Annotated in this window: 45 protein-coding genes and 9 pseudogenes (1 of these 54 cut by a window edge); 14 read left to right on the plus strand and 40 right to left on the minus strand. The window is 69.1% G+C overall.

Features of this window, described 5'->3' with window-relative positions; translation table 11 throughout:
* From NF20_RS11405 to NF20_RS11415, 3 genes are all read right to left on the minus strand, one after another.
* A protein-coding gene (locus NF20_RS11405) for a YraN family protein (protein WP_033711971.1) crosses the window boundary here: on the minus strand, nt 1–265 show its 5' portion. It extends 113 nt beyond the left edge of the window; the window shows 265 of its 378 coding nt (coding positions 1–265); it begins with the start codon at nt 263–265; the stop codon falls past the left edge of the window.
* A 122-nt stretch (nt 266–387) separates the two neighbouring features.
* Nucleotides 388–1,206: a formate dehydrogenase accessory sulfurtransferase FdhD gene (gene fdhD / locus NF20_RS11410; protein ID WP_033711965.1), complete on the minus strand. Its 819-nt coding sequence runs from the start codon at nt 1,204–1,206 to the stop codon at nt 388–390.
* A 56-nt stretch (nt 1,207–1,262) separates the two neighbouring features.
* Nucleotides 1,263–2,252, minus strand: a complete 990-nt coding sequence (locus NF20_RS11415) for an SDR family oxidoreductase (protein WP_003878714.1) — start codon at nt 2,250–2,252, stop codon at nt 1,263–1,265.
* A 288-nt stretch (nt 2,253–2,540) separates the two neighbouring features.
* Between NF20_RS11415 and NF20_RS11420 the strand changes: the two genes are divergently transcribed.
* The gene (locus tag NF20_RS11420; protein ID WP_003875078.1) at nt 2,541–3,311 is read left to right on the plus strand and encodes a GAF and ANTAR domain-containing protein; all 771 of its coding nucleotides are present in this window, start codon (nt 2,541–2,543) and stop codon (nt 3,309–3,311) included.
* A 6-nt stretch (nt 3,312–3,317) separates the two neighbouring features.
* On the opposite strand, the gene NF20_RS11425 is transcribed toward NF20_RS11420, so the two are convergent.
* The 4 genes and pseudogenes from NF20_RS11425 to rplS form a co-directional block, all read right to left on the minus strand.
* Nucleotides 3,318–3,623, minus strand: a complete 306-nt coding sequence (locus NF20_RS11425; protein WP_003875077.1) for a DUF2469 domain-containing protein — start codon at nt 3,621–3,623, stop codon at nt 3,318–3,320.
* Nucleotides 3,624–3,630: 7 nt separating this feature from the next.
* Nucleotides 3,631–4,405 (minus strand): annotated as a pseudogene (locus NF20_RS11430) (ribonuclease HII).
* A gap of 2 nt (nt 4,406–4,407) precedes the next feature.
* Nucleotides 4,408–5,307 carry a signal peptidase I gene (gene lepB / locus NF20_RS11435; protein WP_019733202.1) on the minus strand — a complete coding sequence of 300 codons (900 nt, stop codon included), beginning with the start codon at nt 5,305–5,307 and terminating at the stop codon, nt 4,408–4,410.
* Nucleotides 5,308–5,364: 57 nt separating this feature from the next.
* On the minus strand, nt 5,365–5,706 hold the full coding sequence (gene rplS / locus NF20_RS11440; RefSeq protein ID WP_003875074.1) for a 50S ribosomal protein L19: 342 nt from the start codon (nt 5,704–5,706) through the stop codon (nt 5,365–5,367).
* Nucleotides 5,707–6,050: 344 nt separating this feature from the next.
* Here rplS and NF20_RS11445 point away from each other — a divergent pair, with 344 nt between their 5' ends.
* Nucleotides 6,051–7,019 carry a hypothetical protein gene (locus tag NF20_RS11445; RefSeq protein WP_023868365.1) on the plus strand — a complete coding sequence of 323 codons (969 nt, stop codon included), beginning with the start codon at nt 6,051–6,053 and terminating at the stop codon, nt 7,017–7,019.
* On the opposite strand, the gene trmD is transcribed toward NF20_RS11445, so the two are convergent.
* From trmD to NF20_RS11470, 5 genes are all read right to left on the minus strand, one after another.
* Nucleotides 7,016–7,735, minus strand: coding sequence for a tRNA (guanosine(37)-N1)-methyltransferase TrmD (trmD, locus tag NF20_RS11450; protein WP_019732765.1), 720 nt, complete (start codon nt 7,733–7,735; stop codon nt 7,016–7,018). The two genes, NF20_RS11445 and trmD, sit on opposite strands and share 4 nt — an antisense overlap.
* A gap of 6 nt (nt 7,736–7,741) precedes the next feature.
* A complete protein-coding gene (gene rimM, locus NF20_RS11455) occupies nt 7,742–8,269 on the minus strand; it encodes a ribosome maturation factor RimM (protein WP_023896429.1) in 528 nt (175 codons plus the stop codon).
* Between the two features lie 9 nt (nt 8,270–8,278).
* The gene (locus NF20_RS11460; RefSeq protein ID WP_003878715.1) at nt 8,279–8,521 is read right to left on the minus strand and encodes an RNA-binding protein; all 243 of its coding nucleotides are present in this window, start codon (nt 8,519–8,521) and stop codon (nt 8,279–8,281) included.
* Between the two features lie 8 nt (nt 8,522–8,529).
* The gene (gene rpsP, locus NF20_RS11465) at nt 8,530–9,042 is read right to left on the minus strand and encodes a 30S ribosomal protein S16 (protein WP_023896426.1); all 513 of its coding nucleotides are present in this window, start codon (nt 9,040–9,042) and stop codon (nt 8,530–8,532) included.
* A 132-nt stretch (nt 9,043–9,174) separates the two neighbouring features.
* On the minus strand, nt 9,175–9,594 hold the full coding sequence (locus NF20_RS11470) for a nuclear transport factor 2 family protein (protein ID WP_003875068.1): 420 nt from the start codon (nt 9,592–9,594) through the stop codon (nt 9,175–9,177).
* 59 nt (nt 9,595–9,653) lie between these two features.
* Here NF20_RS11470 and NF20_RS11475 point away from each other — a divergent pair, with 59 nt between their 5' ends.
* On the plus strand, nt 9,654–10,523 hold the full coding sequence (locus NF20_RS11475; protein WP_033711975.1) for a D-alanyl-D-alanine carboxypeptidase family protein: 870 nt from the start codon (nt 9,654–9,656) through the stop codon (nt 10,521–10,523).
* Nucleotides 10,524–10,625: 102 nt separating this feature from the next.
* On the opposite strand, the gene NF20_RS11480 is transcribed toward NF20_RS11475, so the two are convergent.
* From NF20_RS11480 to ffh, 4 genes and pseudogenes are all read right to left on the minus strand, one after another.
* Nucleotides 10,626–11,219, minus strand: a complete 594-nt coding sequence (locus NF20_RS11480; RefSeq protein WP_009978170.1) for a TetR/AcrR family transcriptional regulator — start codon at nt 11,217–11,219, stop codon at nt 10,626–10,628.
* A gap of 1 nt (nt 11,220) precedes the next feature.
* Nucleotides 11,221–13,064, minus strand: a pseudogene (locus tag NF20_RS11485) (N-acyl-D-amino-acid deacylase family protein).
* A gap of 81 nt (nt 13,065–13,145) precedes the next feature.
* Entirely contained in the window at nt 13,146–14,237 is a 1,092-nt protein-coding gene (locus NF20_RS11490) for a metal-dependent hydrolase family protein (RefSeq protein ID WP_003875064.1), read from the minus strand.
* Nucleotides 14,238–14,242: 5 nt separating this feature from the next.
* On the minus strand, nt 14,243–15,796 hold the full coding sequence (ffh, locus tag NF20_RS11495) for a signal recognition particle protein (RefSeq protein ID WP_033711969.1): 1,554 nt from the start codon (nt 15,794–15,796) through the stop codon (nt 14,243–14,245).
* Between the two features lie 159 nt (nt 15,797–15,955).
* On the opposite strand from ffh, the gene NF20_RS11500 reads away from it, so the two are divergent.
* Together NF20_RS11500 and NF20_RS11505 are read left to right on the plus strand one after the other, a co-directional pair.
* Nucleotides 15,956–16,747 (plus strand): alpha/beta hydrolase, encoded by a 792-nt coding sequence (locus NF20_RS11500; RefSeq protein WP_019732747.1) that lies wholly within the window; start codon nt 15,956–15,958, stop codon nt 16,745–16,747.
* Nucleotides 16,748–16,848: 101 nt separating this feature from the next.
* Nucleotides 16,849–18,588 (plus strand): DEAD/DEAH box helicase, encoded by a 1,740-nt coding sequence (locus NF20_RS11505; protein WP_019732746.1) that lies wholly within the window; start codon nt 16,849–16,851, stop codon nt 18,586–18,588.
* 16 nt (nt 18,589–18,604) lie between these two features.
* Here the strand turns inward: NF20_RS11505 and NF20_RS11510 are convergent, their stop codons facing one another.
* The 7 genes and pseudogenes from NF20_RS11510 to NF20_RS11540 form a co-directional block, all read right to left on the minus strand.
* Nucleotides 18,605–21,049: a [protein-PII] uridylyltransferase gene (locus tag NF20_RS11510; protein WP_011725667.1), complete on the minus strand. Its 2,445-nt coding sequence runs from the start codon at nt 21,047–21,049 to the stop codon at nt 18,605–18,607.
* 45 nt (nt 21,050–21,094) lie between these two features.
* Nucleotides 21,095–21,433 (minus strand): nitrogen regulatory protein P-II, encoded by a 339-nt coding sequence (gene glnB / locus NF20_RS11515; RefSeq protein ID WP_003878721.1) that lies wholly within the window; start codon nt 21,431–21,433, stop codon nt 21,095–21,097.
* The gene (locus tag NF20_RS11520; RefSeq protein WP_042632831.1) at nt 21,430–22,905 is read right to left on the minus strand and encodes an ammonium transporter; all 1,476 of its coding nucleotides are present in this window, start codon (nt 22,903–22,905) and stop codon (nt 21,430–21,432) included. The genes glnB and NF20_RS11520 overlap by 4 nt, the downstream gene beginning before the upstream one ends.
* Nucleotides 22,906–23,008: 103 nt before the next feature.
* Nucleotides 23,009–24,295: a signal recognition particle-docking protein FtsY gene (gene ftsY, locus NF20_RS11525; RefSeq protein WP_009978180.1), complete on the minus strand. Its 1,287-nt coding sequence runs from the start codon at nt 24,293–24,295 to the stop codon at nt 23,009–23,011.
* 69 nt (nt 24,296–24,364) lie between these two features.
* Nucleotides 24,365–27,953 (minus strand): annotated as a pseudogene (smc, locus tag NF20_RS28140) (chromosome segregation protein SMC).
* 199 nt (nt 27,954–28,152) lie between these two features.
* Nucleotides 28,153–28,446: an acylphosphatase gene (locus tag NF20_RS11535; protein ID WP_003875053.1), complete on the minus strand. Its 294-nt coding sequence runs from the start codon at nt 28,444–28,446 to the stop codon at nt 28,153–28,155.
* Nucleotides 28,433–28,858, minus strand: coding sequence for an OsmC family protein (locus NF20_RS11540; RefSeq protein ID WP_009978188.1), 426 nt, complete (start codon nt 28,856–28,858; stop codon nt 28,433–28,435). Before NF20_RS11540 ends, NF20_RS11535 begins: the two co-directional genes overlap by 14 nt.
* Nucleotides 28,859–28,910: 52 nt before the next feature.
* Here NF20_RS11540 and NF20_RS11545 point away from each other — a divergent pair, with 52 nt between their 5' ends.
* Complete coding sequence (locus tag NF20_RS11545) at nt 28,911–29,687, plus strand: PIG-L deacetylase family protein (protein ID WP_003875051.1); 777 nt, start codon at nt 28,911–28,913, stop codon at nt 29,685–29,687.
* 6 nt (nt 29,688–29,693) lie between these two features.
* On the opposite strand, the gene mutM is transcribed toward NF20_RS11545, so the two are convergent.
* The 6 genes from mutM to NF20_RS28935 form a co-directional block, all read right to left on the minus strand.
* A complete protein-coding gene (gene mutM, locus NF20_RS11550) occupies nt 29,694–30,545 on the minus strand; it encodes a DNA-formamidopyrimidine glycosylase (RefSeq protein ID WP_009978189.1) in 852 nt (283 codons plus the stop codon).
* A gap of 20 nt (nt 30,546–30,565) precedes the next feature.
* Nucleotides 30,566–31,279 carry a ribonuclease III gene (gene rnc / locus NF20_RS11555; RefSeq protein WP_009978190.1) on the minus strand — a complete coding sequence of 238 codons (714 nt, stop codon included), beginning with the start codon at nt 31,277–31,279 and terminating at the stop codon, nt 30,566–30,568.
* Nucleotides 31,276–31,869, minus strand: a complete 594-nt coding sequence (locus tag NF20_RS11560; protein ID WP_179143985.1) for a YceD family protein — start codon at nt 31,867–31,869, stop codon at nt 31,276–31,278. The genes rnc and NF20_RS11560 overlap by 4 nt, the downstream gene beginning before the upstream one ends.
* 62 nt (nt 31,870–31,931) lie before the next feature.
* Nucleotides 31,932–32,669, minus strand: coding sequence for a cell division protein SepIVA (gene sepIVA, locus NF20_RS11565; protein WP_009978193.1), 738 nt, complete (start codon nt 32,667–32,669; stop codon nt 31,932–31,934).
* 152 nt (nt 32,670–32,821) lie between these two features.
* A complete protein-coding gene (locus tag NF20_RS11570; protein WP_224119154.1) occupies nt 32,822–33,751 on the minus strand; it encodes a hypothetical protein in 930 nt (309 codons plus the stop codon).
* A gap of 43 nt (nt 33,752–33,794) precedes the next feature.
* Entirely contained in the window at nt 33,795–33,896 is a 102-nt protein-coding gene (locus tag NF20_RS28935) for a hypothetical protein (RefSeq protein ID WP_367281618.1), read from the minus strand.
* A gap of 97 nt (nt 33,897–33,993) precedes the next feature.
* Between NF20_RS28935 and NF20_RS11575 the strand changes: the two genes are divergently transcribed.
* Nucleotides 33,994–35,157 (plus strand): permease, encoded by a 1,164-nt coding sequence (locus NF20_RS11575; protein WP_009978196.1) that lies wholly within the window; start codon nt 33,994–33,996, stop codon nt 35,155–35,157.
* A 41-nt stretch (nt 35,158–35,198) separates the two neighbouring features.
* Here the strand turns inward: NF20_RS11575 and NF20_RS11580 are convergent, their stop codons facing one another.
* Nucleotides 35,199–36,908 carry a thiamine pyrophosphate-requiring protein gene (locus tag NF20_RS11580; protein ID WP_009978197.1) on the minus strand — a complete coding sequence of 570 codons (1,710 nt, stop codon included), beginning with the start codon at nt 36,906–36,908 and terminating at the stop codon, nt 35,199–35,201.
* A gap of 298 nt (nt 36,909–37,206) precedes the next feature.
* Between NF20_RS11580 and NF20_RS11585 the strand changes: the two are divergent.
* Nucleotides 37,207–37,587, plus strand: a pseudogene (locus NF20_RS11585) (DUF222 domain-containing protein); the annotation flags it as partial.
* Between the two features lie 45 nt (nt 37,588–37,632).
* Here NF20_RS11585 and NF20_RS11590 read toward each other — a convergent pair.
* The gene (locus NF20_RS11590) at nt 37,633–38,913 is read right to left on the minus strand and encodes an IS256 family transposase (protein WP_369798118.1); all 1,281 of its coding nucleotides are present in this window, start codon (nt 38,911–38,913) and stop codon (nt 37,633–37,635) included.
* 75 nt (nt 38,914–38,988) lie between these two features.
* Here NF20_RS11590 and NF20_RS11595 point away from each other — a divergent pair.
* The 4 genes and pseudogenes from NF20_RS11595 to NF20_RS11610 form a co-directional block, all read left to right on the plus strand.
* Nucleotides 38,989–39,630 (plus strand): annotated as a pseudogene (locus NF20_RS11595) (DUF222 domain-containing protein); the annotation flags it as partial.
* Nucleotides 39,631–39,651: 21 nt separating this feature from the next.
* Nucleotides 39,652–41,091, plus strand: a complete 1,440-nt coding sequence (locus tag NF20_RS11600) for a recombinase family protein (RefSeq protein ID WP_011725674.1) — start codon at nt 39,652–39,654, stop codon at nt 41,089–41,091.
* A 243-nt stretch (nt 41,092–41,334) separates the two neighbouring features.
* Nucleotides 41,335–42,333, plus strand: coding sequence for an AAA family ATPase (locus NF20_RS11605; protein ID WP_011725675.1), 999 nt, complete (start codon nt 41,335–41,337; stop codon nt 42,331–42,333).
* A 5-nt stretch (nt 42,334–42,338) separates the two neighbouring features.
* Nucleotides 42,339–44,897 carry a S8 family peptidase gene (locus tag NF20_RS11610; protein WP_023882498.1) on the plus strand — a complete coding sequence of 853 codons (2,559 nt, stop codon included), beginning with the start codon at nt 42,339–42,341 and terminating at the stop codon, nt 44,895–44,897.
* A gap of 546 nt (nt 44,898–45,443) precedes the next feature.
* Here the strand turns inward: NF20_RS11610 and NF20_RS11615 are convergent.
* The 3 genes from NF20_RS11615 to NF20_RS27660 form a co-directional block, all read right to left on the minus strand.
* Nucleotides 45,444–46,943, minus strand: coding sequence for a replication initiator (locus NF20_RS11615; protein WP_011725678.1), 1,500 nt, complete (start codon nt 46,941–46,943; stop codon nt 45,444–45,446).
* Nucleotides 46,936–48,378, minus strand: coding sequence for an FtsK/SpoIIIE domain-containing protein (locus NF20_RS11620; RefSeq protein ID WP_019732903.1), 1,443 nt, complete (start codon nt 48,376–48,378; stop codon nt 46,936–46,938). The genes NF20_RS11615 and NF20_RS11620 overlap by 8 nt, the downstream gene beginning before the upstream one ends.
* A 99-nt stretch (nt 48,379–48,477) precedes the next feature.
* The gene (locus tag NF20_RS27660; protein ID WP_019732904.1) at nt 48,478–48,822 is read right to left on the minus strand and encodes a hypothetical protein; all 345 of its coding nucleotides are present in this window, start codon (nt 48,820–48,822) and stop codon (nt 48,478–48,480) included.
* 253 nt (nt 48,823–49,075) lie between these two features.
* Between NF20_RS27660 and NF20_RS11630 the strand changes: the two genes are divergently transcribed.
* Together NF20_RS11630 and NF20_RS11635 are read left to right on the plus strand one after the other, a co-directional pair.
* A complete protein-coding gene (locus tag NF20_RS11630; protein WP_011725681.1) occupies nt 49,076–49,873 on the plus strand; it encodes a hypothetical protein in 798 nt (265 codons plus the stop codon).
* Between the two features lie 7 nt (nt 49,874–49,880).
* Nucleotides 49,881–50,348, plus strand: coding sequence for an NUDIX hydrolase (locus tag NF20_RS11635; protein ID WP_011725682.1), 468 nt, complete (start codon nt 49,881–49,883; stop codon nt 50,346–50,348).
* Between the two features lie 13 nt (nt 50,349–50,361).
* On the opposite strand, the gene NF20_RS11640 is transcribed toward NF20_RS11635, so the two are convergent.
* The 6 genes and pseudogenes from NF20_RS11640 to NF20_RS11665 form a co-directional block, all read right to left on the minus strand.
* A complete protein-coding gene (locus tag NF20_RS11640; RefSeq protein WP_019732905.1) occupies nt 50,362–50,898 on the minus strand; it encodes an HD domain-containing protein in 537 nt (178 codons plus the stop codon).
* 255 nt (nt 50,899–51,153) lie between these two features.
* A pseudogene (locus NF20_RS11645) lies at nt 51,154–51,387 on the minus strand (transposase); the annotation flags it as partial.
* Between the two features lie 47 nt (nt 51,388–51,434).
* Nucleotides 51,435–51,656: pseudogene (locus NF20_RS11650) on the minus strand (transposase); the annotation flags it as partial.
* Nucleotides 51,657–51,699: 43 nt separating this feature from the next.
* Nucleotides 51,700–53,643 (minus strand): tyrosine-type recombinase/integrase, encoded by a 1,944-nt coding sequence (locus NF20_RS11655; protein WP_007172497.1) that lies wholly within the window; start codon nt 53,641–53,643, stop codon nt 51,700–51,702.
* Nucleotides 53,640–54,685 (minus strand): annotated as a pseudogene (locus tag NF20_RS28710) (tyrosine-type recombinase/integrase). The gene NF20_RS11655 and the pseudogene NF20_RS28710 overlap by 4 nt, the downstream one beginning before the upstream one ends.
* Nucleotides 54,686–54,798: 113 nt before the next feature.
* Nucleotides 54,799–55,812, minus strand: a pseudogene (locus NF20_RS11665) (IS256-like element IS1245 family transposase); the annotation flags it as partial.
* Nucleotides 55,813–55,868 lie beyond the last annotated feature (56 nt).

A 55,868-nucleotide genomic window follows, 5' to 3' on the forward strand; every position in this document is an offset into this window, starting at 1 on the left:
GCCCGGCCAGCCGGCGCAGCCGGCGGACCTTGCGCGGCGTGACGGCCTGCGGCAGCCCGCCGTAGCCGTCGCCGGTGCGGGTCTTGACCTCGACGAACACCACCGTGGACGTGGCGTCGTCGCAGGCGATGATGTCGAGTTCTCCGTAGCGGCAGCGCCAGTTGCGGTGCAGCACCCGCAGCCCCATCCGGGTCAGGTGGTCCACGGCGAGCGCCTCACCCATCGTGCCCAGCTGGATCCGGGTCATCGTCGTTTCGGTCGTCATGGCGGCCACCCTGCCCGGCGCCGCCGACGGGCGAGGCCGGGCCGCCGGGCGCGGCCGCCCGCACCGGCCGGTTATCCCCAGTGCGGCGCGCATCCACAGCCACGCCGGGCCACCGGTGCGGTTCAGCCGATCCGGTCGGCCCGGGTGTAGATGTTCATCGAGTCCTCCCGCAGAAAGGCCACCAACGTGACTCCGGACTCCTCGGCCAGCGACACCGCCAGTGACGACGGCGCGGACACCGCCGCCAGCACCGGGATACCGGCCATCACCGCCTTCTGGGCCAGCTCGAACGACGCCCGCCCGCTGACCAGCAACACCGTGGCGCGCAGTGGCAGCCGCTGCTGCTCCAGCGCCCAGCCGATCACCTTGTCGACCGCGTTGTGCCGGCCGACATCCTCGCGCACCACCAGCATGGTGCCGTCGGCGCGGAACAGCGCGGCCGCATGCAGACCCCCGGTGCTGTCGAAAACCTTTTGCGCCGAACGCAATTGGTGTGGCATCGCCTGCAGGGTGGCGGCCGCGACGGTGGCGGGGTCGGTGCCCGGCGAAAACCGGCTGACCGATCGCACCGCCTCGAGCGACGCCTTGCCGCACACCCCGCACGAGGAGGTGGTGTAGAAGTTGCGGGTGACGTCGAGCTCGGGGCGGCCGAGGCCGGCCGTCAGCGCGACGTCCAGCACGTTGTAGCTGTTCGCGCCGTCCTCGCCGCGCCCGGCGCAGTAGCGGATGCTGTGCACGTCCTCGCGGGCCCCGATGATGCCCTCGGTCAGCAGAAAGCCTTGGGCCAGTTCGAAATCCGAGCCCGGCGTGCGCATCGTCACGGTGACCGCGGCGCCGCCCACCCGGATCTCCAACGGCTCCTCGACGACCAGGGTCTCCGGTCGGGTGATCGCCTGCCCGGCGGTCAGATGCGTGACCCGCCGGCGCGACGTTACCTGCACCGCCTCAAACTACCGCGACCGGTGGGTCAGCGAGCCGCGGCAGACCCACGAGCCGATCACACCGCCGACGCCAGCGCCGCCAGCGCCTGCGCCGAGGTGTGCACAGGCCGCCAGCCCAGTTGGGTTTTGGCCTTGGTGGTGTCCATCACCATCGACGTGCGCGCGGTGTGCAGCCATTCCAGCATCGAGGGCACCAGCGGCGCCTTGGATATCGCCGCCGAGGCCGCCGTCGCCGCCACGGCCGGCACCCGCACCGGCCGCCCGCCCAGCGCCTTGGCCACGTCGGCCACCGTCACCACCCCGTCGCCGGCGATGTTGTACGCCCCCGGGGGCGCCGGCGCGGTGGCGGCCAGCGCGATGGCCGACGCCACGTCGTCGTGGTGGACCAACTGCAGCGGATAACCGGGGTCCGGCACCACCGGCTTGAGCACCGGGATCGCCTGCACCGCTTTGACGATGGCGCGCAGCGGGCCGGGCAGCTGGTTCCACGGCATCGCGTCGGCCAGCGCGGTCGCGCCCGGCCCGGCCACGATGCAGGGCCGCAGCACGAACACCTCCAGCGGCGAATCCTTGGTGATCTCGGCGAGCATCGCCTCGGACGCGGCCTTCTGCGCCGAGTAGTAATGCTCGGCGGACCCGCGCGCCGGCACGTCCTCGGTCAGCGGGACGGGGTTGTCGGAGTGGTAGCCGTAGGCCGCCACCGACGACGTGTACACCAGGCGCCGCGGCCGCCCGGCCGCCACCGTCGCCTCGAAGACGTTGCGGGTGCCCTGCAGGTTGACGCGGGCGCTCTCGTCGCGCGAACCCATGATGATGAAGGCCAGGTGGATCACCACGTCGGCCTGCGCGACCACCGCGTCGACGGCCTCCCGGTCCAGGATGTCGCCCTGCTGGTAGGTGGTCTTCTGCCAGCCGCGCGAGGACGGGGAGAACGGCCGGCGAGCCATCCCGATGATCGCGTCCACGCCCGGTTCGCGCTCCAGTGCCGTCACCGCGGAGCGGCCGATCTCCCCCGTCGGTCCGGTCACCGCGACGGTCACACCCACTCGGTCACCCCCATTCAGACGTCCTTCCCCCCGGCGGCCGGCCGAAACCGTGCGAGGCCGACGTCGCGCACGCCCGCTCGGCGCGTGGTAGAACCATCATTCCAACCCGCGCGCGATCGCGCCTGCCGCCCACGGGCGGGCATCGCACCCCGTCGACGACCGGCGGTGACGGCGGATGCCGTCGGCAACCCGGCCAAACGGCATGTAAGGCTGGTGTCGGCGAGGAGATAATTTACGGCGTTGGGGAGCGGGTCATCCCGCCGGCACCGCAGGAAACGAGGCAGCAGCATGGCGGAACAATCGGAAGCCGGCGCGGTGGCGTCCGCGGCGGGCGGGGAGAAAGCCGATCCCGCGACGGTTTTCGCGGCGCTGGCCGAGATCATCTACCAGGGCTCGGACGCCAACGAGATGTATGCCGCCATCTGCATCGCCGCCACCCTGACGGTGCGCGGCTGCGATCACGCCAGCCTGTTGGTGCGCGAGAACGACCGCTACGTCACCGTCGGCGCCAGCGACCAGCTGGCCCGGCACATCGACGAGCTGGAACGCCGGGCCGGCGACGGCCCCTGCATCGACGCGATCGAGGAGGAGACGCCGCAGATCGACCCCGACCTGACCACGCCGTCGCTGTGGCCCAAGCTGGCCTCCGTGCTGGTCGCCGAGACCCCGGTGCGCGGTGCGATGGGCTTTCGGCTGCTGGTCGACAAGCGCAAGGGCGCGGCGCTCAACCTGTTCAGCGACACCCCCAACATGTTCGACGCCGAGTCGGCCGGCCGGGCGGCGGTGCTGGCCGCCTTCGCCAGCGTCGCCATCAACGCCGTCGCCAAGGGCGAGGACGCCGCGAGCCTGCGCCGCGGGCTGCTGTCCAACCGCGAGATCGGCAAGGCGGTCGGCATGTTGATGCTGTTGCACGAGATGACCGAGGACGAGGCGTTCGACCTGCTGCGCCGCCACTCCCAGGCGCTCAACATCAAGCTGGCCGAGGTCGCGCGCGCCGTGATCGACAACCGCGGTCAGCTGCCACCCGAGATCGAGAACCAGCTGCCGCCCAACACCTAGGCCGGGCTATTCGGGCAGCCGCAGCTCGGGCTTTTCGACCTCTTCGATGTTGACGTCCTTGAAGGTGACCACCCGCACCTGCTTGACGAACCGCGCCGGCCGGTACATGTCCCACACCCAGGCGTCGGAGAGCCGCAGCTCGAAGTAGACCTCGCCGTCGGCGTTGCGCGGCGTCATCTCCACGCTGTTGGCCAGGTAGAAGCGCCGTTCGGTTTCCACGACGTAGCTGAACTGTCCGACGATGTCCTTGTATTCGCGGTACAGCGAGAGCTCCATCTCGGTTTCATACTTTTCGAGATCTTCTGCGCTCATCTGCCACTCATCTGCTCAGACGTCCTTCTTCGGAGACACTGCCCTCGCCATCCCATCTTTCCTCACCGGCCCTCGTCGCGCTGCAGCGGTAGGTCCGGTTTGCAGTCGGCCACCACCCGGCCGCCCGAGCCGTTGGCCACCCGCCGCACGTTGATGAACGAATGACGATGCTGCGGGCACGGGCCCAGCCGGGCCAGCGCCGCGCTGTGCGCCGGCGTGCTGTAGCCCTTGTGGTCGGCGAAGCCGTAGCCGGGGTGCTCGGCGTCCATCGCCACCATCAACCGGTCCCGGCTGACCTTGGCCAGCACGCTGGCGGCCGCGATGCACGCCGCGACGGCGTCGCCCCCGATCACGGGCAGCGACGGCACCGCCAACCCGGGCACCCGGAAGCCGTCGCTGAGCACGTAGCCGGGCCGCAGCGACAGCCCGGCCACGGCACGGCGCATCCCCTCGATGTTGGCGACGTGCACGCCGCGGCGGTCCACCTCCGCCGGCGGAATGAAAACCACGTGGTAGGCCAGCGCGTAGCGGCGGATCACCGGGAACAGCCGCTCCCGCACGCTCTCCGTCAGCTTTTTCGAATCATCAAGGGCGGCAAGGCTTTCCAGCTTTCCGGGACCGAGCACGCAGGCCGCTACCACCAGCGGTCCGGCGCAGGCGCCGCGGCCCACCTCGTCCACGCCGGCCACCGGCCCCAGACCGCTGCGGTACAGCGCCGACTCCAGGGTGCGCAGACCCGACGATTTACGAATCACCGTCCGGGGCGGCCACGTCGTGGCCATGGTTACTGCCCCTGTTGCGGGTTCACCGATCCCACCCCGCCCCAGCGGGACGGCGGCCACACGATGAACCTGGCCTTGCCGATCACGTTGGACACCGGCACGGTTCCCGAGGCCGGATCCCCGGTGCACAACACGCCCTTGAGCGCCTCGGCCGGCACGCTGGTGCAGTGCGCGCGTGAATCCGCGGAGTGGGTCCGGTTGTCGCCCATCACCCACAGCCGCCCGGCCGGCACGGTGACCGGGCCGAACTCACTGCCCAGGCACGGGTACACCGACGGGTCGGCGGCCATGGTGTTGCGATCCAGGTAGGGCTCGCGCAGCGGCTTGCCGTTGACCGTCAGCCCGGTCTCGGCCCGGCACTGCACGGTCTGTCCCCCGACCGCGATCACCCTTTTGACCAGGTCGTTCTCGTCCGGTGGGACGAAGCCGACGAAGGACAGCGCGTTCTGCGCCCAGCGCAGCGCGGTGTTGTTGGACCGGATCGACTTGTAGCCGAGGTTCCACGACGGCGGGCCCTTGAAGACGATGACGTCGCCGGGGCGCGGGGCGCCGAAGCGGTAGCTGACCTTGTCGACCATGATCCGGTCGCCCACACAGCCGGTGCAGCCGTGCAGCGTGGGCTCCATGGACTCCGACGGAATCAGGTACGGCCGCGCCACGAAGGTCAGCATGACGTAGTAGAGCAGCACGGCGATCACCGCCAGGATGGCGAATTCGCGCAGCGTCGAACGCTTGGAGCCCTCGCTGGGAGCGGCTGCGTCGGGCTTGGTCCCCGGTTCGGGAACCGGTGCGGGCGCGCCGGCGTCGTCGTCGGGGCGGGTATCCGGGTTGCGGGTGGAGACCTTCGGATCTGCGTCGCCAGCGTGGGACTGGGGGTTAGAGGAATCCGCGGTGTCGGTCACGAGATCAGCGTAGCCAGCGCACGTTACGGCCCGGCAAGCGGCGAGCGGTCGGGCCGCTCAGCGCTTCTCCTTGATCTTGGCCTTCTTGCCGCGCAGTTCACGCAGGTAGTACAGCTTGGCGCGGCGCACGTCTCCGCGGGTCACCACCTGGATGTGGTCGATGTTGGGTGAGTGCACCGGGAAGGTCCGCTCGACGCCGACGCCGTAGCTTTCCTTGCGCACGGTGAAGGTCTCGCGCACGCCGCCGCCCTGGCGGCGGATCACCACGCCCTTGAACACCTGGATCCGCTCCTTGGCGCCCTCGATGACCTTGACGTGCACGTTGACGGTGTCGCCCGGGCCGAAAACCGGGATGTCGTCGCGCAGCGACGCCTGATCGACGAAGTCCAGCCGGTTCATGTGAGAGACACTTCCTTGAGGTCGCGGCCGGCGGCAGCCACCCACACGCGGGTGTGAGGCGGTCGCCCGGCCGATGGTTTCGGGCTTTCTGGCGCATCTCGCAGCAGGCGGGAAGTGGCCCAGCCGGCCTGCAACCGCTGGAGACAACTGGTCAATTGTGCCAGACGGGGTCCCTGGCGCGGAAATCACAGCGCGTCGGCGGTTCACAACGAGCCGAACGCGCTGGTGAATGGTACATATGACTGGGGTCAGAACGCGCTACCCGCACCACGGCGTGATGGCCGGTGCGAGTGCCGCGAGCGGGCCGCCGTAGGCACTGTGTCGAGTCGCGCGCAAGGAGACGAATGCGGGTACGGCCGCTGACGCTGTTCACCGCCACCGCGGCGGTGACGTTGCTGATCGCTGCCGGTTCCGAGGCGCTGGTCCAGGCCAAGGTGTACCACCTGCCCGTCGCCGCGCCGGTGCGGGTGCTCACCCAGCCGCCGCCCCCGCAGTCGGCCGCCCTGATGCTCGAGGCCGCCACTCCGCCGCAGCCGCCGCAGGCGCTGCCGAACGCCGGGTTCGCCCAGCTGCCGACCCGCATCCAGCAGGCCGCCGACCAGGCCGCGGCCAGCGGCGCCGCGCTGTCGGTGGCCATCCTCGACCGCGGCACCCACCAGCTGGTGTCCAACGGCAACGGCCAGATCGTGGGCACCGCGTCGGTGGCCAAACTCTTCATCGCCGACGATCTGCTGCTGCACCAGGCCGAGGGCAAGGCCGCGCTGAGCGCCGACGACCGCCAGGCGCTGGACATCATGCTGCAGTCCTCCGACGACGGCGCCGCCGAGCGGTTCTGGGGCCAGGGCGGGGGCGCGGCCATCATCTCCGAGGTGGCGAGCCGCTACGGCCTGACGTCCACCACCCCGCCCGGCGACGGCCGCTGGTGGAACACCATGAGCTCGGTGACCGACCTGATCCGCTACTACGACATGCTGCTGGACGGGTCGGGCGGCCTGCCGGCCGACCAGGCCAGGATCATCGTCAGCGACCTGGCCCAGTCGACCCCCAACGGCGTGGACGGTTATCCGCAGCGATTCGGCATCCCCGACGGCCTGTACGCCGAGCCCGTCGCGGTCAAGCAGGGCTGGATGTGCTGCATCGGCGCCGACTGGATGCACCTGTCCACCGGCGTGATCGGCGCCGACCGCCGCTACATCATGGTGGTCCAGTCGCTGCAGCCCGCCGACGACGCGACCGCCCGGGAGACCATCACCCGGGCGGTCAAAACGATCTTTCCCGACGGCCGCATCGAGGCCCCGCCGCACGGGCTCTAAAGGCCCGGATCGTCTTGCGGCCCAACCGGATCGGCTAGCAGCTCCGGTCGGCGCTCGCGGGTGCGCTGCAGCGAGACCTCCCGGCGCCACGCCGCGATCCGGGCATGGTCACCGGAGAGCAACACCTCCGGCACGTCCAGCCCGCGCCAGCTCGGCGGCCGGGTGTAGCTGGGCCCCTCCAGCCGCCGGTCCAGTGCCGGCGAGTGCGAATCATCGTGGCGCGACGCGGGATTGCCGAGCACCCCGTCGAGCAGCCGCAACACGGCCTCGATCATCACCACCGCCGCCGACTCCCCGCCCGGCAAGACGTAGTCGCCGATGGAGACCTCTTCGACCCGCATCCGCCGGGCGGCGTCCTCGACCACCCGCTGGTCGATGCCCTCGTAGCGGCCGCATGCGAACACCAGATGCCGCTCGGCGCTCCAGCGGGCGGCGGTGGCCTGGTCGAACAGCACGCCGGCCGGCGTGGGAACCACCAAAAGTGTTTCCGCGGAGGCGATTTCGTCGAGCGCCTCACCCCACACCGGCGCCTTCATCACCATGCCGGGGCCGCCGCCATAGGGGGCGTCGTCGACCGAGCGGTGCACGTCGTGCGTCCAGCGCCGCAGGTCGTGCACCCGCAGATCGACCAGGCCGGACTGAATCGCCTTGCCCGGCAACGACTGCCGCAGCGGGTCCAGGTAGGCCGGAAAGATGGTGACGACGTCGATTCTCATGCCGGCCTACAGGTCCAGCAGGCCGTCGGGCGGATCGATCTCGATGAGCCCGTCGTCCAGCGACACCGCGGTGACGATCGCACTGACGAACGGCACCAACACTTCTCGCGGCGCACCGTCCGCGTCGTCACGCACCGCCAGCAGCTCGCCGGCGGCGGTGTGCAGCACCTCGGCGACCGCACCGACCCGCCGGCCGCCGGTGGTGCGCACCTGCAGGCCCTCGAGTTGATGGTCGTAGTAGGTGTCGGGCTCGTCGATCTCGGGCAACTCGGCGGAGTCGACGACGAACAGGGTGCCGCGCAGCGCGTCGGCGGCGTCCCGGTCGGTGACGCCGGCCAGCCGCACCAGCAGCCGCCCGCCGTGCTCACGCGCGCTCTCGATGACGCAGCTGCGTTCCGGGCCGCCACGGGAAGGCTTGGCGCGCAACGTGTTACCCGGTGCGAATCGGGCGGCGGGATCGTCGGTGCGGATCTCGACGACGATCTCACCGCTGATGCCGTGCGCTTTGACCACGCGCCCGACGGTCAACTCCAAGGGAGTTCCCTACTGGTCGGTGTCCACCACGTCGACGCGGATCCCGCGTCCGCCGATGCCGGCGACCAGCGTGCGCAACGCCGTCGCGGTGCGACCGCCGCGGCCGATCACCTTGCCCAGGTCGTCGGGGTGGACGTGGACTTCCACGGTCCGCCCGCGGCGGCTGGTCACCATGTCCACCCGGACGTCGTCGGGGTTGTCGACAATCCCGCGAACCAGATGCTCAACAGCGTCAACGACAACCGTGCTCATGACCGCGGTCAGCTCTCGGTGCTCGACTCGGCCTGCTCGCCACCCTCGGCCGGCGCGGCGGCCTCAGGCTCGGTTGCTTCCGGCGCGGCGGCTTCCGGCTCGGCGGCTTTCGCGGCCTTCTTGACCCCCGACGTCGCGGCCTTCTTCTTCGGCTTGGCGGCCTCGGTGGTCGGTCCGCCCTCGGCCTCGGCCAGCGCGGCGTTGAACAGCTCCAGCTTGCTGGGCTTGGGCGGGGCGACCTTCAAGCGGCCCTCGGCGCCCGGCAGACCCTTGAACTTCTGCCAGTCGCCGGTGATCTTCAGCAGCTTGAGGACGGGCTCGGTGGGCTGAGCACCCACAGACAACCAGTACTGCGCGCGCTCGGAGTTGATCTCGATCAGGCTCGGGTCTTCCTTGGGGTGGTAGCGGCCGATGATCTCGATGGAGCGGCCGTCGCGCCGGGTGCGGGCGTCGGCGACGGCGATGCGGTACTGGGGATTGCGGATTTTGCCAAGCCGGGTGAGCTTGATCTTCACAGCCATGGTTAAGCGAATTCTCCTGTGTGGATCACGCTGCAATTCAGCAATCGGGGCGGGCTGCCCGGATCCGGTTTTGCCTCGCGTGCAGCCGCCTATTGTGCCAGAACGGCCGCGGCGATCAGAAATCGCGCGCGGTCACATCACCTTCTGGAACACCTTCGTCTCCACCCGCCTGGTCATCCGCCAGCCCCCGGGCGTGCGCACGAACTCGTCGTCATACCAGAGCCCGCAGAACAGCACCTGATCGGTGTCGCCGCCCAACACCATCGGGTTGAAGCAGATCACCCGCGACGAAGCGGTGTCCCCGTCGATGCGCACCGAGAAGTTGCCCAGCATGTGCGCGTATACCGGGAAGTTGGGCAGCACCTCGGCCAGCCACTTCTTCACCTCCGGGTACCGGCCCTCGATGCCGCCCAGCGCCGTGTAGTCGATGTAGGCGTCCGGCGTGAAGACGTCGTCCAGGTCGTCGAATCGCCGGTTGTCGATCGCGGTCGAGTAGTCCACCAGCAGCTGCTGGATCTCCAGGCGGTCGGAGATCTCCTCCAGGCTCAACATGCATCGGACAGTAGACGAAAATCCCCTCCGAAATGGACCGGAAGTTAGACTTTGCGGCCATGCGCAAGCTCTGGACCGCGGCCGCGGCGCTGCTGCTCGTCGGCGCCTGCGGTGCCCCCACCGCCGCGGCGGACAGCACCCAGCCGGCCGGCTCGATCCCGATTCCCGACGGCCCGGCGCAGACCTGGATCATCGCCGACCTGGACAGCGGTCAGGTGCTGGCCGGCCGCGACCCCAACGTCGCGCATCCGCCGGCCAGCACCATCAAGACGCTGCTGGCCCAGGTGGTGCTGGACGAGGTGAGCCTGGACGCCACCGTGGTGGCCGACGCCGCCGACACCCAGGTCGAATGCAACTGCGTCGGCATCAAGCCGGGCCGCAGCTACACCGCGCGCCAGCTGCTCGACGCCCTGCTGCTGGTGTCGGGCAACGACGCCGCCAACACGCTGGCGCACATGCTGGGCGGGCCGGAGGCGACGGTGGCCAAGATGAACGCCAAGGCGGCCGCGCTCGGCGCCACCAGCACGCACGCGTCGACGCCGTCCGGCCTGGACGGGCCCAACGGGTCGGGGTCGTCGACGGCGCACGACCTGGCCGTCATCTTCCGCGCGGCAATGGCCAACCCGGTGTTCGCGCAGATCACCGCCGAGCCCTCGGCGATGTTCCCCGGCGACAACGGTCTGCAGCCGATCACCAACCAGGACGAGCTGCTGCAGCGCTACCCCGGCGCGATCGGCGGCAAGACCGGGTTCACCAACGCGGCCCGCAAGACCTTCGTCGGCGCCGCCGCGCGCGGGGGCCGGCGGCTGGTGATCGCCATGATGTACGGGCTGATCAAGGAGGGCGGGCCGTCGTACTGGGATCAGGCGGCGACGTTGTTCGACTGGGGCTTCGCCCAGAGCCCACAGGCCAGCATCGGCTCGCTGTAACACCGACGCTCGCCACCCCGCGCCACGCCGCCCCGCCGCGAGCAGACACAAAAGCGCCCGATTCCCCGGCGTGTCGCGTGCTTTTGCGTCTGCTCGCCAGACTCACTGCGGCAGCGCGGCGTTCAGCAGCGCGGTCAACACCGGGATCCGCTGCGCCGCGATTTCCGGTTGCGGCAGCACACCTTCCACCACCGCGGCGCCGTCGAACACGTTGCGCATCAGCGCCACCAGCACCGGGAAGGTGTCGGCCGGGAAACCCTCGACGCCGGGCAGCGCGCGAGACACCTCGTCGATCTTCGCGGCGTACTGCGCGAGCTCGTGTTGCAAAGTCTCCCTGAGCTTTTCGTCGGTGCGCGCCGCAACCGTCAGTTCGTAGATCACGGCGTTGACCGGGCCGCTGGTGAGGTCGCGCAGGATGCCCAGCACCGCTTCCAGCACCGGCTGGTCGGCGGGTATCTCGGCGACCCGCTTGGTGAAGGACTCCAGTTGACGGCGCAACACCTCCGAGGCGGTGGCCGCCATGAAGTCGCCCATGGTGTCGAAGTGCCGGAACAGCGCACCCACCGACACCCCGGCCCGCTTGGTGATCACCGCCGCCGAGGCGCGGGCGTAGCCGACCTCGATGATGGTGGCGATGGACGCGTCCAGCAGCCGCGCGACGGTTTCCTCGCGACGCTGTTGCTGGGTTCTGGCCATCTCAGGCGGTCACCCTCGGGGCGCCGACCCTGGCCCGGACCCGCTGGCCGGCCCGCAGGTAGCGGCCCGATTTCACGGTGTGCCCGTAGCCGTCCCGGAATTCGCCCTTGCGGTGGCTGCCGCCGAAGACGACGACGCCGCCCACTCCGGTGGCGACGACGGCGTCGTCGTTGCGGTTGACCATGCGGCGCAGGCCGCCGTAGAACGGCACCGCTTCCTCGTGGTAGGCGTCCACCGACTCGTCGAGGCCGGCCGGGTCGATCACCACGAAGTCGGCCCGGTCGCCCGGGCGCAGGGTGCCGGCGTCGATGCCGAACCAGTCCGCCAGTTCGCCGGTGAGGCGGTGCACGGCCCGCTCGATCGACAGGAAGGGCGCGCCGGCGGCCTGCGCGTCGCGGGTGCGCTTGAGCATGCGCAGCGCGAAGTTGTAGAAGGCCATGTTGCGCAGGTGCGCGCCGGCGTCGGAGAAGCCCATGTGGATGCTGGGGTCGGCGGCGAGTTTGTCCAGCTGCTTGGGCCGGTGGTTGGCCACGGTGGTGGTCCACCGGACGTGGCGCTCACCGTTTTCCACCAGCACGTCGAGGAACGCGTCCAGCGGGTGCAGGCCACGCTCGTCGGCGATCGCGCCAAAGCTCTTTCCTATCAACGACTTATCCGGACATTCGACGATGACCGCATCGTAAAAATCGCGGTGCCACAGCGACGGGCCGAGCTTGACCCGGTCGAATTCGCGGCGGAACCGCCGACGGTAATCGGTGTCAGCCAGAAGTTCGTTGCGCTGCAACTGATCCCGCAGATGCAGCGCGGCGGTCCCCGCGCCGAATTCCTCGAAGACCGGCAGATCGATTCCGTCGGAATACAATTCGAACGGCACGGGCAGGTGCTGGAAGCGCACGCTGGAGCGCAGCAGTTTGTTGAGGATGCGGGTGCCCAGCCCGAAGGTGTGCACGGCCAGCGGCATGGACTTGGCGTCGGCCGACACCAGCATGCTCATCCGGACTCCCCTGCCGCGACCGAAGATCCGGCTGCTGGTCAGAAAGAACATCAGCGCCAGCGCGGGGTTGTCCAGATCCGGTGCGCTCTGCAGGATCCGGCCGCGGCGGCGCAGCACCTCGATCAGCTTGCGCCGTTCCCGCCAGGTGGCGAAGGTGGACGGCAGCGCGCGGGACCGGAAGCGTTCCCCGTCGAGCTTGTCGATGGCCGCATCCATCCCGGACATGCCGAGCAGCCCGGCGTCCAGCGCCTCGTCCAGCAGCGCCGCCATTTTCTCCAGTTCGGCATCGGTGGGCCTGACGGTGGCGTCGGTGGCGCGATCGAGCCCCAGCACCGCGGCGCGCAGATCCGAATGACCAAGCAGCGAGCCGACATTGGGCCCCAGCGGTAATGCGTCGACGGCCTTGACGTAGTCGGCGGCCGTCGACCAGGTCCGGTTGGAACTCAGTGCGCCGTAAACGTATTCGCGCGGCACCGCCTCCACCCGGCTGAACAGGTCGGCGGCGTCCTGCGAATCGGCGTAGACGGTGGACAGCGAGCAGTTGCCCAGCAGCACCGTGGTGACGCCGTGCCGCACCGACTCGCGCAGGCCGGGATCGAGCAGCACCTCGGCGTCGTAGTGGGTGTGCACGTCGATAAATCCGGGCAGCACCCACTTCCCGGCGGCGTCGATCACCTCGGGGCAGCCGGCCTCGTCCAGCGACTCGGCCACGTCCACCAGCACGCCGTCCCGGATGCCGAGCGTGCGGGTCAGCGCCGCGCCGCCGGTGCCGTCGAACCACAATCCGTCGCGAATGATCACGTCGTAGGGCATGGCGTCCTCCAAGTCGCGGGCTGCCGGAACGCTAACATAGATAGCAAGCACTCGCAATCTTTTGCGCCGAGATCCGCCCGCCGCCGACCGGTCTGCCCCGGCGGGTGCGACGCGCCGGGTTAGGCAGGTGAACGAAAGATGTTGCCGCGCAACATGATCAGATCGGGATTTCGAAGTACGGCCGGCCCGGAGCGCGGATCCTCGGCGAAGCACAACAGGTCGGCCGACGCGCCGTGCTCGAGTCCGGGCCGGCCCAGCCAGCGCCGCGCGTCCCAGCACGCCGCCCCCAGCGCCTGCGTCGCCGTCATCCCGATGCCCTTGAGCGCTTCCACCTCGTCGGCGATGCGCCCGGGGGCGACCATGGTGCCGGCGTCGCTGCCGGCGTAGATCGGCACGCCCGCCTCGCGGGCCGCGGCGATCCGGGACGGGCCGCGCGCGTACAGGTCGCGCATGTGGGCGGCATACGTCGGGTACTTGGCGGCGGCCTGGGCGATGCCGGGGAAATTCTCGACGACGTTGACCAGGGTGGGCACCAGCGCGGTGCCGCGGGACACCATCAGCTCGATGGTGTCGTCGGTCAGCCCGGTGCCGTGCTCGATGCAGTCGATGCCGGCGTTGATCAGCCCGGGCAGCGCGTCCTCGCTGAAGACGTGCGCGGTGACCCGGGCGCCGTGCGCGTGGGCGGTGTCGATGGCGGCCTTGAGCACCTCATCGGACCACAACGGCGCCAGGTCGCCGACGCTGCGGTCGATCCAGTCGCCGACCAGCTTGATCCAGCCGTCGCCCCGTTTGGCCTCCTGCGCGACCGCGTCGGGCAGCTGCCACTCGTCGTCCAGCTCGCGGGAGAAGCCCGCCGCGTACCGCTTGGGCCGGGCCAGGTGTTTGCCGGCCCGGATGATGCGGGGCAGGTCGTCGCGATCGTCGAGGCTGCGGGTGTCGGTGGGCGAGCCGCAGTCGCGCAACAGCAGCGCGCCGACGTCGCGTTCGATCTCGGCCTGGGCGATCGCCTCGTCGAGCGGGATCTCACCGTGCTCACCGAGCCCGACGTGACAGTGGGCGTCGACCAGCCCGGGCACGATCCAGCCGCCTCCGGAAGCCCCGAAGACGGTGTCGGCGCCGGCCACCGGTTCGGTGCTGATCCGCCCGTCGACGACCCAGAGTTCGATCGGGCCCTCGTCGGGCAGACTCCGACCGCGTAGGTGCCAGCGCACGGCGGCTACTTGTTGCCCGGGAACTTCAGCTTGGACAGGTCGAAGTCGGCCAGCCCGGGTGGCAGCTCGTTGAGGCCCTCGGGCAGCTGCGACAGGTCGGGGAACCCGGCCGGCATCCCGGGCCCCAGCGGGCTGCGCACCTTCGGCGGGGTGGGGCCGCGCGCGCCCTTCTTGCCCTTCTTGGCTTTACCCTTGGCGCCCTTGGCTTTTCGCGTCGCCGACTTGCGGCCCAGCCCGGGAATCCCCATGCCGCCGAGCATCGACGACATCATCTTGCGGGCCTCGAAGAAGCGGTCCACCAGCTGGTTGACCTCCGACACCGTCACGCCGGAGCCGTTGGCGATGCGCAGCCGCCGCGACGCGTTGATGATCTTCGGGTCGGCCCGCTCTTCGGGGGTCATGCCGCGGATGATGGCCTGCAGCCGGTCGAGCTGCTTGTCGTCGACGGCGGCCAGCGCGTCCTTCATCTGCCCGGCGCCGGGCAGCATGCCCAGCAGGTTGCCGATCGGCCCCATCTTGCGGATGGCCAACATCTGTTCCAGGAAGTCCTCGAGGGTGAGCTCGCCACTGCCGATCTTGACCGCGGCGGCCTCGGCCTGCTCGGCGTCGAAGACCTGCTCGGCCTGCTCGATCAGGCTCAGCACGTCGCCCATGCCCAGGATGCGGCTGGACATCCGGTCGGGGTGGAAGACGTCGAAGTCCTCCAGCTTCTCGCCGGTGGAGGCGAACAGGATCGGGACCCCGGTGACCTCGCGCACCGACAGCGCCGCGCCGCCACGGGCGTCGCCGTCGAGTTTGGTCAGCACCACGCCGGTGAAGCCGACGCCCTCGCGGAAGGCCTCGGCGGTGGTGACGGCGTCCTGGCCGATCATCGCGTCCAGCACGAACAGGATCTCGTCGGGGTCGATGGCGTCGCGGATGGCCGCGGCCTGGGCCATCAGCTCGTCGTCGATGCCCAGCCGGCCGGCGGTGTCGACGATGACGACGTCGTGGTGCTTGGCCCGGGCCTCGGCGAGGCCCTGTGCGGCCACCGCCACCGGGTCGCCGGGCCCGGACTCGGGCGAGGCTCCCGGATGCGGCGCGAACACCGGGACGCCGGCGCGCTCGCCGACGACCTGCAGCTGGTTCACCGCGGCGGGGCGCTGCAGGTCGCAGGCCACCAGCAGCGGGGTGTGGCCCTGCCCGCGCAGCCAGGCGGCCAGCTTGCCGGCCAGCGACGTCTTACCGGAACCCTGCAGACCGGCGAGCATGATCACGGTCGGTGGAGTCTTGGCGAACGCCAGCTGGCGGGTCTCGCCGCCCAGGATGCCGATGAGCTCTTCGTTGACGATCTTGACGACCTGCTGCGCCGGGTTCAGCGCGCCGGACACCTCGGCGCCCTTGGCGCGCTCCTTGATCCGGGTGACGAACGCGCGCACGACGGGCAGCGACACGTCGGCTTCCAGCAGCGCCAGCCGGATTTCGCGGGTGGTGGCCTCGATATCGGCGTCGGTCAGTCGACCCTTGCCGCGCAGTCCCGCAAGGGCACCGGTCAATCGGTCGGACAGCGATTCAAACACGACGCCAGCCTAGTGGCACTGCAAGCGCCGCGAAGCGGGGCGCAGCAGGTGCCGTTCGGCGCGAGCGTCACGCTGGCGTGACCCTCGGCGTCGAGCGCCACGCCGGCGTGACGCTCGACGGGGGTTGACGGCGCGACGCCGGCACAGAAAAGTCAGCTCATGCTCGAGGTGATCGAGAAGGGGTCCGGCAGCGCCGAGCACCCGACGCCGCTGCTCTTCGTGCACGGCGGCTGGCACGCCGCGTGGTGCTGGGAGAACTTCCTGGACTTCTTCGCCGACGCCGGCTACCGCGCGGTCGCGCTCAGCCTGCGCGGGCACGGCGCCAGCCCCACGTCCAAGCCGCTGCACAGGGTCTCCATCGCCGACTACCTGGACGACGTCGCCGCGGTGGCCGACGAGCTCGGCGGCGCGCCGATCCTCATCGGCCATTCGCTGGGCGGCTTCGTCATCCAGCGCTACCTGGAAACCCACCGCGTTCCCGCCGCGGTGCTGGTGGGGTCGGTGCCGCCGCAGGGCGTGCTCAGGCTGGCGCTGCGGGTCTGGCGCCGCCGGCCGTCGATGACCATGGAAGCCTGGAACGACCCCACCCTGCTGAAATTCCTCGCCACCCCGGCGCTGGCCCGCGAGTACCTGTTCTGCGCCGCCACCCCCGAGGCGATCGTCGAATCCTGCCGCCAACGCGCCGGAGCCGAAAGCGTGCGCGCCGCCATGACCGATCCGATGCTGCGCCGGGTCAGAACCCGACGGGTCAGCACGCCGATCCTGGTGCTGGGCGCGACGCACGACGGCTTCGTCAGCGCCGCGGACGTGTGCGCCACCGCGCGGGCCTACCGCACCGATCCGGAGTTCTTCGACATGGGCCACAACATGATGCTGGAACCGGGATGGGTCGCGGTCGCCGAACGCATCCGCGACTGGCTGCAGGCCCCGACGGCGGCCCGTCACCGCTAGCCGGTCGAGTCGCTCCCGCACCGAAAACCGTTGGCGTGCTAGATTTCACAGCCGCCGCTCAATCGAGCTGGCCGCGTCGAGGAGCAACGATTGGGGGGCCTGTGTCGGTGCCGGTCAGCAGCTTGGATCCGCGCGCCGGCAACGACCACAGCGACCGCTCCGGTGCGCTGCGCGGCTGGCAGCGCCGGGCGCTGGTGAAATATCTCGCCGGGCAGCCCCGCGATTTCCTGGCGGTGGCGACCCCGGGCTCGGGCAAGACGACGTTCGCGCTGCGGGTGGCCGCCGAACTGCTCGGCCAGCGCGCCGTCGAGCAGGTCACCGTCGTGGTGCCCACCGAGCACCTCAAGGTGCAGTGGGCGCAGGCCGCGGCGCGGCACGGCCTGGCGCTGGACCCGCGGTTCTCCAACAGCAACCCGCGGATCGCGCCGGAGTACCACGGCGTGATGGTGACCTACGCTCAGGTCGCCGCGCACCCCACGCTGCACCGGGTGCGCACCGAGCAGCGCAGGACGCTGGTCATCTTCGACGAGATCCATCACGGCGGCGACGCCAAGACGTGGGGCGATGCCATCCGCGAGGCGTTCGGCGACGCCACCCGCCGGCTCGCGTTGACGGGCACGCCGTTTCGCAGCGACGACAGCCCCATCCCGTTCGTGCGCTACGAGGCCGGACCCGACGGGGTGCGCCGCTCGCAGGCCGACCACACCTACGGCTATCCCGAGGCGTTGGCCGACGGTGTGGTCCGGCCGGTGGTCTTTCTGGCCTACTCCGGGGAGGCACGCTGGCGCGACAGCGCCGGCGAGGAGCACGCGGCGCGGCTGGGCGAGCCGCTGTCGGCCGAGCAGACCGCCCGGGCCTGGCGCACCGCGCTGGACCCGGCCGGGGAATGGATGCCCGCGGTCATCGCGGCCGCCGATCAACGGCTGCGCCAGCTGCGTGCCCACATCCCCGACGCCGGCGGCATGATCATCGCCTCCGACCGGGTCGCGGCCCGCGCCTACGCGACCCTGCTGACCAAGATCACCTCGGAGACGCCGACCGTGGTGCTCTCCGACGACCCCGGATCCTCGGCGCGCATCAGCGAATTCGCGGCGAGCACCAGCCGGTGGCTGGTGGCGGTGCGGATGGTCTCCGAGGGCGTCGACGTGCCGCGGCTGTCGGTCGGCATCTACGCCACCAGCGCCTCCACGCCGCTGTTCTTCGCCCAGGCGGTCGGCCGGTTCGTGCGGTCGCGCCGCCCGGGCGAGACCGCGAGCATCTTCCTGCCGTCGGTGCCCAACCTGCTGCGACTGGCCAGCGAGCTGGAGGCCCAGCGCAACCACGTGCTGGGCGAGCCGCACCGCGTCTCCGAGGGCGACCCCCTCGACGGCGACCCGGCCACCCGCACGCAGAACGAGAAGAGCGAACTCGACAACGGCTTCACCTCGCTGGGGGCCGACGCGGAACTCGATCAGGTCATCTTCGACGGCTCGTCGTTCGGTACCGCCGCCCCGGCCGGCAGCGAGGAGGAGGCCGACTACCTCGGCATCCCGGGTTTGCTGGACGCCGAGCAGATGCGCGCCCTGCTGCACCAGCGCCAGGACCAGCAGCTGCAGCGGCGGGCCGGGCAGCCGTCGGCGGGCGACGCCCCGCCGGCCACGGTGCACGGCCAGCTGCGCGAGCTGCGCCGCGAGCTCAACACGCTGGTGTCGATCGCTCATCATCGAACGGGCAAGCCGCACGGCTGGATTCACAACGAGCTGCGGCGCCGCTGCGGCGGACCGCCGATCGCCGCGGCCAGCCGCGAACAGTTGCGGGCCCGCATCGACGCGGTGCGCCGGCTCAACGCCGAGCACTCCTGACGGCCCATCACGGCCGCTAGTCGCCGACCGGTTCCTCGAGCACTTCCACGGCCGGACCGCCCAGCACCGTGAGCAGGCTTTGCTCGACGGCGTCGCGGGCGCCGGCGTCGCCGGCCGTGACGCAGAAGGCGTCGGCCGCGGTCGAGCCGAAGGTGTTGACCTTCGCCCAGACGATGTCGGTGCCGGCCCGCTCCAGCGCCCGGGTCAGCAGGGCGAGCAGCCCGAGTCGGTCCATGGCGCGGACTTCGACGATCAGCTGGTCGGCCGCGGCGGTGTCGACCCACAGGATGCGCGGCGGCGCGGTCGAGCGGGTGACGGGCACCCCGACCTGGACCTCGCCGGCCCGCCTGGTGGCCGCGCCGACGGCGTCGCTGTCCCGCTTCTCCAGCGTGCCCAGCACGTCGACGTCGCCACCCAGCGCGCCGGTGAACTGCTGGCGCAGCAGGCCCGCCTCCGGCGGCGAACCGAACAGCGGCGACACCACGAATTCGACGACCGCGAATCCCTCGTGCGTGCTGGCCGAGGCCGAGTGGATCCGCAGCGAGTTCAGCGCCAGCACCGCGGCGGCCTTGGACACCAGTCCGCGTTGATCCGGCGCGGCCATCACCACGTCCAGCCGCTCGCCGCCGCCGGGCTTGATCTGCACATGCACGCCGCGGTCGGCGGCGAGCGAAAGGTATTGGGGCGCAGCAGGTTCGACCTTCGGAAGCGGCTCCCCCGCCATCACCATCCGGCAGCGCCGAACCAGATCGTCGATCAGCGACGCCTTCCAGTCGCTCCACACGCCGGGCCCGGTGGCCTTGGAGTCCGCCTCGGTCAGCGCGTGCAGCACTTCCAGCAGCAGCGGGTCCTCACCGAGGGTTTTCGACACCCGCTCAATGGTTTTCGGGTCGTTGAGGTCGCTTCTGGTGGCGGCCACCGGCAGCAGCAGGTGGTGGCGGACCAGCTGCGCGAGCAGCTCGACATCGGCGGGCGCCATCCCCAGCCGCGGCCCGATCTCGAGGGCCAGCCCGGCCCCGAGCACGCTGTGGTCCACACCGCGGCCCTTGCCGATGTCGTGCAGCAGGGCCCCCAGCGCGAGCAGGTCGGGCCGGGCCACCCGGGTGGCCAGCGGCGCGGCGTTGACCGTGGTCTCGATGACGTGGCGGTCCACCGTCCACTTGTGCGCGACGTCGCGGGGTGGCAGGTCGCGGATGGCGTCCCACTCCGGCAACAGCCGGCCCCACAGCCCGGTGCGGTCGAGCGCCTCGATGGTCGCCACCGTGGTCGGCCCCGCCGACAGCAGCACCAGCAGGTCGTCCAGCGCCTCCCGCGGCCAGGGCTCCGGCATCTCGGGCGCGGCGGCGGCCAGCCGGCTCAGCGTGGCCGCGCCGATCGGTAAACCGGTGCTGGCCGACGCGGCGGCCACCCGCAGCACCAGGCCCACGTCGGTGTCCGGGCGGGCGTCGCGGGCCAGCACGATCTCGCCGGCGTACTCCACCACGCCCTCGTCCAGGGGACGGCGCTTGGGCCGGCGCACCAGGGCCGACACCCCGCGGCGCGGCAGCGCGTTCTCCGCGGTGCGCAGCCCGGTCTCGGCGTGATAGGCGATGGTGCGGCTGGCGTCGGACAGCTTGCGGGCCAAGTCGAATCGGTCACCGATGTGCAGGGCCGCGCTCAGTTCGTCGCCGTACTGGGCCAGCAGCTGGTCCAGCCCGCGGCCGGACACCCGGTGCAGCTCGGTGCGCACGTCGAGCAACGTCAGATGCGCGTCGTCCAGCGAGCCCCCCGGCGACTCGGGCCGAGCCATGCCGTGCCGGTCGATCAGCTGCGCCACGCCCAGCGCGTCCAGCAGCTGCACATCGCGCAGGCCGCCGCGGCCCGACTTCAGATCCGGCTCGGCGCGCTGCGCGATCCGGCCGCACCGGTCCCAGCGGGCCTGGGTCATCTCCACCAGCTCGTCCATCCGGGAGCGAATTGCGCTGCGCCACTGGCGTCTTGCGCCGGCGATCAACTCGTCGCTCAACCGCGCGTCGCCGGCGACGTGCCGGGCGTCCAGCATGCCCAGCGCCGCGATCATGTCGCCGTTGGCGACACCGAGCGCCCCGGACACGGTTCGCACGCTGTGGTCGAGCCGAACGTTGGCGTCCCACAACGGATACCACAGCGCGTCGGCGACCCGCTGCAGCACCTCGTCGGACTTGTTGTCGTGCAACAGCATCAGGTCCAGATCGGAATACGGCAGCAGCTCGTGGCGGCCCAGGCCGCCGATGCCCACCAGGGCGAAGCCGCTGTCGTCGGCGATACCGATCTGGGCCGCCTTGGCGGCCAACCACGATTCGTGCAGATCCAGCCAGGCGTGCCGCAGTTCGGCGGCGTGCAGCTTGCCGCCCTCGGAGAGAAGCTGACGCCGCGAGGCAGCCAAATCGACTGCCCCGCAAGCGTTTTGGTGCCCGGACGGATCGGGGCCGGTCGGGGTCATGCCGCCGGCGCCCGCCCGGGGTGTATCAGCAATTGGCGAAAGGCGTCACAGCGCATCGGTTCCGCGCTCGCCGGTGCGCACCCGCACGATGGTTTCCACCGGACTCACCCACACTTTGCCGTCACCGATCTTGCCGGTGCGCGCCGCCCGGACGATGCTGTCCACCACCTTGTCGACGATCGAGTCGTCGACGACGACCTCGATGCGCACCTTGGGCACGAAGTCGACCGAGTACTCGGCACCGCGGTAGACCTCGGTGTGACCCTTCTGCCGTCCGTAGCCCTGGATTTCGCTGACCGTCATACCCAGGACGCCCGCGTCCTCGAGGCTGGTCTTCACGTCATCGAGCGTGAACGGCTTTACGATCGCGGTGATCAACTTCATGACTGCTCTGCCTCCACTTTGTCGCCCACTCGCTGCTCCTCCAGGCCGTTGCGGGTATCCGCCACAGCGACCCGGGGCGGGAGAACCGAGCCGGTAGCCACGGCGAAATCGTAACCACTCTCGGCGTGCTCAGCCTCGTCGATACCCGAGGCTTCGGCCTCCGGGTTGAGACGAAGCCCCATCGTGTACTTCAGGATCAACGCCAGGATCAGCGTAACCACACCAGAGTAGATGAGGACGCTGAACGCGCCGACCGCCTGCCGTTCCAGCTGCGCCCAGCCGCCACCGTAGAACAGTCCCTTGGAGACGCCGGTGACGCCGCTGATGGCCGGGCTCTCCGGGGCGGCCAGCAGGCCCACCAGCAGGGTGCCGGCCAGCCCGCCGACCAGGTGCACCCCGACCACGTCGAGCGAGTCGTCAAAGCCCAGCTTGAATTTCAGGCCGACCGCCAGCGCGCACACCACGCCGGCCACCAGGCCCACCACCAGCGCGCCCAGCACGTTGACCGACGAGCAGGACGGGGTGATGGCGACCAGCCCGGCGACGATCCCGGACGCCGCGCCCAACGTGGTGGCCTTGCCGTCGCGGATGCGTTCGGTGAGCATCCAGGCCAGCATCGCGGTGGCGGTCGCGATCGTCGTCGTCATGAACGTCGACCCCGCCGCGCCGTTGGAGCTGGTGGCCGATCCGGCGTTGAACCCGTACCAGCCGAACCACAGCAGCCCGGCGCCCAGCATCACGAACGGCAGGTTGTGCGGCCGGAACAACGTGGTGGGCCAGCCGCGGCGCTTGCCCAGCACGATCGCCAGCATCAGGCCCGCCACACCGGAATTGATGTGCACCGCCGTCCCGCCGGCGAAGTCGATCGCGTGCAGCTTGTTGGCGATCCAGCCGCCGTGCTCGGAGGCGAAGCCGTCGAATGCGAACACCCAGTGCGCCACCGGGAAATAGACGAACGTCGCCCACAGGCCGGCGAACACCAGCCAGGCGGCGAACTTCAGCCGGTCGGACACCGCGCCGGAGATCAGAGCGACGGTGATGATCGCGAACATCAGCTGGAAGGCCACGAACACGGTGGCCGGCAGCGTACCGGCCAGCGGAATGTCCGTTGCCGCAGTGCCTTTGCTCGGGTCGGCGGCCACCGCGTTGACGCCGATGAGACCCTTGAGGCCCCAGTAGGACGTCGGCTTGCCCATGAAGTTGCCGACGTCGTCGCCGAAGGCGACCGAATAGCCGTAAAGCACCCACAGCACGGTGACCACGCCCATCGCGCTGATGCTCATCATGAGCATGTTCAGCACGCTTCTGGCGCGCACCATCCCGCCGTAGAAAAACGCCAGACCCGGCGTCATCAACAGCACCAGCGCGGAACTGGCCAGCATCCAGGCGGTATCGCCGGTATTGGGCTGGCCCAGTATCGGGTATGTCACTCGCAATCTCCTCCGGTCGGCCCGCTTCTGGCCATCAGACATGCGTCCGATGACCTGATCCAGAACATTGCGCAATGGTTGTTTCGGCGATAGTGCCGCTGTGTTTCGGCGGGATTAACGTCCCGCCGGGGCCGCGGAGGGGTTTTCAGCCGAGCAGCGCGTCGACGAAGGCGGCCGGCTCGAACGGCGCCAGATCGTCGGGGCCCTCGCCGAGGCCGACCAGTTTCACCGGCACCCCGAGTTCCTGCTGAACGCGGAAGACGATGCCGCCCTTGGCCGTTCCGTCCAGTTTGGTCAGCACGGCGCCGGTGATCTCGACGACCTCGGCGAACACCCGGGCCTGGGCCAGCCCGTTCTGCCCGATGGTGGCGTCGAGCACCAGCAGCACCTCGTCGACGGCGGCGCGGCGGGTGACAACCCGCTTGACCTTGTCGAGCTCGTCCATCAGCCCGACCTTGGTGTGCAGCCGGCCCGCGGTGTCGATGAGCACCACGTCGGCGCCGGCGGCGATGCCCTGGTCGACGGCGTCGAACGCCACCGAGGCCGGGTCGGCGCCCTCGGCGCCGCGCACCACCTCCGCGCCCACCCGCGACGCCCAGGTCTGCAGCTGGTCGGCCGCGGCGGCGCGGAAGGTGTCGGCCGCGCCCAGCACGACGCGCCGCCCGTCGGCGACCAGCACCCGGGCCAGTTTGCCGACGGTGGTGGTCTTTCCGGTGCCGTTGACGCCGACGATCAGCAGCACCGACGGGTGGTCGGCGTGCGGCAGCGCCCGGATCGAGCGGTCCAGGTCGGGCCGCAGCTCGTTGATCAGCACGTCGCGCAGCACGGCCTTGGCGTCCGCCTCGGTGCGCACGTCGCTGCTGGCCAGCCGGCCGCGCAGCTGGGCGATGACCGATTCGGTGACCACCGGGCCCAGGTCGGCGACCAGCAGGGTGTCCTCGACGTCCTGCCAGGCGTCTTCGTCCAGGTCGCCGCCGCCGATCAGGCCCAGCAGGCTGCGGCCGAGCGCGTTCTGGGAGCGGGCCAGCCGGCCGCGCAGCCGCTCCAGCCGGCCCTCGGTGGGCGCGATCTCCTCGATCTCGGGAGCGGGGGCCTCCGGAGCCGGCGCCGCCGGCGTCTCGGGTTCGGGAAGCTCGACCTCGGAGATGGTGCGTCGCGGCGCGTCCCGGGGGACGGTGGCGTCGTCGCCTACCGCCGGCAAGCCGGTGGTGTCGAGCCGCTCAGCCGGCTGGGCGGTCGGTGCCTGGCTGAACGTGATGCCCGAGGACGCGGTGTATCCGCCGGACCGGTCGATCGCCCCGGGTTCGGGGCGGGTCGAGAAGCTGATCCGGCGCCGGCGGTACCGCGCCAGGCCCAGGACCAGTGCGGCGATGACGACCAGGACGGCGATGACGACGAGGACCGCGACGGCGATCCAAAGACCTTGGGACACGCTGACATTGTTTCAAGCGGACCCGTGCCGCCCGGCCACCGGGCCTCGACCGCCCGCCATCCGCGCTGCTCAGGTGGTGACCAGCTGGTCCACCTGCTGACCGCGCATCCGCTGCGAGATCACCGCGGTGATGCCGTCGCCCTGCATGGTGACGCCGTAGAGTGCGTCGGCGACCTCCATGGTCGGCTTCTGGTGCGTGATGATGATCAGCTGCGAGCGCGCCCGCAGCAGCTCGAACAGGCTGATCAGCCGCCGCAGGTTGGTGTCGTCGAGGGCGGCCTCGACCTCGTCCATGATGTAGAACGGCGACGGGCGGGCCCGGAAGATGGCCACCAGCATGGCCACCGCGGTCAGCGCCTTCTCGCCGCCGGACAGCAGCGAGAGCCGGGTGATCTTCTTGCCCGGCGGGCGGGCCTCCACCTCGATGCCCGTGGTCAGCATGTTGCTCGGATCGGTCAGCCGCAGCCGGCCCTCGCCGCCGGGGAACAGCACGCCGAACACGTCGGAGAATTCCCGTTCGACGTCGGTGTAGGCCTCACTGAACACCTGCAGGATGCGGGCGTCGACCTCGTCCACCACGCCGAGCAGGTCCTTGCGGGCGGCCTTGACGTCCTCGAGCTGGGTGGACAGGAAGTTGTAGCGCTCCTCGAGCGCCGCGAACTCCTCCAGCGCCAGCGGGTTGACCCGACCCAGCTCGGCCAGCTCCCGCTCGGCCCGCTTGGCCCGCCGCTCCTGGGTGGGCCGGTCGAAAGGAATCGGTGCGGGCGCGAAGACCTGTTCGCCGCGCTCCTTGGCCTGCTCGTATTCGGCCATCTCCAGCTCGCTGGGCGGCAGCGCGATGTGCGGGCCGTACTCGGCGATCAGATCGGCCGGCGCCATGCCGAACTGCTCGAGCACCATCTGCTCGAGCTGCTCGATGCGCAGCGCCGCCTGGGCGTTGGCCACCTCGTCGCGGTGCAGCGAGTCGGTCAGGGCGGCCACCCGGGCGCTCAGCGCGTTCACCTCGTCGCGCACCGCCGTCATCGCCGTGGCGCGCTGCTGGCGTTCGGCGGCCAGCGCGTCGCGGATCCGCGACGCGGCGGCCACCACCGCGTTCAACCGCGTTGCTAGCAACCGCCCCGAATCGGCCACCGCCGCCGCGACCGCCGCGGCGCGCAGCCGCGCCTCGCGGCCTGCTGGGCGCGCACCGGGCCTCCCGTTCGGCGGCGGCGGCCCGGCGCAGCGAATCCGCCCGCCCGCGCACCGCGTTGGCCCGCTCTTCGGCGGTGCGCACCGCGAGCCGGGCCTCCACCTCGGCGCTGCGCGCGGCGTCGGTGGCCGCGGCGATCTGCTGGCGGTTCACCGGTTCCGCGGCCGGCTCCTGCGGGGTTTCCTGCGCGTTGCGCAGCCGGTTTTCCAGCTCGGTGACCTCGGCGACGGTCTGGGTGCGGCCCGCCTCGAGCTCCTCGCGCTGGCGCAGCAACCGGCTCCACTCGTCCTCGGAGGTCCGGGCTTCCTGCCCCAGCCGGCCCAGCTGCTCGTACATCCCGGAGATCGCGCTGTCGGACTCGTTCAGCGCGGCCAGCGCCTGCTCGGCCGAATCCTGCCGGGCGGCCTGTTCGGCCAGCGCGCCGGACAGCGCCGCACTGAGCTGGGCCACCTGGGCCTCGGCCGCGGCCAGCTCCGCGCTGGCCTTGTCGATCTCCGAGGTCACCTCCAGCGTGGACAGTTTTCGGTCGGAGCCGCCGCTCACCCAGCCGGCGCCCACCAGGTCGCCGTCGAGCGTGACCGCTCGCAACCGGGGGTGCTCCGCCACCAGCGCCAGCGCCCGGTCCAGGTCGTCGACCACCGCGACGCCGGAGAGCATGGCCGTGATCGCCCCGCGCAGCCGCTCGGGCGCGTCGATGAGGTCGAGCGCCCACAGCGCGCCCGCCGGGGCCGGCTGCGGTGCGGGCGGATCGGCGGGCCAGTCGCCCAGCACCAGCGCGGCCCGTCCACCGTCGGCCTGCTTGAGCGCACCCAGCGCCGAGCGGGCCGCGCCCAGCCCGTCGGCGGCCAGCGCGTCGGCCGCCGAGCCCAGCACCGCGGCCACCGCGGCTTCGTAGCCGGAGCGGACCTTGACCAGCTTGGCCATCGGTCCCAAAATCCCTGCGCCGGAATGGTTTTCGGTCAGCCAGGCGGTGCCGTCCTTGCGCTCGAGCCCCACCGCCAGCGCGTCGATGCGGGCCCGCAGCGAGGCCACCTTGCGTTCGGCGTCACGCTCGGCGGCCTGCAGTTCGGCCACCCGCTCGTCGGCCAGACGCAGCGCGGCGACGGTGCGCTCGTGGTGCTCGTCGAGGCCCACCTCGCCCTGGTCGAGCTCGCCGACCCGGCCCTGCACGGTTTCGAACTCCGCCTTGGCCTGCTGCGCGCGGGCGGCGGCCGCCTCGATGCGCTCGGACAGCCGCGCCACGCTGTCGTCGATCGACTCGACGCGGGCGCGCATCGTCTCGACCTGACCGGCCAGCCGGGCCAGTCCCTCGCGCCGGTCGGCCTCGGCCCGCACCGCCGCCATGTGCGCCCGATCGGCCTCGGCGGCTTCGCGTTCCCGCTCGGCGAGTTCGGCGCGCGCGGTTTCCAGCCGGCTGCGCGCCGCGGCCAGCTCGGCCAGCAGCTGCTGCTCGGCGGCCGCGACCCGCTCGGCCTCGGCGTCCAGCGCGTCGGGGTCGGTGTCGCCGGCAGTCACCGGCCCCAGGTCGAGGTGCTGGGCCCGCTCGCTGGCGATGCGGACCGTCGCCGCCACCCGTTCGGCCAGGGCGGACAGCGCGAACCAGGTCTGCTGGACCGACTCGGCCCGGCCGGACAGCTCGCCGAGCGCCTTCTCGTGCGCGGCGAGCTCCTCGGAGGCCACCGCCAGCCGCGCCGAGGCCTCGTCGTGCTCGCGGCGCATGGCGGCCTCGGCCTCGAAGATGGCCTCGCGCTCGCCCCGCCGGTTGACCAGGTCGTCGGCGGCCAGCCGCAGCCGGGCGTCGCGCAGATCGGCCTGGATGGTCTGCGCGCGACGGGCCACCTCGGCCTGACGGCCCAGCGGTTTGAGCTGGCGGCGCAGCTCGGTGGTCAGGTCGGTGAGCCGGGCCAGGTTGGCCGACATCGCGTCGAGTTTGCGCAGCGCCTTTTCCTTGCGCTTGCGGTGCTTGAGCACCCCCGCGGCTTCCTCGATGAACGCGCGACGGTCCTCGGGCCGCGACTGCAGGATCTCGTCGAGCTTGCCCTGCCCGACGATGACGTGCATCTCCCGGCCGATCCCGGAGTCGCTGAGCAGCTCCTGCACGTCCATCAAACGGCAACTGCTGCCGTTGATTTCGTACTCGCTGGCGCCGTCGCGGAACATCCGCCGGGTGATCGACACCTCGGAGTACTCGATGGGCAACGCGTTGTCGGAGTTGTCGATGGTGACGGTGACCTCGGCGCGGCCCAGCGGCGCGCGCGAGCTGGTCCCGGCGAAGATGACGTCTTCCATCTTGCCGCCGCGCAGCGTCTTGGCCCCCTGCTCGCCCATCACCCAGGCCAGCGCGTCGACGACGTTGGACTTGCCCGAGCCGTTGGGCCCGACGACCGCGGTGATGCCCGGCTCGAAACGCAGAGTCGTCGGCGAGGCAAAGGACTTGAAGCCCTTCAGCGTCAGACTCTTGAGGTACACGGCCAGCCAGACTACCGCTCAAATCGGCCCGCACCGCCGCAGCGCGGGGTGTCGGCCGGCTCGAAATCGGGCGGCGTTCCGCACATTCGACGCACTGGTCACAATGGTCACATCAGCCACCGCTTGGGTGCACGCTCGCCCTCCGAAACGCGCTGGTGCCGGCGCTAGCAGGGTTTCGAACTCGGCCGGGCGCGGAGCCTCAGCGCTCGACGAATCCCTCGAACCGCTCCTGCGGCGCCGACCAGTCGGCGACCACCTTGTCCACCCGCCCGGGCCGCGACGGCCACGTCGTGCCGCCCCGCAGCAGCTCCAGCAACTTCTCGCCGGCCGGCCGCGGCCCCTGGGCGACCACCAGCACCCGCCCGTCGGGCTGGTTGGCCGCGTAGCCGGTCAGCCCCAATTCCAGCGCCCGGCACCGCGTCCACCAGCGAAAACCCACGCCCTGGACGTGCCCGTGCACCCAGGCGGTGAGCCGGGCGTCAGGCTCCGGCATGGCCGGCCCCGGCGGCGATCTCGAAGTTGACCGTGGTGCCCGAGGTGAGCGTGCGCCCGACCGTGCACACCTGGTCGACGGCCCGGTGGACCACCAGCAGCAGGCGCTGCCTGTCCTCGTCGCTCAACCCCGACAGGTCCAGCTCCAGCGTCTCCTCGAGCAGTGGATAGCGCTCCTGCTCGCGGTCGGCGGCGCCGGAGACCCGGATGACCGCCCGGTAGTCGTCGCCCAGCCGACGGGCCAGCGGGGCATCGCTGGCCATCCCGCTGCAGGCCGCCAGCGCGATCTTGAGCAGCTCGCCGGGGGTGAACACGCCGTCGACGTCCTCGGAGCCGATCAGCACCCGGGCTCCGCGCGAGCTGTGTCCCGTGTAGCGGCGAGTTCCGGTGCGCTCCACCCAAAGTTCGGCCATGGCTCTTTTCTACCGGGCACCCGCCCGGCCACGCACGGGCATACTGCTGTGCATGGCCACCGTCGTCGCGTTCCACGCCCACCCGGACGACGAGGTCGTGCTCACCGGCGGCACCATCGCGCGGGCGGTGGCGGCCGGACACCGCGTCGTCGTGGTGACGGCCACCGACGGGCGGGTGCACAACGAGGACACCGACCACCGGCTCGACGAATTACGTTCGAGCGCAAGGATTCTCGGTGCACAGCGGGTGGAATGCCTCGGCTACGCCGACAGCGGCTACGGCCCGCTGTTCTACCCGGACCCGCCGGGGCGCACCCGGTTCGGGCGGGCCGACCTCGACGAGGCGGCCGGAAAGCTGGCCGGCATCCTCCGCGACGAGCATGCCGACCTGCTGCTCAGCTACCAGGCCAACGGCGGTTACGGCCACCGCGATCACGTCCGGGTGCATCACGTCGGCAAGCGGGCCGCCGAACTCGCCGCCGTCCCGCGGGTGCTCGAGGTGACGATGCCGCGCGAAATGCTGTTGCGCATCAGCGATCTGGCGCACCTGCTGCGGCTTCCCGGGCCGTACGAAGCCGACATCGTCGGCAGCGCGTACGCCCCGCGGGCCGCGATCACCCATCGCATCAACGTCTTTCGCTTCGCCCGCCAGAAGCGGGATGCCTTCGCCGCGCACCGATCCCAGATCGGGCGTTCCGGCCCGGCCGCCCGGCTGTTCGGGCTGCTGCTGCGACTGCCGCCGCAGGTGTTCGGCGCGCTGTTCAGCCACGAATGGTTCGTGGACCCGGCGTTGCCGACGGGCACCGTGCGCCGCGATATCTTCGACTGATCGTCCTCAAAGCCGCGGGCGCGGTTGGCATTTCGGGCAGTAGAACGACGAGCGGTTCATGAACTTCTCCCGGCGCATCACCGCGCCGCAGCGCCGGCAGCTTTCGCCCTCCCGGCCGTAGGCGTCCAGCGATCGGTCGAAGTACCCGGATTCGCCGTTGACGTTGACGTACAGCGAATCGAACGAGGTCCCGCCCTTGGCCAGCGCGTCACGCATCACGTCGGCGGCCGCGTCGAGCACGGCGGTCAACTGCTTGCGGGTCAGCGCGTCGGCGATCCGCGCCCCGTGCACCTTGGCCCGCCACAGCGCCTCGTCGGCATAGATGTTGCCGATGCCCGACACCACCTGCTGATCGAGCAGTTGGCGCTTGATTTCGGAGTGCTTGCGCCGCAAGACTTTTACGACGGCGTCGGCGTCGAAGCGGGGATCGAGCGGGTCGCGCGCCAGGTGCGCGACGGGTTCGGGCACCACGCTGCCGTCCACCTCGAGAAGGTCGGCGAGCATCCAGCCGCCGAAGGTGCGTTGGTCGGCGAAGCTGAGCACGGTGCCGTCGTCGAGCAGTGCCGAGATGCGGACGTGCTCGGCGCGCGGCACCGCGCCGAGCAGCATCTGCCCGCTCATGCCCAGGTGCACCACCAGCGCGGTATCGCGGCCGTCCAGCAGCAGCCACAGGTACTTGCCGCGCCGGTCGGTGCCGGTGATCCGCGCGCCCAGCAGCCGGGCGGTGAGGTCGGCGGGGCCGGCTTCGTGGCGGCGCACCGCGCGGGGGTGGTGCACCCGCACCGCGCCGATCGTCTTGCCCACCACGTGCGAGTGCAGGCCGCGGCGCACCACCTCGACTTCGGGCAGTTCGGGCATCGATCCGGGGCGGGCGCCGGCTAGGCGGACGTCTGCGCGGCGGGGTCGAGCACGTCGAGCGCCTTCCAGGTCGCCGCCGCGGCCTTCTGCTCGGCCTCCTTCTTGGAGCGGCCCACCCCGGTCCCGTATTCGGTGTCGGCGACGACGACGACCGCGGTGAACTCCTTGTCGTGATCGGGGCCGGTGGAGGTGACCAGGTAGGACGGGGCGCCCATGCCGCGCGCCGCGGTCAGCTCCTGCAGGCTGGTCTTCCAGTCCAGCCCGGCCCCCAGCGTGGGCGCGGCGTCGAGCAGCGCGCCGAACAACCGGAGGATCACCTCGCGCGCGGTGTCGATGCCGTGCTGCAGGTAGATCGCGCCCAGCAGCGACTCCATGCCGTCGGCCAGGATGCTCGACTTGTCCGCGCCGCCGGTGTTGGCCTCCCCGCGCCCCAGCAGCAGATGCGCCCCCAGGCCGCCGTCGCACAGCTTGCGGGCGACGTCGGCCAGCGCCTGGGTGTTGACCACGCTGGCCCGCAGCTTGGCCAGGTCTCCCTCGGTGCGGTCGGGGTGGCGGTGGTAGAGCGCGTCGGTGATGGTCAGGCCCAGCACGGCGTCGCCCAGGAATTCCAGCCGCTCGTTGGTGGGCAGCCCGCCGTGTTCGTAGGCGTAGCTGCGATGCGTCAGGGCCAACGACAGCAGCTCGTCGGGCAGCTCGACCCCGAGGGCGTCGAGCAGCGGCTGCCGTGAGCTCACCGCTCGTCCCGGGCTTCGTCGGAGGCGAACATGCCCGCCAGCTTCGCCCAGCGCGGGTCGATGCGGTCGTGCTGATGGCCGGGCTCGGCAGCCAGCGACACGCCGCATTCCGGGCACAGCCCCGGGCAGTCCGGCCGGCACACGGGCGAGAAGGGCAGCTCGAGGCCCACCGCGTCGATGATGGACTGCTCGAGGTCGACGGTGTCGTCGACGATGTGGCCGACCTCGTCCTCCTCGGTGGTCGCTTCGGTGGTGCTGTCCGGGTAGGCGAACAGTTCGGTCAGCCGCACCCGCACCTCGCCGTCCAGGGCGGTCAGGCAGCGCGCGCATTCGCCGACGGTGGGCCCGGTCACCGAGCCGGTCACCAGGACGCCCTCGGACACCGACTGGACCTGCAGGTCCAGATCCAGCGGGGCTCCCGCCTCGATCGCGATCATGTCCAGCCCGATGCGCGCCGGGCTGGGCACGGTCGTGCGCAGGGTGACCATCGCCCCGGGCCGCCGCCCCAGCCGGGTGATGTCGAACGTCATCGGGGAGGCTGGCCGGGGCGCTGCGCCGCGGACCGACGATGTGCTGTGCTGCCGCGTCATATCAGAAATCCTACGGCGCCGACCGCACAATTCCAGGGCGCGTCCGCCCCGCCAGGGTGGTGCTACCGCACCGCGTAGTCGTGCGTGCCGGCCGCCGTCCGCAGCTGGTGACGGCCGCGGCCCACCGAGCGCAGCGTGCCGTTGAGGAATTCCTCGAACTCGGCGAGCTTGTTGTCGACGTAGATATCGCATTCGCCGCGCAGCCGGTCGGCCTCGGCGTGCGCCGAGTCGATGAGCCGGGTGGCCTCGGCGTGGGCGGCCTCCACCACGCTGTTCTGCGACACCAGGCGTTGCTGTTCCTTGATGCCCTCCTGGACGGCCTTCTCGTAGGAGATGTTGCCGTTCTCCAGCAGCCGGTCGGCCTCGGCCTGGGCCCGGCTGACGCTGGCCTCGTACTCGCGCTTGGCGGCGGTGGCGATGCGGACCGCCTCCTCCCGGGCCTCGGCGACCATCCGCTCGCTGTGCTGACGCGCTTCGCTGACCATCCGGTCGGCCTGGGCCTTGGCGTCGGAGAGCACCCGGTCGGCCTCGGCGCGGGCGTGGTTGAGCATCGACTCGGACTCGGTGGTCGCCGAGGACACCATGGATTCGGCGTGCGTCTTGGCGTCGGACAGCATCGAGTCCCGCGCGTCCAGCACGTCCTGGGCGTCGTCCAGCTCGCCCGGGATGGCGTCCTTGATGTCGTCGATCAGCTCCAGCACGTCGCCGCGGGGCACCACGCAACCGGCCGTCATCGGGACGCCACGGGCTTCTTCGACGATCGCGCTCAATTCGTCCAGCGCTTCAAACACTCGATACACGGCCGTACCCTCCTGGCGTCTGCAAAGATCCTGTTGTTACCAGTGTGCCTGGTGTTGTCTCTGTGACAGCGGTGGCGACGCCGGTGTGTCGGGGATTTGCCCGTTCGGCACCCGTTAAACGCCGGAACGCACCCGCTTCTTTGCCGGCGATTCTATGTTCGGCGGGTCAGGAGTGAACTCCGCGGCGGGCAGTGGCTCTCGAGAGCCCTCACTTCGGTCACTAGCTGGCCGGCGATGGTGGCGTAGTCGTTTCGGCGCCGTTGCTGCCGCGGATCCTGCCAGTCGGCCGGATCGGCCCTTGCCTCCCGGACCACCGCTGTAGCCCGAGCCGACAGGGCGGCGGCGCTGCGGAGGCCCGGAGCGACGTCGCCGCCCGACAATGCCGCGTAACGGTCGAGTTGCTCGCTCCACAACTGGTAGTCGGCCAGGGTCGGTCCGCCGCTGTTCGCCGGAATGAACGCGGGGTCGAGCATATCGGGATGCGAGGCAACGAAGCGCGCCATGTCGTTGGCGGTGCGGCAGTCCGGCGACCGCCGGTGAGCCAGGTAGACCGCCGCCAGCGCCCCGGTCGTCACCAGCACCACGGCGGTCAATAACGCCACCGTCGGGCGCCAGCGCGGTGAGGCGGGTTCGGTGCGCGGCGCCGCGCGCAGGGCTGCCGCCGCGCCCGGCAAGCGCTGTGAGGCGTCCTGCAACAGGATGATTCGCCGTTCGACTCGCCGGGCAACGAGCCAGCCGCGAACCCCGGTAACCGCGAGGAACGCGGCGACCACGCCTTTCAGCGCCATGCGCCCGGGACCGTCGGCGTTGGTGGCTGTCAGCGCCAGCCAGCTGACCGTCAGCAGGCCGTAGCTGACGGCGATGCGGTTCGGAGTCGACCGGCCGAAGCCGAGCCGGAGGTGGGCGATGCGGATCGCCGCCACCAGAACGGCCGCCGACGCGGGGACGTCGCCGCGCACGCTCGCCGCGATCGCCTGCGCCCGCTCGGCGCGGTCGAGGCCGCGCGTCGCGGCCACGTACTCGTGTGACGCCCGCCGGCCGACGATTACCGCCTGCTGGGCGAACAGGGCGCTGACGCCCACCAGGAAGACCAGCCGCCACGGCCAGGCTATCCCGGCCATCAGGTCAGGCATGAGAAGAGGGGCCAACAGCCCGAACGTGACGGCGGCGACGCAGCAGTGCACCAGCCACCGCTGCCACCGCGGCGCCCCGAGAAGTCGGATCCACACGGGGTGGAGTCTGACAAACGCGTCGCCGATCCGCCCCTCACTTATACCCTCCCGGGGTATACTACGCCGGGAGGGTCAGCGCAGGAGGAATCGCCATGACGACGGTACTGTCGGCGGTCGGGCACGCCCTGGCCGTCGCCGGGTCGATGACCTGGGAAATCCTGTGGGCGCTGATTCTGGGGTTCGCCCTGTCGGCGGTGGTGCAGGCGGTGGTGCGCCGGACCACCATCGTGGCCCTGATGGGCGACGCGCGCCCGCGCACGCTTGCGGTGTCGGCGGGACTGGGCGCGGCCTCGTCGTCGTGCTCGTACGCCGCGGTGGCGTTGGCCCGTGCGCTGTTCCGCAAGGGCGCCGACTTCACCGCCGCGATGGCCTTCGAGATCGGTTCCACCAACCTGGTGGTGGAGTTGGGCATCATCCTGGCGCTGCTGATGGGATGGCAGTTCACCGCCGCCGAGTTCGTCGGCGGGCCGTTGATGATCGTAGTGCTGGCGCTGCTGTTCCGGCTGTTCGTGCGCCCGCGGCTGGTCGACGCCGCCCGCGCGCAGGCGCAGCGCGGCATCGCCGGGTCGATGGAAGGCCATGCCGCCATGGACATGTCGGTGGCCGGCGACGGCCCGTTCTGGCGACGGCTGCTCTCCCCCGCCGGCTTCACCGCGGTGTCGCACGTGTTCGTGATGGAGTGGCTGGCGATCCTGCGCGACCTGGTGCTGGGCTTGCTGATCGCCGGCGCGGTCGCGGCGTGGGTGCCCGAAAAGTTTTGGCAGAGCTTCTTTTTGGTGGACCACCCCGGCTGGTCGGTGCTGTGGGGACCGATCGTGGGCCCGCTGGTGGCGATCGTGTCGTTCGTGTGCTCGATCGGCAATGTGCCGCTGGCCGCGGTGTTGTGGAACGGCGGCATCAGCTTCGGCGGCGTGATCGCGTTTATCTACGCCGACCTGCTGATCCTGCCGATCCTGAACATCTACCGCAAGTACTACGGCACCCGGATGATGCTGACCCTGCTGGGCACGTTCTACGCCGCGATGGTCGCCGCCGGGTATCTCGTCGAATTGATCTTCGGCACAAGCGGTCTCATTCCGGCCGAGCGCGCCGCGACGGTGGCCGAGGCGTCCGTCTCGTGGAATTACACCACCTGGCTCAACGTGGCCTTCCTGGTGCTCGCGCTGGTCCTGATCGTTCGGTTCGTCCGCACGAACGGGCTGGCGATGGTGCGGATGATGGGCGGCTCCCCCGACCCCGCCGAGCATCGGCACTGAGTGCTTCAGCCGTGCCGGGCCGCTTCCCGGGCCGGGCGTCCCTAGGTTTGCGGCAGCCGTACGTCGAGCACCGCGCACCGGCCCTGGCCCGCCTCGTCCAGCGCCCACCCGATGGCCTCGCGCATCTGCGCCGGGGTGTGCACGTCGCGTCCGCTGCCCCCGCAGGCCCGGGCCAGCACGGCATAGTCGGTCTCCGGGGTCAGCCGAGTTTCGGGAAAGTCATTGTCGCGCACGGAGATTCCCTGCGGGTACAGCTCCGTCACCGGTGTCTTGGAGGCCAGGTAGGAGTGGTTGTTCAACACGACGGTCACGAACGGCGCGCCGTAGCGATGCGCGGACCACAGCGCAGCGGTGGGCACTCCGAAGTTGAACGAACCGTCGCCGCAGATCGCGACGACGGGTGCGTGCGGCCGGGCCAGTTTGATCCCGAAGGCGCCGCCCAGCGCCCAGCCCAAAGCCGGTGCGCCGGTGTCGAAGAGCTGCCCGGGCGGCCGCCGCACCTGGCGGGCCACCGCGGGCCGGTTGGTCACGGCCTCCTGGACGACGACAGCGTCGTCGGGCAGCGCGCCGCCGAGCGCGGCCAGCATCGCGTCGGGGGCATCGGCGTCGCTGTCGGACTCGGCCCGGCGCGCCGCTTCCCGGCGGCGTTGCGCCACTTGGGATTCCACCGCGCCGCGGCGGGTGCTCCACTTTTCGCGCAGCTCGTCGTTGGCCAGCCGCAGCAGGGTCTGCTCGAGCAGCAGCAGCGCGACCCGGGTGTCGGCGGTCAACGCGATTTCGACCGGGTAGGACCACAGCGGCATGCTCGGCTTGACCGGGTCGGCGTCGATCTGCACCACCCGGGCCGTCGCGGGCGGGGCCAACTGTGCGGGCACCCACGGCACTTCGCTGTCCAGCAGCAGCACCGTGTCGGCGTCCTGCAGCGGGGCCGCGTCGCCGGTGACGTGCAGCGGATGCCCGGGCGGCAGGTTGGCGCGGTCGCCCTGGTCGATCACCGGCGCTCCGAGGATCTCGGCGATGCGGGCCAGCACGGTCGCGGCGGCGGGGTCGGCGGCGGTGCGGGCGGTGACGATGACCACCCGCTGCCCGGCGACCAGGATCCCGGCCAGCCGGCCCAGCGCGGCGGGGTCGGGGCCGGGCGGAACGGCCGGCGGCAGCCGTCGCTGCAACGCCCGGCCGCCGGGCTCCATCAGGGCTTCGCGCGGCAGCATGACGTAGGCCGGTCCGGGCGGGCTGGACTGGGCGACCTGGAATGCCCGGCGGACGATGGGGGCCAGCTCACGCCCGCGCGGAACCTCCATGTGCCACTTGGCGTAATTGCGCATCACGGCGGGCTGGTCGAGTTGTTCCTGCTGCCAATGGATGTGGGTGTCGCGGTGGCCGCGGACGTCGGGCGCCGAGCTGTAGGGGGTGCGCCCGGCGAATACCACCACCGGGGTTCCGTTGCGCTGCGCGTTGTGCAGCTGGCAGCCCAGGTTCAGCGTCCCGGCGTCGACGTGCACCATGACCGCCTGCGGCCGGGCGCTGGCCATGTGGTGGCCGATGGCTGCCGCCAGGGCGACGCTTTCGTGCACGCACAGCACCGCCCGCGGGCTGGGCGTACCGGCGGCGCGCGCCGCCGCGAGCGCTTCCTGGATGGGCGCCGAGTCGGTTCCGGGGTTGATGAAGAAGTCCGCGACTCCCTCGTCGGCCAGGAGCGCGATCAGGTCCGCCGCCGCCTCGGGTCCGTCGAGTGGATTGTCTAGCGTCATGGCTGCCGTTCTCCTATCGACGTCGCCGACCTCGCAAATCCCCCTCGTGTCTCGGATGAGATCTTCAAGATACGTTCCGCGTCGGCGTTGTTGATCCTTTTTCGACGGGGCTCGGCGGTGCGGGGTCGAAGCCAACGGGTACCCCGGCAGCGGCCGGCTACTCCATACGGTGGTTGCCATGTCAAGGAGCTTGCCGCTTAACGGTTTCGATGTTGGATGGCGGGCTTTCGCGGGGCGGTCGGGCACCGCCGCGGTTTGACGGCCGAAACTTGTCGGACCCCGCTGTCATGATGTTGTCATGTCCTCGAGCGTGCTGGCAGCTGAGGTGGAGGTGCGTCCTTATGATCGGTTGGCGGTGCTGTTTGACGAGTTGGCGGAGTTGACCGGGCAGCGTAATGCGATTGATGGGCGCATCGTGGAGATCGTCGCGCAGATCGAGCGCGAGCAGCTGTGGGGAGCTACCGGGGCGCGGTCTCTTGGCGCGCTGGTGGCCTGGAAGACGGGCTGCTCACCGGGCAATGCCGAGACGATCGCGGCCGTGGCCCGCCGGCTGGACTCGTTTCCCCGCTGCGCGGCGGGTCTGCGGGAGGGCCGGTTGTCGCTGGACCAGCTCGGAGTCATCGCGCAGCGTGCCGGGGAGGGATCCGATGAGCATTACGCGCAGCTGGCGGGCTTGTCAAGATAACTGTGTAAGTAGTTGTGGCCGTTGGTGTTTAGTGGGTTGTCATAGTGGGAGGCGGTCGGGGAATTGGATCGCGAAGGCATTGAGTGCTTCGGTCCAGCGGTAGGTTCCTTGTCCTTGGGCTGATCCTCGTTTCTGGTTGATGTTGCGGATGGCCAGATACAGCAGTTTCATCGCCGCGGCGTCCGACGGGAACGAGCCGCGGGCCTTGGTGACCTTGCGCAGCTGGTAGTTCAGCGATTCGATGGCGTTGGTGGTGTAAATGATCTTGCGGATCTCGACGGGGAAGGCCAAAAACGGCACGAACTCAGCCCAGGATCGGTCCCAGACCGCGACCGCCCCAGGCGATTTGGCCTTCCACTCGGTCCGAAACTGCTCAAGGGCGACCGCAGCGGCCTGTTCGGTGGCTGCGGTGTAGATCGGGCGCAACGCGGCGGCCATCTTTTTGCGGTCGGTGTAGGAGGCGTAGCGCATGCTGGCCCGCAACAAGTGCACGACACAGGTTTGGATGACCGCCTGGGGCCAAACGGCGGCGATCGATTCCGGCAGCCCAGCCAGGCCGTCACAGCAAACGAACAACGCATCCCGGCACCCCCGGTTGCGCAGCTCGGTGAGCACGCCATGCCAGAACTTCGCCCCTTCGGTCTGCTGAATCCATACCCCCAGGACCTGCTTGATCCCCTCGACATCGACCCCGATGACCACGTGGGCGGCCTTATTGGAGACCACGCCGCCGTCGCGGATCTTGAGCCGGATCGCGTCGATGTAGAGGATCGGATAGACCGGGTCGACCGGGCGGGACTGCCAGGCGGCGATCTCGTCGGCCACCACCTCGGTGACCCGCGAGACCGTGGCCGCCGACACGCTGGCGCCATAGACCTCGGCCAGGTGCTCGGTGATGTCACGGGTGCTCATGCCGCGGGCGTAGAGCGACAAGATCATGTCCTCGACCTGGCCGAGTCGGCGTTTGCGCTTGGGCACGATGACCGGATCGAAGGTGCCATTGCGGTCGCGAGGCACCTCAAGATCAACCGGGCCGGCGGTGGTCAGCACGGTCTTGCGTCCGTGGCCGTTGCGCGAATTGCCCGAGCCATTGCCGGCCGGATCGCCGTGCTCATAGCCAAGGTGATCGGCGATCTCGACATCGAGGGCACGTTCGAGCACGCTCTTGGTGATCTGGGCCAGCAGTCCATCAGGGCCGTCGATAGGGGTGCCGGAGGCCTCGGCGTCGGCAAGCAAGGCATCAAGTGCCGCCGGGGGCAGCACCTGCGCTAACTGCTTGGCAGCCTCATCACGCGATGAATCCGATCGAGACAAAGCGATTCACTCCTGTCCGGTGGCCAGCATGCCTGACCACCATTCAGGCCCAACCACTTACACAGTCAATGAGACACGCCCCAGCTGGCCGGGGTGGCCACGGTCAACCAGCTGCGCACCGCGGTCAAGCTGGAACCGCGGCCCCAACCCGAGGCCAAGCCGGCACCGCAGCCCGGCCTCACCAAGACCTCCGACGAGGAGCTCAGCTGCTGGCGGATCACGCTCGACCGCCTCGATGCCGCCACATTCGACGCCGCCCTGGCCGCGCACCGCGAAGCGCTGATCGCCGAATGGAAACGCGACCACAACCACCGGGCCGGCGAGTCGGTGCCGCCGTTGCCGGGCACGCTCGAGGCGTTTATCCGCCTGATCGAAACCGGCTGGGACGCCGAGGCGCACCGCCGCCCCCACGGCCACCACACCACCGTGGTGGTACACCTCGACGCCGCCCAACGCGTCGCCGGCCTGCATTTGGGCCCGCTGCTGTCCGACGCCGAGCGCCGCTATCTGACCTGTGATGCCACCTGCGAGGTGTGGGTCGAACGCGACGGCCAACCCATCGGTGCGGGCCGCTCGACCCGGGTGATCAACCGGCGGCTACGCCGCGCCCTCGAACACCGCCACCGCGGCTGCGCGATCCCCGGCTGTGGCGCCACCCGCGGACTGCACGCCCACCACCTGCGGCACTGGGAAGACGGCGGCCCCACCGAACTGTCCAAGCTGAAATATCGCTAAACTACCCTCATGGGGAAAGCGAAAACTCCAGCTCAGCGTGTCGGGGCGCGGTCCGCGGCGATCTACGCCCGCATCTCAGCCGATGTGGAGGGCACCGGCCTGGGGGTCGCCCGTCAACTCGAAGACTGCCGCAAGCTCGCCGCGGAGCGAGGCTGGCCGATCGGTGACGAGTACGTCGACAATGATGTCTCAGCGTATTCGGGAAAGCCGCGCCGCGAGTACGCCCGCATGCTGGATGACCTGAAATCCGGTGCGCGGGATGCGGTGATCGTCTACAACCTCGACCGGCTACATCGCCGTCCGGTCGAGTTGGAAGACTTCGTGACGCTGTGTGAGTCGGTCGGGGTGCGTGATGTCGCTACCGTGACCGCCGACATCGATTTGGGTAACGATGACGGGTTGTTCATGGCCCGGATTTTCGCCGCGTTCGCCGCCAAAGAATCTGGCCGCAAATCCGCGCGTATCCGCCGCAAGATGTTGCAGAACGCCGAAAAAGGCCTGCCGCACGGCCCGGCGCGCCCTTTCGGATACGAGCCCGACAAAATTACCCTGCGCCCTGAGGAAGCCAAGATCGTGCGGGAGATGGTCGACCGGTATCTCGCGGGTGCGTCGATCCGGTCGTTGACCATCTGGCTCAGCGACACCGGTGTGGCCCCGCCCGCGTCGAAGTCGTGGCAGACCACCACGGTGCGCAACATTTTGGCCTCCGGACGGATCGCCGGGCTCCGGGAGCATCATGGTGAGGTGATCGGCGCCGCGGCGTGGCCGGCGATCATCACCGCGGGCGAGCGCGACCGCATCCTTGCCCGGATGACTGCTCGCAGCGTCACGAAAACTCGCGCCCCGCGCACCTACCTGCTGTCGGGGATGTTGCGGTGCGGGCGGTGTGGGAATCGGTTGTTTTCCCAAGCCCGCCATAACAATCCGACTAACCGGGTGCGGCGCTACGTGTGTTTGAAAGGTCCCGATCACGGTGGCTGCGGGCGACTGACCGTGGTGGCGCTGCCGGTCGAGGAATTGCTCACCGATGCGGTGCTGACCCGACTGGACTCACCCCAGCTGGCAGGAGCATTAGCAGGTAGGTCCAGTGTGGACGCCGACGTCGCCGCGTTGGCCGCCCAGTTGGAGGCCGACCAGGCCCGCTTGGATGAATTGGCCGGGCTGTATGCAGAGGGGGCGGTGTCGGCGCGGGAATGGATCGCTGCCCGCGACCCCATCACCGACCGCATCGCCCGCGCCCGCCGCGACATCGCCAAGGCCACCGACACCAGTGCGGTGATGGATCTGGTGGGCTGCGGCGAGGTGCTGCGCGGTCAGTGGGATGACCTTGACATCGACCGCCAACAAGCCATCATCAAATCAGTGCTCGATCACGCCGTCATCGCACCCGGCACGCCCGGGTCGCGCAAGTTGGATATCAACCGGGTACAGCCGCATTGGCGGATTTAGAACGTCTCGTCCGTTGGGTAAACGTCTCGTCCGTCGGTACATGCCGAAACTTTGCCTTTAGAACACGTACGACTTTGCGTGTGGCGCCCGGCATTCGCTGCATTCGGGCATTCCTCGTCGGGCCAGGTTGGTGTACTTGCGTCAGGCGTGGTGTCGGGAAGCAGTCATCACGCCCGTTAGACTCAGCTCACGGGGCCTGCCGTGCTGGTCAGGACGGTTGTTTGACCCGAAGGGAGGTCAGCGGTGGCGACAAATGACCAGTTGAAGGCTCTCGTCATGAGCCACGCCGAGGGCGACGACCCCCAGTTCTACGCCGTGGCGATGCAGGTGGCTGCAAAAGCTGCACGAGCTGGGCACGCAAAGTTCGCCCAAGAACTGCGCGACCTGGTTGACGAGTTGCGTAAGCGTGGTGCAGTGAAGTCGCGGGTGGCCTCGGTGGTGCCGGTGGCGCAGCCCCGGGGTGAACTGGGCTCTCTGCTCGCTGTCAGCTATCCGGAGTCTCGACTGGCAGACCTCGTGTTATCCCCGGGTCTTGCCGAGCACCTGCGGCATGTATTGCTTGAGCAGCGTCAACGAGACATGCTTGCCCGCCACGGTCTTCGGGCCGCGGGCCGGTTGCTGCTCACCGGCCCGCCAGGGACCGGCAAGACTTCAACCGCGCGAGTTATTGCCGGCGAGTTGGGGCTTCCACTGTTTTCGGTGCGGCTGGACACAATCATCACCAAATACATGGGTGAGACGGCAGCGAAACTGCGCTTGATTTTCGATGCGCTCATCGACACGCGGGGGGTCTACTTGTTCGACGAGGTCGATGCGCTTGCCGGAGATCGGGCCGCACCCAACGACGTCGGCGAGATCCGCCGAGTCCTCAACTCCTTTCTTCAATTCCTCGAAGAGGATTCCTCGGACAGCATCATCATCGCGGCCACCAATCACCCCAAGTTGCTCGACAACGCCCTCTATCGCCGATTTGACACAGTGATGGACTTCGCACTGCCCGACGACGCGGCCACCGAGGCCGTCATCCGCAACCGACTCGCTCGGTTCCAAATCGGCAACCTGAGTTGGCCGAGGGTCGTCGCTGCCGCGCGCGGGCTCAGTCACGGAGAGATCGCGACTGCAGCAGAGAATGCGGCGAAGCGAACAGTTCTGGCTGGCCGGGCCCGGGTGCGCACCGACGACCTGGTGGCCGCCCTGCACGAACGGCCGCGTGCCAATCACCACGGCGAGTCGGCGATCTAGACGTCATGGCAGAGCGAGATCGTCCTCACCTTGTCGTGTCGGTAGCGCCAGTATCGGAGTCCTTTACGCTCGCCAGCGCTGGTGGCGGTGGCGACAAGCACGAGTTCACCGGCGATCGCAAGGGGCATGGCCGACGCCTCACTGACGAATTCAACGCCGCAGTCGCGCCTACAGCCGACGATGAGATCGAGCCTGCAGGAACCTACGTCACGTTTGTGTCGTTTCCAGATTTGGAACTGGCGTTGCAAAGTCTGGACCCGCAGCGCTCTGGTGAGCAGCCCGAGTTGGTCGCCGTCCGGGAGACGCAGACCACCGACGGGATCGTTCAGATGGCGACCGTGTACATCCCGCGGGGCAAGAAAGAGTACTTCCTCAAACGGTTGGACGCCTACGTGTCGTCTGCAGACCGGACCAAGGCTGACAATGCCGCACTAATTGAGAGTATCCAGTCGATCCGTCGAGCGACGATCCGCGAACTATGGACCGATCCCGATGAATTGTTTCCCGACGACCCCACCGAAGTCCGTTGGTGGGAGGTGTGGCTGCTTAACCGTGACCGCCGCGAACAAGCAAGATTCAGCGACTTTGTTGTCCAACACGAACTGCGCACCAGTGAGCACTATCTGGGTTTCGGTGACCGCACCGTAGTGTTGCTATACGCTTCGGCAGACCAACTGGCGCAGACGTTTCAATCAGTTGACGACATCGCCGAGTTGCGCCGACCGCACGACGTTGCCACTTTGTTGACAGAACTGCCCGCCGCCGAGCAGACCGAGTGGGTGGACGATCTGCGCGCGCGTCTACGGATGGCCGACAAGGATGCTGCGGTGGTGTGCATCCTCGACACTGGCGTGCAGGACACGCACCCTCTGCTCACCGACTCGATTGGAGCCGCGGACCTGCACGTCGCAGACCCGCGCTGGCAGACCACGCCCGTCCAATCGCACGGAACTGAGATGGCAGGCCTGGCCCTCTACGGAGACCTGCACGCCGCACTCGTCGACACCCAGCCGGTCCAATTGACTCACCGCCTGGAGTCGGTGAAGTTCTTGCCCGATAACGCCCACAACGATCGTGATCTCTACGGTGCTATCACTGCTCGCGCGGTCGACCGCCCAGAGATCCAAGCCGCCGCCCGGCGCCGCGTGTTCATGCTCGCGGTCACTGCGCGCCGCCCCTCCGTCGACGGAACTGACACCGAACCGACCACACGAATCGACACCGGCAGACCCACGTCGTGGTCGGCGGCGATCGACGCTCTGGCCTTCGGCCGGGCCATCGATGACAGCGATCCCAAGCTCACCTACCTCGACCGTGACGAGCCGCGGCGCCCGCGCCTGTTCCTCGTCTCGGCCGGCAACATCCGCGACCTTCGTGGCACCGATGATCACCTCGCTCGAAGTGATGTCGAGCCGGTCGAAGACCCCGCCCAGTCGTGGAACGCGCTCACGGTTGGCGCTTACTCCAATCGTGACGACATGTCCGGCGCACCAGCTGATTTCGCCGGCTACGTGCCGGTAGCCAAGAGGGGTGAACTATCCCCGGTCAGCCGCACGTCGGTAGTCTTTGACCGCACGAAATGGCCGTTCAAACCCGATGTGGTCGCTGATGGCGGCAACGTCGCAGTATCACCGGACCGCACAGACGTTGATACGCCGCCCAATCTCGCTCTGCTCACAACCCGCCTCCAACGCCCGGGACACGGTTTCTTCACCGCGACGCGAGACACCTCGGCCGCCACCGCTCAGGTCGCAGCCATCGCCGGCAATCTCTCCCAGGCCTACCCGCAGCTGCGCCCCGAGACCATCCGCGGGTTGATCGTGCACTCGGCTCAGTGGACCGACGCCATGCGCAACCGCTTCAACACCGAATCGAACAAGACTCGCCTCGCCAGCCTGCTGCGCCGCTACGGGATGGGTGTACCCGACGCGGCCCGCGCACTGCGTAGCGCCACCGATGCGCTCACCCTCATCGCAGAGGCCCGAATCCATCCCTACGAGCGCGACCGCGACAGCAACTCAGGCAAAGTGCGGGAGATGAATCTCCACCAACTGCCATGGCCGACCGAAATACTCGAAGGGCTAGGCGAAACCGAAGTACGCATGCGCGTGACCCTGTCCTACTTCGTTGAACCCAACCCTTCCAGCCGCGGCTGGACGGGCCGCTATATCTATCCCTCCCATGGCCTACGGTTCGCCACCCGACGCCCGGAGGACAACATCGAATCGTTCCGCCAGCGCATCAACACCCGCGCACGTATCGACGGGCAACGCCCACCTGCACTCGACACCGAGAAAGGCTGGTTCTTCGGCAGCAACCTGCAGCAGGCCCCCGGCTCACTACACACCGACATCTGGACAGGTCCAGCCGCCAACCTCGCCAGCAAGGGAGCCATCGCCGTGTACCCGGTCGCGGGATGGTGGAAAAACCAACGCAAATACGACCAAAGCAACCACGGCGTTGACTACTCACTCATCGTCAGCATCGAATCCCCACACGTCGACGTTGACCTATGGGCTCCCGTCGCCCAACAGATCAGCACAACCGTCGAAATCCAAACCTAGCCAAGCTTTTATGCCGCTGTATTCCGCGCATTACCAAATCTAGCAATGTTCACTTGCGAACCCTGATAGGAACGGTCGACGATCCCTTTGGGTATCGACGAAGGGCTCAACGGACTGACCGAGCAATCTCCTGGTGCAGGAGTATTCGCGGGATCCGCATCCTACTTCCAGAGAACGCCGTCTGCGTGCACGGTTGTGCAATTTTCACTGGTCACCTTCGACTATTCGTTGACTGGCAGTTGATGTCAAGGCTCGAACCGGGGGTTCGCCCGCCTGCGGCGCCGGCCCTGACATCAATTGCCAGCCAACAGCATTGGACCGCTGTGACCAGGCGAGGAAACAGCGTCAGAATGTGACGGCCTGGTCGCACTGAGCTGACGCTGTGCCGCGCCTTACCGCAGCAGGGTGGCGATGTCAGCGAGGACAGCCGGGTTGGTGATGGTGACCGCGACGTGCTGGCGTTCACAGGATTCGACAAGCCAGGCGGTGAATTCTTGACGACTGTAAGACTTTCCAGTCTGCCTATCCGCGGATCGCACCTCCCGGCTAGCCATCGGGTACCTCGACAGGAAGATCACCACGCTGGTGCAATAGTGCTTCGCGGGCAGTGCGGCGCCGGTCGATCCGACGTAGCGCCGCGCTGACGATGAGGGTGCGCTCACCGAGGCTGGCGTGACCGGCGCGGTCGAACTCCCACGCCACCAGATCATTGCCATCATCGCCGTGTCGACGATCCGGATTATGCTTGTGTTCAGTAGATTTCGCGTAGCGTTCGCGGGTCCAAGTGGCACGGCGTTGCCGTAGTGCGGTCATGGTGGTCGAGTAGCGGCGGGACTTGCTGGTGATGTGCCCGCGGAACCCGAGGGTGTGCAGCCACCGCCGAATACCCGACACTCCGTTGTCAGCGAGGTCGCTGATGGTGGTCAGGATGGCCCGCACATGCTCGGATACATCCAGGTCGGGTATCGATTCGGTGGACAGCCGGCGGACGCTGATCCCGAGATCGGCCAAAGATTTAGTCACGTATTTGGCCAGATAGCGAGCAACCCGCCGGCCCGACAGTGCCCGGCTATCCGGTGAACAATGTTCTGCTGTCAGCGCATTCGTCGAGTTAGTGGGTGCGGTGATGGGTTGGGTATCGATTTGGGGACCGAAGGCGATCACCCGCACGCCGCCCTCGGTGGTGGGGTCGTGGACGGTGAGGGTGACGGTACGGGCGGCGTGCTGGATGATCATCGCGAGTTCGGTTGCACTGATTGGTGATTCCCAACCGGTCTGATCGGGATCCTCGTAGGGGTCGAGGCGGATCAGGGCGTGGATGTGCGGGATGGCGCGGGCTTGCATTTCGACGACTTTGAGAAAGCTGACCCGCACGTCATCCGGATCGGCCCCGGCGGCTTTCAGATGCCTGCGGAGTGCTCGCCGCAGGGTGATGGTGAATCGTCGCCACAGCTCAGGCAGATGCCAGGTGAACAGCACATGCCCGAAATAGTCGTAGCATTCCCGGCAGAGCGGCTGGCCAACCTGTGGATCGGTGTGGTCGTGGATAGTGCTGCACCACAATGGATTTCTATGTGAACAGCGCCGGTAGCCACCGATGCGGTCATGATCGCGGCACACACCGTGTCGGGATCCGCTGGGGTCTGTGGGTGTGGTGGTGTGGACGGCCCCGAAGCTGGGGGCGGTCAGCGTGAGAAACACTTGCGGACGATCAGCGACGGCGGCGGGCATGTCGTGGTGGCCGCCCGCGGCGCCGGCGTGCACGAGTTGCCACGTGTCGCGGGCGTAGAGGTCTGAGCAGGAGGGGCAGATGTGGGCGCGGCGGTTGTTGCACCGGGTCCACACCACCTGCTGGCGTCCGTAGTCTTCGGTGCCCGTGAGTTGGATGGGATGGGCACAGAACCCGACGGATTCCGCGCGTCGCCACCAGGATTCGTATCCCATCGAGGAGGCGCGGCGCACCATCTCATCGACCACCCGGGTGGTGTCGACCGTGTCCGGAATGCCTGGCAGGGCGAGCTGGGCCGGTGGTGTGGAGCTATTCACCGCTGGCACCTCTGTTGGTGTCACTGTCGCCCGTCGTTGAGGCCTGGTCGCCACTGGGCCGGCGCGCGGGGCGGCGGAATCGGGCCGCGAGGGTGGTGATGTCGTGGTCGGTGACGTGGAAGGCGCGTACCCGCACGGATTGGGTGCTGCCGTCGATGAGCATGTAGCCCACACCGGGGGTGGCATCGGGGATGCGGTCGCATTCCGCCCCGGCATCACGTGCTCCTTGTCCCAGCACCATGGTGGTTTGGGTGGCTTCGGTCAGCCGCAACCCGATCCGCACGGTGAACAGTTGCCGGACCGGCAGGGTGTCTTTGGCGGGGTCTTGCACTGCGGCCACCACCGAGATCCCCACCGCGCGGCCTTGGGAGAGCAGTAGCCCGAGCAGTTGTTCGATTTCGGTGCGGATCTTGCGGTCGGTCACATACGCGGTGAGCGCGGCGATCTCATCGATCAGGACCACAAACAGCGGGTCGGCCGGTGTCGGGGTGTGCAGGCGGGTGTGGCCGCGCAGACGATTTGCGCGGGCGTGCATCACGTTCACGAGCTGGCGCAGGAGTTGGAGGGTGGTGTCGGTGGCGTCGTGGCTGAACACGGTGAACATGGGTGCGCCGGCGCCCAGTTCCATGCCGCCTTTGGGGTCGATGACACACAGCCGGACCAGCCCGGTCTTGATCGCGGGGGCGATCCCGGCGATCAGGGACCACAGCACGCTGCCTTTGCCCGCGCCGGTGGCCCCGGCGACCAGGAGGTGATGCCCGAGCAGCGGCATCTGCCAGTGGTGGCGGGTTTCGGTGATCCCGACCCGCACCGATCCCAGATCCACCGGAGTCGACGATGTAGGCATGGGCAGCGCGATCGGTTCGGCCAGCACGTCCCCGCGCATCAGCGCGATGCGTAGTTCCCCGGGTGTGGTGGCGGTGATGGTGATCCGGTCGGCGCGCCAGGCCGCGGCCAGCGCCTCGGATTGTTGGTGCCAGTTAGTTAGGGATTGGCCGGTGACGATCCGCACCGCCAACACATCGGTGGTTCTACCGATCGTGACGGTGCGCAGGGTCGGAGTCAGGGTGCGCTCACCAAGTTTGGCGGTCAGGCCGTGCAGGGTGCACGTCGATTCCCAGGTGCGGGTGTAGCGCGACCAGGTCAACCAGCGGCGCCGTACAGGTTCGGTCACCCACGAGCAAAACGAGCCTGGGTCTAGCCAAGCCCACCCCATATATCCGGCGCCGAACGCGATGGCACCGACGATCCCGGCGCGGGGTCCGTGGGTGATGCCGAGAGTGAGGCTGGCGATGATCGGGACACTGATCGCTGGGAACAGCACGGCCCACCACAGCAGATATCCCGCGGCGGTCAACAGTGATATGACCAGATCGCCGAACCAGTCGTCATTGTCCGATTGAGTGTTGTTGGTGTTCTTATTGTTTGATGCCATGACGGTGTGTTCTCCGTGTGTGCGTGGACGAGCCAGTGGTCGACGGCGGACCCGGGCCGAGGCGCGGCACGTGCTGGTGTCGCGCCTCGGCAGCGGGTGCTATTTCTGGGTGCGCGACCCCGGCTCACCCGCCGGGGCGCCGGCTGTGGCGCCGGTGATGGCATCAGCGCGGAAGGCCACACCACTGCGATCGCCTTGCGCCCACGGGATGGCCACCAGGCTGGTCACCGAGACCGGTTGGGTGACCCCGACGTTCGGGTCACCGGCCACCGTCACATTGAGCACTTCGCCGCCAGTGTCATCCAACGCCAGCAACTGCACCGAATGCTGCGGCAGCCCGGTGGCAGTGTCGATTTTGGGGCTGCCGGTCTCAAAGTTCAGCCGCGGCTCAGCCGCACGGGTGACGATGAACCGTGTCCCTGACGTATCGATTCTCAAACGCATTGTCCTGTAGTTCCTTTCGTGAACCGTATGCGCCCTTGCGGCGCTGAACTCAGTTCACGTGGACACCACCGACGTAGCCAGGGACATCTAGCGGCATTGCCGACATCGCCGGCGACATTCCGGACACCACCGGGACATACCCGTGGACATCACGTGGGCATCACCGCCGCGGGGTGGCACCACGCGCATGGCAAACTAGACGCCACGCGCTGGCGATACACGGAGACGACACGGAAAGATGTGCGCTGAGACGATGGACGATCACGACGGCAAGGCGGCCGCGATCCCCAACAATCGCCTCATGCAGCGGCTGCAGGCCAAGGGACTGTCCCCGCAGCGCTTTGCCACCGCGATGAGCGTGGATGTCAAGACGGTGCGCCGCTGGCTGTCCAACACCAACTACAACATCCGCGAGGACAACGCGCGGCGCGCAGCCACGCTGCTGGGCTGCACGCCGCACGATCTGTGGCCCAATCAGTACTCGCCTACTATGGCGAGCGCATTGGCGACCATGTCACCAAGTGGCCCGTTCACCGCGACCCTGTATGCCAGCCGCACCCAGCTACCGATCAGCGCGTGGCAGCAGCATTTCGCCGACGCCACCACCAGCATCGACATCCTCGTGCTGGCCGCCACGTTCCTGTTCGACACCCTCGACGGATTCCTCGACACCCTGCTCGACGCCGCCGCCCGCGGCGTGGCGGTGCGATTCCTCGTCGGCGACCCCGACACCGCCACCATGATCCTGCGCGGCGTGGAGGAAGGGATCGGTGAAGCCGTCATCGCCCGCTGCCGCACCTCAGTCGAGCTGCTCGCCCCACACGCCGGCACCCCGGGACTGGACATCCGCACCCACGACACCACGCTCTACACATCCATCTTTCGGGTCGATGACGCCATGATCGTCAACTTCCACATCTACGGCTCACCCGGACGCAACAACCCCGTACTCGTACTGTCCCGTCACCACGAACCCCGGCTCTGGGCCACCCTCGAAGAGGCCTTCACCCAGGTGTGGGACCACGCCACACCCCTAACGACGAAAGGCTGACCCGCCGATGCGCACCGACTACTACAACGACCCCAACGCCCCACGGCCTAACAGTGTCGTCCCCTCGGCTTCGGCGATCGTCGCTGACGAACGCGGTCGAATTTTGCTGATCAAACGCCGCGACAACACCCTGTGGGCGCTACCCGGCGGCGGACACGACATCGGCGAGACCATCGAACAAACCGCTGTGCGCGAAGTCAAAGAGGAAACCGGGCTCGACGTCGAAATCACCGGCCTGGTCGGTGTCTACACCAACCCGCGGCACGTCGTGGCATTCACCGATGGCGAAGTCCGCCAACAATTCTCCTTGTTGTTCACCACCAGGGTGCTCGGTGGTGAGCTGGCCATCGACCACGAAAGCACCGACATCGCCTGGACTGATCCCGACGACATCGCCGACCTGGACATGCATCCCTCGATGCGTCTGCGGATCGAGCACTACCTGCAACACCGCGACAGCCCCTACCTCTGCTAACCCCATGCAGGGGTTACAGCCAGCCGCGCACCCGACCCACCGCCGCCAGCAACTCCTCGCGGCCAGCATCGACCGCCCGGTGCACCGGATCCTGCGGTCCATAACGCGCCAACACCTCACGCAGGCGGTCCTCAGCTGATACCGGCGTGCCGTCAGGTCCGGTCGTCAAATCGCAAAACGTCAACGCATCCATCACATCGCGCGGCGGTTGGACGAAAGCCCCTAAACCGGAGACGCCACGCTCGGATGCCTCCAGGTGCGCGCCGGTATGAAACGCCACCAACGACGCGACCAGCTCCCCGAAACCGGCCGACCGGACGAACACCGCGCCATCGAGCGGATGAAAACCGGTTCGGCGCACCGACGGTGCATACCCGATATCGTGCAGCCACGCCGCCGCCACCAGACAATCCGCCGCCTCGCCGGCGAAATGCTGACTCAGCCGTTCCGCCGCAGCGGCCACACCCCGCACATGCGCCAACCGCCGCGGCTGCTCAGCCAGCCGTGTCTCGGCCTCCCGCCGTGCACGCTGCGCCACCGCCCCGCTCATGCCAGCCAGCTTACGAGCCCCAGTATCACGTCGCAGTATCTCCACCGCAGCAGCACTTACTGAGCGTCCACCCATCTCCAACCACTATGTGGCGGCTACCTGCGGGCTTCGCTTCGCTCCCTCTGCTCCCGTCCGCTGGCGCTCCCGTCCGCGCCGGTCGCTACGCTTCACCCTCCGTCCGCCGCCGAACCAGGTCACGTCCCGTGGAGTGGTGTAAGAGCGGTCGCGTGTCCGCGTGTGGCTCTGTGGTAGCCACTATGCCGTGAGAGCGGCTGTGGGGGCAATGGTTTCGGCACTTTGGTCACTGACGTCGAGCAGAGCGAGGCTGGTCTCGGAGAGGTAGCGCTTGTCGGCGACCTGCCATTCGTCGTGGGCCTCAACGAGTACCGAGCCGGCCAGCCGTAACAGCGCGGCGGGGTTGGGGAACACGCCGACGACGTCGGTGCGGCGTTTGATTTCCTTGTTCAATCGCTCGGTCACGTCCGTGGAGTGGTGTAAGAGCGGTCGCGTGTCCGCGTGTGGCTCTGTGGTAGCCACTATGCCGTGAGAGCGGCTGTGGGGGCAATGGTTTCGGCACTTTGGTCACTGACGTCGAGCAGAGCGAGGCTGGTCTCGGAGAGGTAGCGCTTGTCGGCGACCTGCCATTCGTCGTGGGCCTCAACGAGTACCGAGCCGGCCAGCCGTAACAGCGCGGCGGGGTTGGGGAACACGCCGACGACGTCGGTGCGGCGTTTGATTTCCTTGTTCAATCGCTCCATTATCCGGCCCTCGGGGGCGGGTCAACCCGTCGGGGTGGGATGTTCATCGATCGAGGCGCTGGAGGTGGTCGGTAAGGGCGTGGGCGACGCGGTCGTGGCGGGCGGCTTCGTCGGTCCAGCCGCGGCACTCGGCGTCGGTTCTGAGGGCCTGGACGTCGGCGAGTTGGTCGGTGAGCGTGTCGCGGAATTCGGGGGCGGTGACGTAGTTGTCGCAGGTTTCGCAGATGTTGGCATAAGGGCACGCGCCCGCGGATTCGTGGCGAGCGCAGTATCCGTGTGCAACGCGGGTTTTCAGCATTTCACTGTGCAGCCAGCCGACCTTGTCGGGCAGGATCGGTTTGCCGACCGGGGTGAGGGTGAACTGGCGGCGCATCTTGCCCATCGCTTCGTCGTAGGCCGCGCGCAGGGTGGGCGAGGCCAGGGTGGCGTAGCGGATCGTCATTTGTGGAGTGACGTGCCCGAGTAAGGACATCAAGGCCTGCAGACTCATCCCGGCGTTGGCGAGTTCGGTGGCCCAGGTGTGGCGCAACTGATGTGGAGTGACCATCAGGACGCCGCCGTCGGGACGGTGCAACCCGGCGGATTCAGCGGCGGTGAGCAGCCCGTTGCGCAGCCGGGTGTAGCCCAGGCGGCGTCCGTGCCGGGTGAACAGAAAGTCGGTGAGCACGCCGGTGCGTGGGTGCGGCAGCGGCCGGTGCGTGCCGCGGAGGGCGACCCACTCGTCGAGCGCGGCGAGGGTCGCGGCGGAGAGCGGGACCATGCGTTCGGTGGCGAGCTTGCCCAGTGGCACCTTCAGCCAGGTTCCGGCCGGTCCGTAGTCGATGATGCTGCCCAGTTCGAGGTCGAGCAGTTCCCCCGCCCGCAGGCCGGCACCACGCAGCACGGTCAGGCCGATGCGGGCGAACGGATCCTGCAGGTGGGCAACGGCGTTCATCACTGCCGCGTCCACATCGGGTGCTAGCGCGCGTGGCAACGGCTGGTCGAGTTTGGGGACGTCGGCGGCGAATACCAACCGCCGTGGTGGGGCCTGCGCCCAGCCCCAGGCGGTGATGTCGTCGAGCAGGTTGCGCAGACTGAGCACTGCCGACTGGGCCACCGCGGCCGAGACGGTGCGCCCGGCGCCCGCGGCGGCGCGCTGACCACGCCAGCCCCGGGTGCGATTCCATTTCAGGTAGCCCTCGATGCAGCTCCGGTCGAGTTCACGCAGGCTGATGACGTCGGGATGGTGAGCGGTGAGGTATTCGGCGAAGGGCAGCAGGTCGTTGATCAGCGACTCGACCGATTTGGGCCGCAGCACCGCCGCGCGCACGCCGATGTAGCGCAGCAACGTCTGACGGATCGGGTCGGGCATCTCCACCTCGGTGAAGCGCTGCTCGAGGCTACGGGCCCACCGCCGGCGTTTCGGCGCGGTGTCGATGACCGCGGTCTCGAACAACAGCTGCCGCAGGCTGGCCAGCCGCCCCCTGTATGCCCGCCGCGACGATGGCGGCACCACGGTACGTGACAGCGCGGCGTCGAAGTCGTCGAGCGCGTCGCCGGTCAGGTCGGCGACCATTCCGCCGTGGTGTGCCAGCACTACCGCCAGACATTCGCCGAGGACCGTCTCGACCCAGGAACTCCTCCAGCCCAACCGAATTCCCGCATTCCGCAACGCGGCGAATCCGCTCGGATCCCGGTCCTCCACTGCGCGGCCCAGCCCGGTCAACTGTTTGACCGCGGCCAGCTCGACGTCCAGCCGTAACCGGCCGGTGCCGATCGTGTGACAGATCAGCGGCCACGCCCCGGTGTCCCGTATCTCGGCGATCCGCTCGGCTGCCGGCAGCGTCATCCAGGCGTGCAGGTCGCGGTGGCGTGCGGTGAAGTCGCGAGCGATCCGAATCCGGTCGCGTACCGCCCGCCCGCTCAAACCCAGGGTGGCGACGTGGTCGAGATAATCCGCCACCACCTCGTCGGCGCCTACGGGTTGGCCGACCAACACCGTGGTCACTGCCGGGCTCCGGCCAACGTCGCACGAGCAGCACCGTATTCGGCGGCGAGCTGCTCGATCGACAAATGCACGTAGCGGGCCGTGGTCTCCGGCGAGACATGCCCCATCAACGCCCGCAACGCCAGCAGATCGATTCCGGCCGCCGACAATTCGGTGCCGTAGGTATGCCGTAAACGGTGCGGGCGGACTCTTGTGGCGCCAGAGGTCTCCCGGTGCCGACGGAACAGGCTGCGCAGCCCGGCCTCGCTGACCGGTGCACCGGTCGTCGGGCCGCGCAGCACTACGAAGCACTGCGGCGTCGCCAACCCCGGCGGCCGCTCCCATCGCAGGTAGGCGGCGAGCTCGGTGAAGAACGCCGCATCGACCGGACATGACGTTCCTTGCCGCCCTTGCCGATCACCCGAAGCCGGCGCCGGCCCATATCGACGTCGGCGAGCAGCAGGCCACGCGCCTCGGCCGAACGCAGCCCTCCGAGTAGCATCACCAGCACCATCGCCCGGTCCCGTGCGTTGCCAGTGTCGCCAGGAACGCGTCGACATCGTTGGTGGACAACGATTCCGGAAGACGCTGCGGCTGACGCACCAACCTACCGCCACTGCGTGCACGCCCGGGACCCAGATGACCGAGCAACCCCCGCTGCGACTGGCGCAGCCCTGTCCCCGCCGCGGCGACGGCACCGGATTGTCGGTGCAGACACCGGTCATCACCAGATACTCGAATAACGCGCGCACTGCCGCGACCCGGCGGTTCACCGTCGAAGCTGCCGGCGGGTCGACGAGCGGTGACCGCCGGTGGGCTGGTCCGTTCGGCGGACGCCTTGCCAGTCGATCCAGTCGAACACCAACGGCGCATCGACCGCGGCGAGCCCGACCGCTTGCTGGACGAGGAACCGGCTCAAATTGGCGACGTCGAATGCGTAGGCCCGCACCGTGGCCGCGCTGAACCCCCGTCCCGCCAAATGGTTGAGAAACGCGTTCACCGCGTCCTGCCCGTCCCAGTCGCCCTCCAGGACATATCCGCTGTCGCTCTTGAGTACCCGCATCGCCGCTCCGCCTTCCCCCACCGAGATGCAGACAGCATCCATCCGTGCTCAGCGCTTGTGCGTGAACCTCACGCTGCAGCCCGAACCGTGTCCCCGGAGAGCCGGTTAACGGATAGTGGGTTGGTTGACCAGATCTTTTTCCAGTGGGCCACCGGGAAGTCGGCGAAGGCGGTGATGTCGGCGGCGGCCTCGCGCAACATGGTTTCGACCTTGGGGAACTGGCGGCCGAGCATGCCGGCGATGGTGTCGAGTTGTTCGCGCACGTGCTCGGCGTCTGGCTGGGCGAAGACGGTGCGGATCGCGGCGGCGACCATCTCTGCGGAGCCCTTGGGCACTTGGGCGAGCACGTTGCGCAGGAAGTGCACTCGACACCGCTGCCAGGCGGCCCCGATCAGCACGGCGTCAATGGCACTGCGCAGTCCGGCATGGGCATCGGAGATGACCAGTTGGACTCCGGCCAGACCGCGGGATTTCAACGACCGCAAAAACGCGGTCCAGAACGCCCCGTCCTCGGAGTCTCCGACCTCAAAGCCCAGTACCTCGCGGCGCCCGTCAGCGGCCACCCCGGTGGCGATGACCACCGCCTGCGACACCACCCGATGATTCACCCGGGCCTTGCAGTAGGTGGCGTCGAGGAAGACATACGGAAAGCGCTGATCACCCAACGGCCGGTCCCGGAAGGCCGCGACCTCGGTGTCGAGGTCTTTGCAGATCCGGCTGACCTCGCTTTTGGAGATCCCGGTATCGGTACCCAGTGCCTTGACCAGATCGTCGACCTTGCGGGTGGAGGTGCCGTGCAGGTAGGCCTCCATCACCACCGCGAACAAGCACTGATCGACCCGGCGACGCCGCTCCAACAACGCCGGGAAAAATGACCCGGTGCGCAGCTTGGGAATCCGCAGTTCCAGGTCCCCTGCGACCGTGGACAGCGTGCGCGGACGCGAGCCGTTGCGCTGATTGGAGCGGGTCTCGGTGCGCTCATGGGGAGAAGCCCCGATGAACGCGGTCAACTCCGCGTCGATCAAGGCTTGGTAGATCGTTTCGGCGGCTTGAGTGATCCGCTCACCGGCATCGGCGGTGCGCAGTGCGTCGAGCACCTCCAGCAAGGCAGACTGGTCCAGGGCCATCGCGATGTTCCTCTCGGTAGTGATTCTTGGTCGTTTCACCACAGAGACTCACGCGA

The organism is Mycobacterium sp. MAC_080597_8934 (assembly GCF_000523975.1).
Lineage (GTDB): Bacteria > Actinomycetota > Actinomycetes > Mycobacteriales > Mycobacteriaceae > Mycobacterium > Mycobacterium avium.

Coding starts and splice junctions, on each gene's coding strand:
- NF20_RS11610 (WP_023882498.1), top strand. CDS start 42,339: ATGGCAGAGCGAGATCGTCCTCACCTTGTCGTGTCGGTAGCGCCAGTA.
- NF20_RS11575 (WP_009978196.1), top strand. CDS start 33,994: ATGACGACGGTACTGTCGGCGGTCGGGCACGCCCTGGCCGTCGCCGGG.
- rpsP (WP_023896426.1), bottom strand. CDS start 9,042: ATGGCTGTGAAGATCAAGCTCACCCGGCTTGGCAAAATCCGCAATCCC.
- NF20_RS11480 (WP_009978170.1), bottom strand. CDS start 11,219: ATGGCCAGAACCCAGCAACAGCGTCGCGAGGAAACCGTCGCGCGGCTG.
- NF20_RS11470 (WP_003875068.1), bottom strand. CDS start 9,594: ATGTTGAGCCTGGAGGAGATCTCCGACCGCCTGGAGATCCAGCAGCTG.
- NF20_RS11500 (WP_019732747.1), top strand. CDS start 15,956: ATGCTCGAGGTGATCGAGAAGGGGTCCGGCAGCGCCGAGCACCCGACG.
- NF20_RS11640 (WP_019732905.1), bottom strand. CDS start 50,898: ATGAGCGGGGCGGTGGCGCAGCGTGCACGGCGGGAGGCCGAGACACGG.
- NF20_RS11545 (WP_003875051.1), top strand. CDS start 28,911: ATGGCCACCGTCGTCGCGTTCCACGCCCACCCGGACGACGAGGTCGTG.
- trmD (WP_019732765.1), bottom strand. CDS start 7,735: ATGAGAATCGACGTCGTCACCATCTTTCCGGCCTACCTGGACCCGCTG.
- NF20_RS11580 (WP_009978197.1), bottom strand. CDS start 36,908: ATGACGCTAGACAATCCACTCGACGGACCCGAGGCGGCGGCGGACCTG.
- NF20_RS11630 (WP_011725681.1), top strand. CDS start 49,076: ATGGACGATCACGACGGCAAGGCGGCCGCGATCCCCAACAATCGCCTC.
- NF20_RS11635 (WP_011725682.1), top strand. CDS start 49,881: ATGCGCACCGACTACTACAACGACCCCAACGCCCCACGGCCTAACAGT.
- NF20_RS11535 (WP_003875053.1), bottom strand. CDS start 28,446: ATGCCGGAGCCTGACGCCCGGCTCACCGCCTGGGTGCACGGGCACGTC.
- NF20_RS11560 (WP_179143985.1), bottom strand. CDS start 31,869: ATGACGCGGCAGCACAGCACATCGTCGGTCCGCGGCGCAGCGCCCCGG.
- NF20_RS11460 (WP_003878715.1), bottom strand. CDS start 8,521: ATGAGCACGGTTGTCGTTGACGCTGTTGAGCATCTGGTTCGCGGGATT.
- NF20_RS11445 (WP_023868365.1), top strand. CDS start 6,051: ATGCGGGTACGGCCGCTGACGCTGTTCACCGCCACCGCGGCGGTGACG.
- NF20_RS11620 (WP_019732903.1), bottom strand. CDS start 48,378: ATGGCATCAAACAATAAGAACACCAACAACACTCAATCGGACAATGAC.
- NF20_RS11475 (WP_033711975.1), top strand. CDS start 9,654: ATGCGCAAGCTCTGGACCGCGGCCGCGGCGCTGCTGCTCGTCGGCGCC.
- rplS (WP_003875074.1), bottom strand. CDS start 5,706: ATGAACCGGCTGGACTTCGTCGATCAGGCGTCGCTGCGCGACGACATC.
- glnB (WP_003878721.1), bottom strand. CDS start 21,433: ATGAAGTTGATCACCGCGATCGTAAAGCCGTTCACGCTCGATGACGTG.
- mutM (WP_009978189.1), bottom strand. CDS start 30,545: ATGCCCGAACTGCCCGAAGTCGAGGTGGTGCGCCGCGGCCTGCACTCG.
- NF20_RS11420 (WP_003875078.1), top strand. CDS start 2,541: ATGGCGGAACAATCGGAAGCCGGCGCGGTGGCGTCCGCGGCGGGCGGG.
- NF20_RS11600 (WP_011725674.1), top strand. CDS start 39,652: ATGGGGAAAGCGAAAACTCCAGCTCAGCGTGTCGGGGCGCGGTCCGCG.
- NF20_RS11510 (WP_011725667.1), bottom strand. CDS start 21,049: ATGACCCCGACCGGCCCCGATCCGTCCGGGCACCAAAACGCTTGCGGG.
- NF20_RS11520 (WP_042632831.1), bottom strand. CDS start 22,905: ATGTCTGATGGCCAGAAGCGGGCCGACCGGAGGAGATTGCGAGTGACA.
- NF20_RS11425 (WP_003875077.1), bottom strand. CDS start 3,623: ATGAGCGCAGAAGATCTCGAAAAGTATGAAACCGAGATGGAGCTCTCG.
- NF20_RS11540 (WP_009978188.1), bottom strand. CDS start 28,858: ATGGCCGAACTTTGGGTGGAGCGCACCGGAACTCGCCGCTACACGGGA.
- NF20_RS27660 (WP_019732904.1), bottom strand. CDS start 48,822: ATGCGTTTGAGAATCGATACGTCAGGGACACGGTTCATCGTCACCCGT.